Source organism: Azospirillum brasilense (assembly GCF_022023855.1).
GTDB classification, from domain to species: domain Bacteria; phylum Pseudomonadota; class Alphaproteobacteria; order Azospirillales; family Azospirillaceae; genus Azospirillum; species Azospirillum brasilense_F.
In genome coordinates, this window is the sequence record NZ_CP059452.1 from 117501 (window position 1) to 175171 (window position 57671).

The following is a 57671-nucleotide window of genomic DNA, read 5'->3' on the forward strand; positions in this document are numbered from 1 at the left end:
GGGCGCCAGCTCGGGCGGAGCCATCCTTGAAATACCACCCTTGAGGTCTCTGGCATCTAACCGCGCTCCGTCGATCCGGAGCCGGGACCCTGCATGGCGGGTAGTTTGACTGGGGCGGTCGCCTCCCAAAGTGTAACGGAGGCGCGCGATGGTGGGCTCAGAGCGGTCGGAAATCGCTCGACGAGTGCAATGGCATAAGCCCGCCTGACTGCAAGACAGACAAGTCGAGCAGAGACGAAAGTCGGCCATAGTGATCCGGTGGTCCCACGTGGACGGGCCATCGCTCAACGGATAAAAGGTACGCCGGGGATAACAGGCTGATGACTCCCAAGAGTCCATATCGACGGAGTCGTTTGGCACCTCGATGTCGGCTCATCACATCCTGGGGCTGGAGCAGGTCCCAAGGGTTCGGCTGTTCGCCGATTAAAGTGGTACGTGAGCTGGGTTTAGAACGTCGTGAGACAGTTCGGTCCCTATCTGCCGTGGGTGTCGGAGTTTTGCGAGGATCTGTCCCTAGTACGAGAGGACCGGGATGGACATACCTCTGGTGCACCGGTTGTCACGCCAGTGGCATGGCCGGGTAGCTAAGTATGGACGGGATAACCGCTGAAAGCATCTAAGCGGGAAACCCACCTCAAAACCAGAACTCCCTTGAGAGCCGTGACAGACCATCACGTCGATAGGAGGCATGTGGACGGGCGGCAACGCCTGAAGCTGAGCCTTACTAATCGCTCGATCGGCTTGATCCTTCCCAGCAGGATGCCCGCGCGCAGCGGCAAGCCCTGGGCGCACGAGCCAACACCGCAAGACCAAGAACGCAGACGTCCTCACTTAACGAAACCCGCCCGTCCGGTCCGGATGGTTCGCGTGTGCCTTGGTGACCTGGTGGTCATGGCGAGGCTCCCAACACCCGATCCCATTCCGAACTCGGCCGTGAAACGCCTCAGCGCCAATGGTACTGCGTCTTAAGACGTGGGAGAGTAGGTCGCCGCCAGGTCACCACGGCACACGCCAAGCCATCAAGGACTTGGATGGATGGGTTTCAACCACACTCGACAATCGTCATTGCACTGCCGGTTCCCAGCAGCCCAACACCCGCGGGGTGGAGCAGCCCGGTAGCTCGTCAGGCTCATAACCTGAAGGTCGCAGGTTCAAATCCTGCCCCCGCAACCAAATCACCTGTTCGCCAAGGCCGGTTCCCATTCGGGACCGGCCTTTCGCATTTCCTGACCGCAGATCCGATCAAGGCGCTTCGGGTCATGAGGCCGCATCGCCAGCCTCGTCGACAATTTCGGATGTTGGCTCCGGTTTTGGGGGGGTGAATTGTGCCGTTTTAGCACCAAGGCTGCTGCATACTTCCGCCCTTTCAGTCGAAATCGAGGGCTCGGGCGCCGAGGAACGCCATTTTTTTGCCTGATCGTGTCCCGAAGCGTGGTGTAAGAGCCGAGGCGTTCATCTGGTCTCCGGCAGGTCTGGCCGAGAGGGCCACGTGGCCGCAGTAGGCAACGTGAGGACGAGATCATCGCGCAGTGGAGCGATGGTTTCCAGGGTCATGTAGCGCGCCCGCTGCACGGCCCATTCGTCGTTCTGTTCGAGCAGGATGGCGCCGATCAGCCGGGTGATCGCCGCCTCGTTGGGGAAGATGCCGACGATCTCGGTGCGCCGCTTGATCTCTCCGTTCAACCGTTCCAGCGGGTTCGTACTGTGGATCTTGGCCCGATGCTCCTTGGGAAAGGTCATGAAGGCCAGCACATCCTCCCCGGCCTCGTCGAGCAGGGCGGCCAACTTGGGCAGCTTGGGGCGGACCTGATCGGCGACTTGGCGCCACTGCGCCTTGGCGGCGCCGGCGTTATCCTGGGCGAACGCAGTGGCGATGAAGGCCGACACCACGCGCCGGCCGCTCCGGCCGGCATGCGCCAGCGCGTTGCGCATGAAGTGTACCCGACAGCGCTGCCACGTGGCGCGGAACACCTTGGACACGGCGGCCTTGATGCCTTCGTGGGCGTCGGAGATCACCAGCTTCACCCCGGCCAGCCCACGACGCTTCAGCTTGCGCAGGAACTCGGTCCAGAAAGTTTCGGCCTCCGAGGTACCGAGTTGCGCGCCGTCGTGCCGCGCCGCGTCGGTGACGATGAAGCGCCGGATCAGACGGAACCGGCGGTCGATGGTGATGTGCGACTTGTAGCCGAACGCCGGGATCAGAAGTCCCTCCACCATGCGCGCCTCGGACCCGTCGAGCGTCGGCCCCGGCTTCGCCTTGACCCGTCCCCGCTTCACCGTCCAGCGCGCCTGTGTGTCCTTCTGGCGCGCCTTGGCCGGCGGCCAGGGCGGGTCTTCACCGTCACGGATCTGGCGCTTCTCCTCCCGGGTCAGCCGCTGCCGGGGCGCCTCCACGATGGAAGCGTCGATGATCTGGCCACCCAGAGCAAAGTAGCCACGCTCCTTCAGGTCCGCGTCGAAGCGGGCGAACAGACCCTCCATCGCTCCCGCTGTCACCAGCGCCTCGCGGAACAGCCAGATCGTCGTCCGGTCCGGAACCCGGTCGCCCAATCCCAAACCGAGGAACCGCATGAACGACAGCCGGTCGCGCACCTGATACTCCGCCTGCTCGTCCGACAGGCCGTACAGCGCCTGCAGCACCAGGATCTTGAACATCATCACCGCGTCCAGCGGCGGCCGTCCACCCCGGGAGCGATCCTTGCGCCCCAAGGCCGCGTCCAGCGTCGGGCGGAAAACCTCGAAGTCCACCACTGACAGCAGCCGCTCAAGCGGATCGCCGCTCTTGCTCAACTCCGCATAGCGGTCCTGAAGATCGAACAGCCCAGCTTGACCGGCCATGCTCCCTCCACATCCCACTTCAAACCAAGGGAATCACGGGAACACCGACTGCGCTACCGTTTTTCGAGGTATCCAGGTGTCAACGCCAAGGGGCGGCTGCTGGGGAGCCGCCCAGGTTCGAAACCTCCTACACCGCCGGGAACCATTGGGAGTGCAAATCAAAACATAATTGGAACCAATTTATTCATCCAATAGCCCAGAAGATTTAGCTATACTAAAAAATACATCTCCAGCATGCTCCATAAAATTCTTTGTAATATAAGAATGAGGGGCAAGTTGTCTGATTCTATCGTGCACCACACAAGCGCTTGCAGCAAAAACTATCTGCTCAAATACAGTCATATCATCTTTATCCTCAGTGAATTCTTCCTTAACCTTAGAAATTGATTCATAGAGAAGCTCTAGCGCCCCTTCAGAAAGTGATAGCTTTCATCTTCACTTAAAAGTCCCATTCTTAAAAATAGCTCAAGTAAATACAATTTATACCCTGGAACATCTTTCCACTCGGATTCATCTTTGAGCGTCAGAGCAAACAGTCTCATATAATGGCGCACTCTAGCATGCCATACCAACTCGTGAGGAGTGCTTGCTTCAAAAGGTATGCGACAGCGAATCGGAACATCTTTACCACCAGTGCAGTGGCTATAAATGTCCCAGTAGCTATAATCAATTTCAGGTATTGTATACCGCGCCTCGCGCGTTTCTATGTTCCTGCGAACTACAACGACCAAATCACTGCCAAGGATCCATTGCCTTACAGTGAGAGGATCTATGTACTCCGTCCAATCAGAAGGCACATCTTCTGGGATTGTCGTGCCTTTAGACTGAACAAATATTCGAAACGGCTCAATGATCTTAGAAACTTTGTCGTGCATTACTACAAAGAAATCTTCTCCATAATCCTTAGAAATTGGATTGCATGCATATCCAAGCTCTACGAATTCTGCCTGTGTACGCAGATCAGCTCGATCTCCAGTGCTGTGATTATCATCCCTCTTTGCCATTTAATAATTCCTATTCAGCTAAAGGATGTTTCCAACAGGCACAATGATACGCAGATGTAGCATACATGAAATCTCCAACGCTTCCGCAGCGAATTGATCCTCGCATTTGATAATGAGGCGCCCTGAGGACCAGCGAAGAGCGATCAACGGCGAGGCGCTGGAGCGCTCGAGCCTGAACTTCTCGACCAAGATCCGCATCCGCGCCGCCGGCTGCTTGGCAAACTGGTAACTTCATTCCGACCGGCGAGGACGTTCGCGACAGCAACGTGTTCACTACGCTGATGGCGAACCGCTGAATCAGACAGTTGAACACCTCGATAAACCGGCCTTGATCAACGGTTGAAGCCGCTGAAAGGGTGTGCCCCGATGAGAATCCGGCGATTTTGGCCGCCGAAGTACCAATTTCGTGCGAGAATGCGGAAATATGCAGCGGTTTTGGCGCTATGCGGGCGCAGTTCGCCCCTCAAGCCAAGCCAAGCGTCGGAAGTTGTAGGCGAGGTTGGCGATGCCGATCTTCACCGTCGCGCGGCCGAGGCCGATGGTGCGGATGAACAGCCCCATGCGCGCCTTCTGGTCGGCGAACACATGCTCGACGGCCGAGCGCACCGCCGAGCGGGCGCGGTTGGCACGCTGGTGGGGCTCCGGCATCGGCCGGCCCTTCGGCTTGCGGAAATGCACCATGCTGCGGCGCCCCGCCGCCGTGATGGCCGCTTCGTTGGTCTTCGAGCGGTAGGCGCTGTCCGCCCATACCCGGCTGTCGAAAGCGTCCGGGTTGAGCAGGCCCGGCAGTTGCGCGCCGTCGTGCCGCGCCGCGTCGGTGACGATGAAGCGCCGGATCAGACGGAACCGGCGGTCGATGGTGATGTGCGACTTGTAGCCGAACGCCGGGATCAGAAGTCCCTCCACCATGCGCGCCTCGGACCCGTCGAGCGTCGGCCCCGGCTTCGCCTTGACCCGTCCCCGCTTCACCGTCCAGCGCGCCTGTGTGTCCTTCTGGCGCGCCTTGGCCGGCGGCCAGGGCGGGGGGTCTTCACCGTCACGGATCTGGCGCTTCTCCTCCCGGGTCAGCCGCTGCCGGGGCGCCTCCACGATGGAAGCGTCGATGATCTAGCCACCCAGAGCAAAGTAGCCACGCTCCTTCAGGTCCGCGTCGAAGCGGGCGAACAGACCCTCCATCGCTCCCGCTGTCACCAGCGCCTCGCGGAACAGCCAGATCGTCGTCCGGTCCGGAACCCGGTCGCCCAATCCCAAACCGAGGAACCGCATGAACGACAGCCGGTCGCGCACCTGATACTCCGCCTGCTCGTCCGACAGGCCGTACAGCGCCTGCAGCACCAGGATCTTGAACATCATCACCGCGTCCAGCGGCGGCCGTCCACCCCGGGAGCGATCCTTGCGCCCCAAGGCCGCGTCCAGCGTCGGGCGGAAAACCTCGAAGTCCACCATTGACAGCAGCCGCTCAAGCGGATCGCCGCTCTTGCTCAGTTCTGCGTAGCGATCCTGCAGATCGAACAGTCCAGGTTGCCCAGCCATGCTCCCTCCACATCCCACTTCAAACCAAGGGAATCACGGGAACACCGACTGCGCTACCGTTTTTCGAGGTATCCGCTCGGCCGCGAAGCCGATCATCTCGCGCAGCACGTCGGTGTCAGGACACTTCTCCAGCAGCGCGCGAAACGCCATCATCTCGACGGTCATCGTGGTCACCCTTCGGTCGGGTTGAGGTGTGGTGACCAGACTCTACCGAAGGCCCACGATGACCGCCCCGCTGTGGACGACCGGCCCGCCTACGCCAGCTTTGGGGGCGCTTCGGCGGGCCGGTTCCCCACAGTTCCTACACCACGCTCAGGGACGTGACCCGGCATTGGGCGCCAGGGGCCACGGCGCGAGTGATCTCCTCCAGGTGCAGCGCCATCGCCTCACTCGTGCAGCGCGGCAGCACCAGGGCCGCGCCCTTGCCCTGGGCTGGGCAGATCGCGCCGAGCGCGTGCGCTGATCGTGCTGGGCCGCCGGTCGGGTGCCCCGGCGCGCCCAACGACGGGTGATCTTGTTTTCCTGGCCGACACGCGCCTCGTCCTGCCACCAGACTTCTATGGGCTTGCCGGCGGCCTCGTGCGCGGCGATCTGCGCCAGCAGGGCGGGGAAGTTTTTTTGAACGCCTCGGCGGCGCCGGGATCCTCGGCGTGGTGGCGGGGGCGGGCCGACAGCTTGCGCAAACCCAGAGCGCGCAGTTCCCGGCTCAGCGTCTGCTTGGAGACGGTTACACGGAACTCGTTCCAGAGCCAGTGCAGCAGGTCGGCAATCCGCCAACGTACGACCCCATGCACCGCCGGGATCGGTCCATCCTCGACGACCTGGCACAGGGCCGCCCGGTGATGGTCGGCCAAGCGCGGCTGCGGGCCCGGCGCCTTGCCGGTCAGCAAGCCCGCCGGTCCCGCGTCATTGAAACGCAGCACCCAGTCGCGCACCGTTTGCAAGCCGACCCCGCCGATCTGCGCTGCAGCAAAACGCGGTTCTCCGTCGTAGATCGCCGCAAGGGTGAGCAGCCGGCGAACTTGGCCGGCATCGTGAGAGGCACGGGCAAGCCGACGCAGGGCGGCGGCATCGTAGTCACTGCGTAGCGGAACCGGAGCGGCCATCGTGGACCTCGTCACCGTGGTCTCTGCGGTGAATCATGCGGCACGCTCCTCCGGCAATCGCTGCATGAGTCGTAATCCACAGGACTTGGTATTAGAGGCAGTTGAGAAGAAGTCCGAGGAAATTCAGTGCAAATGCGATGGCGGACGCGCGAGGCGCTTCACGAGAATGTGGCTCATCGCCATGTAAATGAATGCCTCCTCCGACTCTGGAAGGCGCTCGTAATCTTTTGACAAACGGCGATGTCTGCCAAGCCACGCGAATGTCCTTTCCACGACCCAGCGGCGCGCCAGAACATGGAAGCCTTTGGGAATTTCGGGAGGTTCCTGGCCAGGGGCGAGCCAAAAGCCCTGAATACCGGTCCACCAATGCTTGACGACTTCGATGGTCCAGCCGAGCCGGTCTTTGGCCCAGGTCTTCAGGCCTTGATAATGCGTGTCGGCCCAGACCAGCTGGATCGCGGGAAACCACAGGTGCAAGCCCGCCAGTAGGAGCATTCCTCCGGCCTTGTCATGAAGATCCGCCGGATGCACCCGCACCTTCAGAACGTCGCCTTCGGTGTCGACCAGAGCTTGCCGTTTCCGTCCACTGATCTTCTTGCCACCATCATACCCGCGCGGGCCGCCGGATTCGGTTGTTTTCACCGATTGACTGTCGATCGCCGCCGCCGTGGGTTGAGCTTTGCGGCCACGCCGCGTTCGATACTGCTCGCGCAGCGCCGCATTGACCTGTTCCCACTTCCCGCTTTTGCGCCAGCGGCGGAAGTGATCGTACACGTCCGTCCAAGGCGGCAGATCGTGGGGCATCATGCGCCAAGCGATGCCGCCACGCAGGACATACAAACATCCGTCAATGATGCGCCTCAGGTCGTGTTTGCGCTGCGCTCCGCGATGCTCACTCTTCGTGAAGAGCTTCGAGACGACCGCCCACTCGCCATCGGTCAAGTCTGTCGGGTAACGGTCCGGGGGCATGCGATCTCCTCCCAAGGCGCCGACTCTGCATGCTTGATCAACAGATCATTTGGGGCGCGCGTTTCGAGTCAGCATTGATGCTGTATTTTCTTATTATTCTTCTCAACTGCCTCTTAGTAGCTGGCCGCCCCTGCGACTCACCCGGTGGCGCTGCGGGCGCGGATCCGTAGTTGTCGTGTTGCCCGCCGCTCCCGCCGTTTATGAGGGAGAGCCATCATGCGACGCATTGTCGGAATGGACATCCTCCGCACCTTTGCCAAGGTCGTGTTCTGGAAGGAAGGCCGGTTGCGCCCAGCCGGACGGGTCGACATGACCCGCTCGGGCCTGGAAGGCTTCGACCACCTGCTGACCAAGGAGGACGAGGTCGTCGTCGAGGCGACCGGCAACAGCATGGCCGTCGTCCGCATCCTCTCGCCTTTCGTGGCGCGCGTGATCATCGCCAATCCGCTGGAGGTCAAGGCGATCGCCACGCCCACGTCAAGACCGACAAGATCGACGCCGGCGTGCTGGCCTCCTTGCGGGCCGCCGACATCCTGCCCGAGGTCTGGTTGCCCGCCGCCGAAACCGAGCGGCGCCGCCGCCTGATGACCCGGCGCAACCAAGTGGTCCGGTACCGCACACGGATCAAGAACGAGGTCCACGCGATCCTGCACGCGCATCTGATTCCGCCGTGCCCGCACGCCGACCTGTTCGGCTTACGGGGACGGGCTTGGCTGGCGCGCCAGCCGCTTCCCGAGGACGAACGGGCCGCCATCGAGCGCCATCTGCGCGAACTTGATCGGTTGTGCGAGGATCTGCAGGTGCTTGACCGCGAAGTCGCCCAGGCGTTCTGCGACGATCCCGCGGTCAGGCGACTGTTGACGATCTCCGGCGTCAACCTCACCGTCGCCGCCGGGCCGCTTGCCGCGATCGGCGATATCCATCGTTTCGACAGCCCGCAGAATCTGGTGAGCTACGTCGGGCTCAACCCCCGGGTTCACCAATCCGGCCTTGGGCTCGCCCAATACGGCCGCATCAGCAAGCGGGGCGGCCCCATGCCCGTGCCTTGCTGGTCGAGGCGGCCTAGGCAGCGGCCAAGGCGCCGGGGCTGTTGCGAGCGTTCTTCCTGCGCATCCGCGCCCGTCGTGGCCATCAGGTGGCGGCGATGGCGGTGGCCCGCAAGCTGGCGGTTCTGTGCCGGCACCTCCTGACTAAGGACGCCGATTACCAATGGGCGCGGCCGGCACTGGTCGCCCACAAGACCCGTGCCATGGAATTGCACGCGGGCGCGCCGATGAGGAAGGGAAACCGACGCGGCACGGCCTACGCCTACAACGTCAAGGAGCTGCGCGATCACGAGATCGCTATGGCGGAACAAGCCCAACAGGCCTACGAGGAGTTCGTCAGCCACTGGCAGCCGCGCCGTCCCAAGACAGCGCCGCCAGCAGCAAAAGCAGCACCCGCGTGAGAGCTGTGACGGAGAATCGCCACCGATGACACCTACACGCTGAGCGCAAGATCAGCCCGCCCTTGGGACGAAGAAAGGGTCGCGCGGCACGGCTTGCCGTCAAGCCCTGCGCCAAAGGCGCACCGCTACGCGGCTGCGGGGCTTGACCGCGGCACCGCGCCGCGCGGAGGGGCATTCATGTCCCGAATGTCGGGAAGCGACCCGATACTTGCGAAGGCCCAGACCACGGTCGCGGGTGCAGAAGGCTGTCGGCAGGCCGGGTCACCTCGGGATTTGTTAATCTCATCCGTGGTGTAAAGGATACGCCGGACCTCGCGGGGGAAGGCGAAGAATGGGATGACCTCCTGCCACGCCCGCCGCCATGCCTTGCCGATGGCCGCATACTTTTCGCCCCAGGCTCCGTCTTCGAAGGCGGTCAGGGCCGCCTCGGCGGCCTTGTCATCGACGGCGTCGTAGACCGTCTTCAGCGCGGCGGCGATGGCCTTGCGGTCCTTCCAGGACGCGAACTCCATGCTGTGGCGCAGCAGGTGGACGATGCAGGTCTGGACGATCGTCTCGGGATGGGCGGCGGCTATCGCCTCGGGGAAAGCCCTTCAGCCCATCGACCACGGCCAGCAGGATGTCCTTACGCCCCGGTTCTTCAACTCGTTGAGGACGCGCAGCCAGAACTTGGCGCCTTCGTTCTGCTTGATCCACAGGCCCAGCACCTCCTTGGCGCCGTCGGCCCGCACGCCAATCGCCACGTGGATGGCCTTGTTGCGCACCAAGCCTTCATCCCGGATCTTGGCCCGGATGGCATCCAGGAACACCAGCGGGTAGATTGCCTCCAGGGACCGGTTCTGCCAGGTTGTCACCTCCTCGATCACTGCGTCCGTCAGCGTGGAGATCAGGGCGGCCGGCACCTCGATGCCATAAAGCTCCCGCAGGTGCCCGGTGATCTCCCGCGTTGACATGCCCCGCGCGTACATCGAAATGATCTTCTCGTCAAAGCCGGGGAACCGCCGCTGGTACTTGGCGATCAGTGCCGGGTCGAACGTTCCCGTCCGGTCGCGTGGAATGGACAAGTCCATCGACCCGCCCTCGGTCAACACCGTCTTGCGGCCGTAGCCGTTGCGACGGTTGCCGCTCTCGTCACCGGCCAAGTGATGATCCAGCTCCGCCTTCAGCGCCCGCTCCGTCAGCGCCTTCTTCAACTGGTCGAGCAGGCCGTTCGGATCGAACGCCGTCTTGGCATCAGTATCGGCCAGCAACTGGGCGAGGATGGCATCCGGGATAACGGGCTCTTTGCGTTGTGCCATGCAGGGGCTCCTTTCGCTTCAGGATAACCCCACCGAGCACGAAATTCCGGACACTCCCTCGCAGAACGCATACCCCTTGTGCAGCGACTCCAGGCAGGTGTCGCCCTGCTTGGACAGCTTGGCCGGAACCGCATGGCCCACCGCGCCCGCTCCATGGCCCGGCAGAGGGCGAAGTCCAAGCTGCGGGCGCCGCCCATCCAGCGCGACCGCCCAACCTCGCCCGACGGCTCAACGGACACGAGACGGCGTGTCCAGTCCACAGCGATGACACGCCAGCTTCGACTGGCCAACAGCAGCGTGGCGCCCTCGCCCTCGCCCTCGCCCCGTTGCAGGCTGGTGGGATCGACCTGACCGATCTCCGCGGCACCGAAACGCACGGACAGCAGCAGCGGCGTGGTGAAGGCGGCCATCAGGTCCATGAAGTTCCGGCGGCCAGTCTCGCGGTCGCCGCGCGGTTCCATGCCGAGGATGCCACCGTCATCCGCGATGATGCCGCTTTCCAACAAATGATCGACGACGGAGCAGGCATGCTGATCATGGATGCCGGCGAACACGCGGCCGAGCCAGCCCCGCCAATCTCCTCTCGCCAATCCCCGTTCCTGGAGAATCAGGGCCATCACCTGGTGGGCAAGGAGGTGCAACGGGTCCGGGGGCGGCTCCACCAGCTCGACCCAGCCGCCCCACAGGCGGATGACACCGGCGGCCTGAAGGAACGCGCTTTCGGACGTCGCCAGGAACAGGCAATTGCGCGTGGAACCGGAGCGGCGCCCCGTGCGCCCAATGCGTTGGAGGAACGACGATACGCTCGACGGCGCGTCAATCTGGATGACCCGATCAAGGTCGCCGACATCGATCCCCGGTTCCAGGGTGCATGTGGCGACGATGACGCAGTCGTCACCGCTGGCGAAGGCCTCCTCCGAGCGGCGGCGCTCGTCGATGCCGAGCGAGCTGTGCGAGACAAAGGTCCGCACGCCTGCGGTTCGGAGCAATGCCCCCAGGCGCTCGACCTTGCTGCGGCTGTCGCAGAAGACGAGCCGCTTTTCCCCTCGATGGACCCGCGACAGCACGGTCGCCGCGCTCTCCAGGGAGTCGACATGATCGAGCATCACCTCGCCGCCAGCCGGCGGTCCCGGCTGACCGACCACATCGCCGTCCTCGCCGCACGACAGCCACGCCAGGAGGACATCCGGATTGCCGACAGTGGCTGACAGGCCGATGCGCTGGACCGGCCGCCCGGCGACACGGGAGAGCCGTTCGGCCACCGCCAGCAGGTGCCAGCCATGGTCATCCCCGGCGAAAGCGTGCAACACGCCCATCGAGGCGATACGGGCCGGCACCTCCGGGTGGGTACCGGTGCGGATCAAATCGACGAGGCTCTTTGCATCGCCCCGTCCACCACATCCGGCACCCGCAGAGCTCCGCTGGCGCGCAGCCGCGCCGCGAGGTCGAGCGGCGTGGCCGCCGGCGGTTGCCCGGTGAACAGATGGAAGGCGATCGCGGCCAGCGAGAAGACGTCGTGATGCGGGCCGGACTGGGGGCCCCGCCGCTCAACGCTTCCGGCGCGATGTAGACCTTGGCTGGGTCCTCGACATAGCTGTCGAGACGAGTGGACCCGGAGGTGACATGGACGGTGCCGGTCGTGGTGGCCTCGCGCGCCGCCGTCTGCCAGTTCATCACCTACAAGCGCGGGAAGGGCTGCTCGACGTCGCGCACGAGGACGCTTTGGAGCGCGTGCGCACGGTGGTAGAGCCGCTTGCCACGGGCGTACTTCAGCGTCTCGGCAAGTTGGCGCAGGATGTGCAACCTGAGGTCCACCCCCATCCGCTCCAGATGCTCGTGCATCAGGAAGTCGAGCCGGATCGATTCGGGATATAGTCGAAGATCAGCGCCGGGCCGCGGTCGGTGTCCTTGTACTCCTGCACCCGAAGCACGCCGGAATGGTCGATGCCTTCCAGCACCTTGAGCTCCCGCGCCGCCAGCCGGCCGAGCGACTGGAGTTCCTCCTCGCCAGCCGCCGCCGCGTGGGGATAGAAGCGGATGCGCCGGGGAACGCCCAGCGACACGTGACGGCCGGCCCAGTCCTGCCAGCCGTCGCCTTCGGCGAGAATGCGCGTCAACTCGTAATCGGCGATGCGGCGCTCGCGCAGGGCCGGGGCCGGATGCCGGCCTCCGAGATCGCACGGCAGACCATGCGCGCCTGTTCGGCGGTCACCGGGGGACGTGGTGGTGCCGACGGCAGGCCGGCAGTCAGGGTGTTGATGATGCCTCCACCCCATTTCGACGGACGGGGCCCGAAGGTGGACAGCGCCGTAGCCGGATCGACCCGCCACACAAGCTCCGGGGCGGACAGAAAGATCACCGCCGTCACGTAGGGCAGGCGCAACCGGGCACGGGTGACCGCGGCCTGACATCCGAGCAGCCCGGCGAGACGCTCGGCCTTGCGGTTGGCGAGGATCAGCGGATTGTCGTCGGTGCGGCGGCGGCCTTCGGTGGTCCAGGTCCACTGTGGGGATCGCCGCCGAGCTGACCGGGACGGCTCTTGATCTCCACCAGGAACAGGCCGTGCGGCGACAGGATGGGCGCGTGGACCCCGTTGACCTTGCCGTCATCATCGATGAACTCGACATTCGACCAAGCGTACCAGGGGTCCTGATCCGGCAGCCGCTCGCGCAGAAACTCCAGGGCCTCGCGCTCCCAAGGGAACGGGGACTCGGTGATCGTCAACCAGCGCTGCGCAACCATGACCATGAATACCTCTCCCGATAGCACGCACAGGATGTGACAGGCGCGTCGCCTGATCCAGGAGCGAGTTCCGTGGGATGAAGATCCAAGGCGCTGCCCAGCCCAGGGCGTGCTAGTGCCCCTGGGCGATCATGGCGTCAATCGCGGCGATGACCCGGATGTGCTCGCCATCGAGACTTCCTACTGCGGGACCGAGCACGCCGGTGGGGATGGTCGCCATCTGAAGAGGATTCAGGATGACCGTCGTACCGTCGATGGTGAATTCCGGGTTCAGGGTCGGATCGCGGTACCTGACTTCGCTCGCCAGGACCAGCGGCACGACGACGCGATCCGCACGCTCCTTCCACCGGTCGCCCTGCACGACGAGGACGAACGGGATCGCAGCCTTGGTGCGGCCCGGATTGCGGTGGACGTCGAACTGCGGCATCAGCGGCTCTCGTCGTCCGGCATGAAGTCACGATTCCACTCGTCGGAGAAACGGCCATGCCGTTCGTCGAAGGCATTCCACTCAGCGGCGACCTTCCGGCGATGTTCCTGATCGTCCTCCCGCTTCCGCCGTTCCGTCCGTGCCCACGTGGCAAGGAGCGTCTCGATCGTGCCGGAGAGATTGTCGGTATAGGCTTGGGCGACTCGAACGAGGTCTTCGTTGAGCGTGACGTTGACACGCTTCTTCGAAGCCCCGACATCGTAGCCCGCCGCGGTCCGCTGCATGTGACTCATGCTACCCTCCACCGTGTCGTGTGTATGGTAATGCGCATTGATGAGGCAGGCAAGAAGGCTCCTCCTCGAGGAGCAATGGAACGCCGCCAAGCACCGGGCAGTTCATCTCGCCATAGGCGCTTTTTCGGTGTGAAAGCTTCAACGCCCTTCAACGAGCTTCAACGAAGCCCCAGTCAGTTCGCGTTAGGTTCCGTCATCTTCCGTGAACTGAAATCGAGAAATATCAATGGGTTCATCGCGGTGGCGGCGTCCCTCGCCGCCGAAACATTTTTTGGAATCCCGCGCCTTTTGCTCGAAGCGCCATCTCCTCCGCCCTCGAGCGGCATTCACACCAAAGGTGGCCGAATGAGCTTGCGCATGCCATGCGGGCTTTCTCACACAGGCGATTTATAGCGCCGCTACGCTATAATTCCCTAAACCTTGCATAACATTCCACGCAGCCATGCCGCTTGGGATCGGGGGCGGCGAGGATGATGGCCTTGAGCGTCGCCTGTTCGCCTTCACTCAGCCACTCCGGCCGGCCGGGCAGCGGGCGGTCGTAGAGCCCGGCCTACGCCTTCCGCGTTGTAGCGCACCACCGCGTCGCGCAGGGCTTGGCGGTCCATGCCGGCCAGCCGCGCCGCTTCCGCCCGGCCCACCCCGTCGAGTGCATGGGCGATGGCGAACATCCGCGCCGCCACCCGCCCTTTGCTTTCGCGCCGCGCCAGGGCACGCAATTCGCTGGCGCTCAGGTCTTCCCGGATCGGCAACGACGCTGGCTTTCGTTCTTCCCCATCGTGATGGTGAATCGAATCACGGATCGCGCGCTTTGGGAATCCCCCCAGTGAGTCAGCACTTCCGCTCCCCGGTATGACTGGTCCGTTGGCAACCTGCCAGAAATGTTCATTTTACGTTCTATCCGGAGAGAGGACTGTGCATTCTGAAAACCTCTGGTTTTCAATTCAATCCACTCGCGACATCTTTCCGTGTGGAGCATCCCTCCGCGGCTGATGCGTGCGTGCTCTCGCGGGGAGCAAGAAACTGTTGAGAAAATAGGGATTTTTACGGGTGCATCTCCGCGCTTCCGACCAGTAACGCATCACGGACGCTCCTATATACCAATAATTAGCTCTTGGTCATGCATTGATCTGTCTGGGACCGGTGTGTGTGCCGGCCGCGTGACGTGAGGGCTGAAAGATCGTGGCGAATCCAACCTTCACAATGATCGGCACCAACAGCTTCGGCCTTTCCGACACCGGAAGCGAGGCCGCCCCGGTGCTGGCGGATCTGGATGGTGATAACGATCTTGACCTTCTGGTCGGCAACGCGGACGGAAACACGCTCTTCTTCCGGAATACCGGAACGACACTGTCGCCGACTTTCACGCTGGACAGCACCAATCCGTTCGGCATCACCAACGTCAGCGCGGGCGGCGCGCTCCCCGGTCTGGTGGACATCGACGGCGACGGCGATCTCGACCTGTTCATCGGCAACCATGCCGGCAGCACGCTGTTCTTCCGCAACAACGGGACCTCAGCGCAGGCGCCGACCTTCTCGCTGGAGGGCACCAATCCATTCGGCATCCAGAACGCCGGCAGCTACGGGGCGCCGAGCTTCGCCGATCTGGACGGCGATGACGATCTTGATCTTCTGATCGGCAGTGCGGACGGGAATATTTTCTTTTACCGCAACAGCGGCTCGACGCTGTTGCCGACCTTCACGCTGGCAGGAACCAATCCCTTCAGCCTCCCCCGCGACCTTGACGGCTACGCGTCGCCCGCTCTGGCGGACATCAACGGGGACGGCCTCGTCGATCTCATTACCAAGAGCACCGTCTATGTCAACGTCGGCACGGCGGCGGCGCCGACCTTTTCGCTGTTCGCCACCAATCCCTATGGCAATCCCGGACCCGGTGCCTACCCGCGGCCCGCCCTGGGCGATCTCGACGGCGACGGCGACCGCGATCTGGTGATCGGCGTCGACGGGGGCAGCCTGGAGTATTTCCGCAACGTCGCCCCGGTGACCGTGACCCTCGGCAACGGCGGCAACACGATCGCGCTGTCGCAGATCAACACTTTGACCGGCGGCACGGGTACCGACGTGGTCTCGCTGGTAGAAATCGGTGCGACCTACCTGGTCACCGGGATCGAGACGCTGACCGGCAGCACCGCCACCGACGCGGTGACGCTGGGCGGCGGCGGCAACACGCTGCTGGTGAGCCGGGTCGAGACGCTGGCCGGCGGCTCCGGCACCGACGTGGTGACGCTGGGCTCCTTCGGGAACACGATGCTGGTGAGCGGCGTCGAGACGCTGACCGGCGGCATCGGCACCGATGTGGCGATCCTGGGCTCCCTCGGGAACACGCTGCTGGTGGACGGCGTCGAGACGCTGACCGGCGGCCTCGGCATCGACGTGGTGACGCTGGGCAACAGCGCGGGCAACACGCTGACGGTGTTCCGGCTGGAGACGCTGACCGGCGGGGCCGGTACCGACGTGGTGACGTTCGCCAGCGGCGGCAACACGCTGCTGGCGGAGGGCATCGAAACGCTGACCGGCGCCGTCGGTGTCGATTCGGTGACGCTGGGCAACGGCGGCAACACGGTGACGGTCCGCTTGCTGGAGAGCCTCATCGGCGGCTCCGGCACCGACATCGTGACGCTGGGCACCGGCGGCAACGCGCTGACGGTCCGGCTCATGGAGAGCATCATCGGCGGCTCCGGGTCCGACACCGTGACGCTGGGCACCGGCGGCAACACGGTGTGGGTGAGCGGCGTCGAGACGCTGCTGGGTGGTTCCGGGGCCGACACCGCGACGCTGGACAGCAATGGCAACACGCTGACGACCCGGCTTGTGGAGACGCTGTTCGGCGGCTCCGGGTCCGACACCGTGACGCTGGGCACCGGCGGCAACACGCTGTGGGTGAGCGGCGTCGAGACGCTGCTGGGTGGTTCCGGGGCCGACACCGCGACGCTCGCCAGCGGCGGCAACACGGTGACGGTCCGCTTGCTGGAGAGCCTCATCGGCGGCTCCGGCACCGACATCGTGTTGCTCGGCACCGGCGGCAACACGCTGAGGGTGAGCGGCATCGAGACGCTGACTGGCGGTTCCGGCACCGACGTGGTGACGCTGCTCACCGGCGGGAACACGTTGACGGTGTCGCTGCTGGAGTCGCTGCTCGGCGCCATCGGCACCGACGTGGTGACGCTGGGCAGCGCCGGCAACACCATGCTGGTGTCCGCTCTGGAAACGCTGACCGGCGGTTCCGGCCTCGACGTGGTGACGGTCTCCGCCAGCGGACTGACCGCGCTGGTCACCGGCATCGAGACGTTGAACGGCAACAGCGGTAGGGACGCCGTGACGCTCGGCGACAGCGCGGGCACCACCATCCAGGTGTCGCGGCTGGAGACGCTGACCGGCAGCGTCGGCACCGATGTGGTGACGTTTGGCGGAACCTTCGGCAACACCTTGATGGTCAGCGGCATCGAGACGCTGACCGGCGGCACCGCGACCGACGTTGTGACGCTGGGCAGCGACGGCAACACCATCGAGGTGTCGGAGGTCGAGACGCTGTTTGGCGGCTCCGGCACAGATGTCGTGACGCTGGGCGGCGGCGGCAACACGCTGCTGGTCAGGCTGCTGGAGACGCTGACCGGCGGTTCCGGCACCGACGTGGTGACGTTCGGCACCGGCGGCAACGTGATGACGGCGAGCGGTGTCGAAACGATCAAGGGCGGCAGCGGCCTCGACATCGTGACGCTCGGCGACAGTGCCGGCAACACGCTCACAGTGTGGCGGATCGAGACGCTGATCGGCACGTCCGGCACCGACGCGGTGACGCTGGGCAGCGCCGGCAACACGCTGCTGGTGGATGGTGTCGAGACGGTGAGCGGCGGCATCGGCACCGACTTGGTGGAACTGGGCAGCGCCGGCAACACGCTGCTGGTGAGCGGCGTCGAGACGCTGACCGGCGGCACCGGCACCGACGTGGTGACGCTGGGCGGCGGCGGCAACACGCTGCTGGTGAGTGGTGTCGAAACGTTGACCGGCGGTGCCGACACCGACGTGGTCACGCTGGGCAGCGACGGCAACACTCTGGCGGTGACCATGCTGGAGACGCTGATCGGTGGGACCGGTACGGACGTGGTGACTTTCTCCCCGGCCGGCAACCAGGGGACGCTCTTCGTTTCCGGTGTTGAGACCGTCTACACACCGTTCCAAACTTTGACGCTCAACGGTATCGACACACTGATCGTGCTGCCGGCCAGCCCGACAGTCCCGGTGCTCAACCCGGCGTCGGATAGCGGAGTGGTCGGTGACGCCTTGACGAACGCGTCGCAGCCCACGTTGACGGGGACGGCCGACGCCGACAGTGTCGTGCATTTGTACGGAAACGGTGTTGAGATCGGGACAGGAACGGCCGACAGCTCCGGTGCTTGGACGGTGATCCCTGGCACGGCGCTTGCTGACGGAATCTGGACGTTGACGGCCAGGGGGACCCTATCCGGCATCGTGGGCGGGGTGTCGGGGCCTCTCCTGGTGACCATCGACACCGGCGCCTCATCGCCAACCGCTTTGGCACTGGCGGCTTCGTCGAACAGCGGGTCCACGGCGGACACGCTGACGAACGTGACGGCGCCGGTGATCACCGGCAGCGTGGCCGAGGCTGGCGTTGTGGTGCTGTACGAGGGCAGCACCGCTCTTGGTACGGTGACCGCTGCGGCGGCAGGGGCGTGGAGCATCACCGCAGCCTCGCTGAGCGACGGTGCGCACACGCTGACCGCGACGGTGACCGATGCGGCGGGCAACAGCTCCTCGGCATCCGCGGCGCTGACCGTGACCATCGACACCGGCGCCTCATCGCCAACCGCTTTGGCACTGGCGGCTTCGTCGAACAGCGGGTCGACCTCCGACACGCTGACCAACGTGGCAGCACCGGTGATCACCGGCAGCGTGGCCGAGGCTGGCGTTGTGGTGCTGTACGAGGGCAGCACCGCTCTTGGCACCGTGACCGCTGCGGCGGCAGGGGCGTGGAGCATCACCGCAGCCTCGCTGAGCGACGGTGCGCACACGCTGACCGCGACGGTGACCGATGCGGCGGGCAACAGCTCCTCGGCATCCGCGGCGCTGACCGTGACCATCGACACCGGCGCCTCATCGCCAACCGCTTTGGCACTGGCGGCTTCGTCGAACAGCGGGTCGACCTCCGACACGCTGACCAACGTGGCAGCACCGGTGATCACCGGCAGCGTGGCCGAGGCTGGCGTTGTGGTGCTGTACGAGGGCAGCACCGCTCTTGGCACCGTGACCGCTGCGGCGGCAGGGGCGTGGAGCATCACCGCAGCCTCGCTGAGCGACGGTGCGCACACGCTGACCGCGACGGTGACCGATGCGGCGGGCAACAGCTCCTCGGCATCCGCGGCGCTGACCGTGACCATCGACACCGGCGCCTCATCGCCAACCGCTTTGGCACTGGCGGCTTCGTCGAACAGCGGGTCGACCTCCGACACGCTGACCAACGTGGCAGCACCGGTGATCACCGGCAGCGTGGCCGAGGCTGGCGTTGTGGTGCTGTACGAGGGCAGCACCGCTCTTGGCACCGTGACCGCTGCGGCGGCAGGGGCGTGGAGCATCACCGCAGCCTCGCTGAGCGACGGTGCGCACACGCTGACCGCGACGGTGACCGACGCGGCGGGCAACAGCTCCTCGGCATCCGCGGCGCTGACCGTGACCATCGACACCGGCGCCTCATCGCCAACCGCTTTGGCGCTTGCCGTGGGTTCGAACAGCGGGTTGACCTCCGACACGCTGACGAACGTGACGGCGCCGGTGATCACCGGCAGCGTGGCCGAGGCTGGCGTTGTGGTGCTGTACGAGGGCAGCACCGCTCTTGGTACGGTGACCGCTGCGGCGGCAGGGGCGTGGAGCATCACCGCAGCCTCGCTGAGCGACGGTGCGCACACGCTGACCGCGACGGTGACCGACGCGACGGGCAACAGCTCCTCGGCATCCGCGGCGCTGACCGTGACCATCGACACCGGAGCAAGTGCTCCGACGGGTCTTGCTTTGGCTGCGGCATCCAACAGCGGGTCCACGGTGGACACGCTGACCAACGTGACGGCACCGGTGATCACCGGCAGCGTGGCCGAAGCCGGCGTCGTAGTGCTGTACGAGGGCAGCACCGCTCTTGGCACCGTGACCGCTGCGGCGGCAGGGGCGTGGAGCATCACCGCAGCCTCGCTGAGCGACGGTGCGCACACGCTGACCGCGACGGTGACCGATGCGGCGGGCAACAGCTCCTCGGCATCCGCGGCGCTGACCGTGACCATCGACACCGGCGCCTCATCGCCAACCGCTTTGGCGCTTGCCGTGGGTTCGAACAGCGGGTCGACCTCCGACACGCTGACCAACGTGGCAGCACCGGTGATCACCGGCAGCGTGGCCGAGGCTGGCGTTGTGGTGCTGTACGAGGGCAGCACCGCTCTTGGTACGGTGACCGCTGCGGCGGCAGGGGCGTGGAGCATCACCGCAGCCTCGCTGAGCGACGGTGCGCACACGCTGACCGCGACGGTGACCGATGCGGCGGGCAACAGCTCCTCGGCATCCGCGGCGCTGACCGTGACCATCGACACCGGCGCCTCATCGCCAACCGCTTTGGCGCTTGCCGTGGGTTCGAACAGCGGGTTGACCTCCGACACGCTGACGAACGTGACGGCGCCGGTGATCACCGGCAGCGTGGCCGAGGCTGGCGTTGTGGTGCTGTACGAGGGCAGCACCGCTCTTGGTACGGTGACCGCTGCGGCGGCAGGGGCGTGGAGCATCACCGCAGCCTCGCTGAGCGACGGTGCGCACACGCTGACCGCGACGGTGACCGACGCGGCAGGCAACAGCTCCTCGGCATCCGCGGCGCTGACCGTGACCATCGACACCGGAACACCGTCCGTTGCTATCGCGCTGAGCAGGGCGACACTTGGGGTGGGGGAGACGGCAACCGTCACCTTTACGTTCAGTGAGGCGCCGGTTGGATTCTCGCTCTCGGCCGTCACAGCACAGAATGGGACGCTTTCAGACCTGTCCGTTCTGCCTGGAAGCGACGGATTGGTGTACACAGCCACCCTAACCCCAAGCGTGGAAATCAACACTTCCGACAGCCGGATCACCGTTGCTGCGGGATGGAGCGACACCGCTGGAAACACTCCAACGGCAGTGGCAACGTCGGCCGGCTATGCCATCGACACCCGGAGCCCGCCCGTCAACACGGCCCCCGTCATCGGCGGCGCGGCAGCCGGTCAAGCGGTCAACGACACCGCCAGCAGCCAGCCCTTCGCCACCCTGACCGTGTCCGACAGCCAGACCACCCAGACGCAGACGGTTGTCGTGACGGTCCGGAATTCGAGTGGCACCGTCGGCGATGCCACCGGCGTCTTCAGCACCCCCAGCCTCATCGCCAGTGGTTTTGCCAAATCGGCCACCGGCACCTACACTCTGACCGCCAGTTCCGCGGCGGCGGCCCAGGCCGCCCTGCGGCTGCTCGACTTCCAGCCAGCGGCCAACCGGGCCGCTCCGGGCACCCAGGAGACCACGGCCTTCACCGTGACAGTAACCGACGCGGACGGCGCATCGGCGACGAACACAACGACCAGCGTCAATGTCCTGTCGATCAACGACGCTCCGGTGCTGGGCCAGGCGCTCGGCACCAGCAATGTGGACCAGGGACAGGCCTTTTCCTACACGATCCCTGCGGAAGCCTTCACCGACACGGACACCGGCGACAGCCTGACCTTCAGCGCGACCAGCGGCGACGGCTCGGCGCTGCCCGCCTGGCTCAGCTTCGATGCGGCCACCGGGCGCCTGTCCGGTACGCCGGGCAACGCCGACGTCGGCACCCGGACGGTGCGCGTCACCGCGACCGATTCCTCCGGCGCGACGGTCTCGGACCTGCTGACCATCGAGGTCGCCAACGTCAACGACGGGCCGGTCGCGGCGAACGATGCGGGAGACACAGACCGGCTCACCCCGGTCACGGTGGTTGCGGCAAGCGGCGTCCTCGCCAACGACACGGACCCCGATGTCGGCGACAGGCTGGCCGTCAGCGCGGTGAACGGCGACGCCACCAATGTTGGCCGGGCCATCACATTGGCCGGTGGCGGCCGGCTGACGCTGAACGCCGACGGCGGCTACAGCTTCGACCCGGCGGGAGGCTACGGCACGCTGCTGTTTGGCCAGACCCGGCAGGAGACGGTCAGCTACACCGTCACCGACCGGGCCGGTGCGACCTCAACCGCGACGCTCACCATCACGGTCCGGGGCGTCAACACCGCTCCGGCGGTGCAGGTGGCCAAGCACGTCGCGATCGACCAGAATTCCAGCCGCGTCGGCCTGTCGATCGACAAGCCGGTCGATCCGGAAGGAGATCCGCTGACCATCACGGTGACCGGTCTGCCAACGGTCGGGACGCTCCAGCGGTACGACGGCACGGCGCTCGCCGTCGGCGACACCTTGACGCCGGACCAGCTCGCCGCGGTGATCTACACACCGCCCTTCGGCGCCACCGGGGCCGCGGGGTCCTTCAGCTACGCCGTTTCGGACGGGACCCATCTGGTCGGCCGTGCGGTGACGATCAGCCTGACGCCGGTGCAATGGCTGAGCCTCACCCCGTCCAGCCTGTCGATCGCGGAGGGGAACAGCGGCTTTGCCAACCTGACCTACACGATCACCCGGCGCGGCGACACCTCGGGCGCCACCACGGTCAAATGGCAGGTCGACACGAACGGCTTGAGCGGCAGCATCGCCGACGCGGCCGATTTCGGCGGCACGCTGCCCAGCGGCAACGTCACCTTCGCGGCCGGGGAGACCAGCAAGACCATCACCGTTCCGATCAGCGGCGACCGGCAGGTCGAGGGGAATGAGCAGTTCCGGGTCCTGCTCTTCTCCCCATCGACCACGGTGGCCGACGCCAAGATCACGGTGGAGACCGCGACGGCGACCGGCACCATCCTCAACGACGACCGTGCCGCCACGATCACCGCGGTGACCGGCCCGACCGCCGGCCGCTACTTGGCGGCGCGCGGCGACACGCTGGACTTCACCGTCGCCTTCAGCGACGCGGTCAGCGTCTCCGGCACCGGCGTGCCTCGGCTGGCGCTGACCATCGGGACCCAGACCCGCTACGCCACCTTCCTGCGCGTGGAGTCCGGCAAACTGGTGTTCCGCTATGCCGTCGGCGCGGGCGATCTGGACAACGACGGCATCGTGGTCGCGGGGACCATCGACCCGAACGGCGCGCAGATCCGCGACAGCGTCGGCAACACCGTCACCAACCTCGGTTTCGGCGCCGCCGCGCCGGTCACCAGCCATGTGCTGGTCAACGTCCGCGGCGGCCACGCCATCGACGGCTACATCGCCGGCGCCACGGTGTTCGCCGACGCCAATGCCAACGGCCAGCTTGACGACGGCGAGGCGTTCGGGACCACCAACGCGGTGGGGAACTGGTCGATCCCCGGCGGGGCCGGACCCATCGTCATGATCGGGGGCACCGACATCTCGACCAATCTGCCCTTCACCGGCGTCTACGAGGCTCCAAGTTCCGCGTCCGTCATCACACCGCTGACCACCATCATCATGGGCATGGCGGGGCTCGCCGGAACAGACAGCGAGATCGCCGCTGCGGCGACCGAACTGAAGGGCAAGCTCGGCCTCGACGCCAGCCTCGACCTGCTCACCTACGACCCCATCGTCGCGGTGACCACGGCCGGGGCGGGCGCCGCGGCCATCGCGACGGCACTGAAGACGCAATCCGCCGCCGCCAGCGTCGCCAACGTGATCGTCCAGGGCAGCGCCGTGCTCGCCGGCGTGGTGATCGGCACGCCGCGGGCCAGCGGCGTGATCGGGCGGGCGCTGGTGGGTGCCATCGCCGACGCGGTCAAGGCCGTCCCGGCCGGCGGCACGATCGACCTCGCCGATCCGGTGGTCATCGCCGCCATCCTGGCCGCTGCCGGTGCGCGGATCGGGGCTGTGGACAGCGCGAAGCTGACCATGGTGACGGGCGGTGCTGCCAACGTCATCGCTGCATCGAACGGCGCGGTGATCACCGCCGGCACGACCAACAGCGGCGGCATCGACGGGCTGACCCAGATGGCCCAGGCGCAAGTGGTGGCGCAGGGCACGGCGGCGGACGAACTGCGCAGCGGCACCGCCGCGGGCGATGTGTCGGGGGCCGTCACCGCCTTCACCGGCACGAACCTCCAGCAGCAGATCAGCGCGGCCCAGGTTGCCGTGGTCATCCCGTCGCGTCTCGTCATCGCGGCGACCGACGCCGACAAGCGCGAGGGGGACGGCACCAACCCGGGGGGCACCACCGCCTTCACCTTCACCGTCACCCGCGCCGGCAACACGGGGGGCGCCCTGACGGTGGCTTGGACGGTGGCGGCCGGTGACGGGGCGGGAGGCGCCACGCTCGACGCCGCCGATTTCGGCGGGAGCCTGCCGTCGGGCACCGTCTCCTTCGCCGACGGTGAGGCGACGAAGACCATCACCATCCTGGTGTCGGGCGATACGGACATCGAGCCGGACGAGACCTTCACCGTCACCCTGTCCAGTCCGTCCGTCACGGCGACGGCGATCGAGACGGCGTCGGCGTCGGGGACCATTCGCAACGAGGACCCGATCGATCCGCAATTGACCCTGCCGCCCGCAAGGACGGTGGTGGCGGGGACGGCCACGGCCATCGCCGGTTTGTCGATTATGGATGGCGACAGCGCCACCGTGACGGTGATCCTGACGCCCGGCAACGGCAGCCTCGGCCTCGCCGGCCCCGCATCGGTCAGCACGGCCGGTGACGGCACCCTGACGCTCACCGGCAGCGTGGCCGACGTCAACACGACTCTCGCCTCGCTGGTCTTCACCGGGGCCGGCGGACAGACGGCAGGCAGCATCGCGGTGACGGTGGCCGACGGCGATGCCTCGACGCCGGACGCCTCGGGCACGCTCGCCATCGCCATCCAGTCGCCGCCCGCCAACGTTCTGCCGAGCAGCCCGACCCTGGTCGCCGGCCGCTCGACCGAGGTGCTGGGGCTGGAGGTCACGGACATCGACGGCGGCACCATGACCGTCGTGCTGACGCCGACCAACGGCGCCATCACCCTGCCGCTCTACGGTTCGGCCACGACGAGCGACCTCGGCAACGGCAAGGTCCGGCTCACCGGTTCGCTGGAGGACGTGAACCGCACGCTGCAGCAGCTCGAATTCATCGCGTCGCGCAGCGTCACCAGCGCGTCGATCCGGTTCGAATCTTCCGACGACCAGCCGCTGACCCCCGACTCCGACAGCCTGCTGGTCATCGGCGTGCTGTCCTCGCCCGAGCACACGGCGCCCACCGCCCTGTCGGTGATTTCCGGCGTGGCGACGGCGGTGACCGGCCTGTCGGTCAGCGACTATGACAGCCCGACGCTGCAGGTGACGCTGACCCCGACCAACGGCGCGCTGGCTCTGACGGCGCAGGGCGGGGTGACCCTGACCCAGCCGTCCGCGGGCGTCTGGCGCCTGCTTGGCACCCAGGCCGACATCACGGCCACGCTGGCCACCGTGACCTTCACCGGAACGGCGGGCCAGACCTCCGGCACGATCCGGGTGACGACCAGCGACCTCGGCACACTGACGACCGACGCCGAGGCGACCATCGCGGTGACCATCGCCGATCCGGCGACCCTGGTCGCTCCGACGCTCACCCTGCCGCAGCCGATCACCCTGGAACAGGGCCTCGCCACGGCTCTGGCGGGCATCCAGATCGCCGATCCGGACAGCCCGTCGATCACGGTGACCCTGACGCCGTCCCAGGCGACTTTGGGGGCCACAGCGGCGGGGCAGGCGAGCGTAACGACGGCGGGCGACGGAACGATGACCATCAGCGGGTCGGTCGCCGACGTGAACGCGACCCTGGCCGCCCTGCGGATCACTGGCGGCACCGCCGCCACGGCGACGGTCGCGGTGACCGTGAGCGACGGCCTCACCACGCCGGCCACCGGCACGCTGACCCTGCCGATGGTGGACACCACCCCGCCGGGCAGCCCGACGATCACCGCCGTGAGCACCGACTCCGCCGGCACGCTGCCGGTGACGGTCACCAACACCAACCGCAACCGGCTCTTCGTCCGCGGCACGGCGGAAGCCGACAGCCGGGTCGTCCTGTCCGACGGCGGGACGGAGGTGGCGACGGTCACCGCCGACGCGCAAGGCGCCTGGGTCGCCGATCTCAGCGCGGCGCCGCTCCTGGACGGCACCCACGCCTTCACCGCCCGGGCGACCGACGCGGCGGGCAACAGCGGTCCGGCGTCCGGCGCCCTGTCGGTCGTCATCGACACCGTCGCCCCGACGACGCCGTCGGTGGCCTTCAACGACGCGTCCATCGACCAGGCCAAGCAGAGCAACGTCGGATTTGCCCTCTCCGGCGGCGAGGCCGGGGCGACCTATCGCTGGACGCTGTCCTCCTCGGGCGGTGGCGGTCCGCTGACGGGCGCCGGAACGCTCGCTGGTGCGGGCGGCACGGTCGGCGGGATCGACGTGTCCGGCCTGCTCGACGGCACGCTGTCCCTCTCGGTCACGCTGACCGACGCGGCGGGCAACGTCTCGGCGGCCGGGACGGCGACCGCGGCGAAGGCGGCGGGAGCGGTGGTGGACGGCACGCAGGTCCAGACGCTCGCGTCGCAGTCCAACGGACGGGCCGTCAGCACCGTGGTGATCCAGGCGCCCGCTGCCGGCCGCACGGAGGATCCCAGCAGCCCGAACGCCGGGCTGGCCGACGTGCCGCTGGTCCGGGAGACGGTGACCGATCCGTCAACCGGGCAGCCGACGCTGGCGACCACGTTGCAGATCGGGTTGCCGACCGGAGTGGGCGTCGCGGCGAGCGGCCCGATAGCCCGCGAGGGGGTGAGCCTCGCACAGGCCGACCTGATCCAGGCGATCGAGACGCGCACGACGGCGGGGTCAGTCTCGCGGTCCGACCTGTCCAGCGGCGGCGTCCGCTTCCTGAGTACGCTGCCGCAGCAGACGTCCTTGCTGCTGCGCACGCTTGCCTTCACCGCGCCCGGCGCGCCAGGGGCGGCGGTCCGGGTCACCGGCGCCATGCCGGGCTCCACCATGCCGACGGCTCTGGTCATCGACACCACCGGGGTCTCAGGGCCGCTGACCATCCAGCTCGACACCGTGTCGTTCGCCGCGGTGATCGGGTCGGCGACGTTGACCGGCGGCGAGGGCAATCAGGTGGTGTATGGCGACGCCGGCAGCCAGTCGATCATCCTCGGCCCCGGCGACGATGTCCTGTCGGGCGGCGGCGGCAACGACACGGTGGCCAGCACGCTCGGCAACGACACGCTGTATGGCGACGGCGGCGACGACCTGATGCACGGGGGCGACGGCGACGACCTGATGGATGCCGGCGCCGACAACGACACGATGGGCGGCGGGGCCGGCAACGACACGATGGGCGGCGGAGCCGGCAACGACATCCTGATCGGGGAAGGCGGCAGCGACGCTCTGTTCGGCGGCACGGGCAACGACACCCTCTTCGGCGGCGACGGAGACGACACGCTGTTCGGCGAGGACGGCAACGACATCCTGTCGTTGGGAATGGGCAACGACATCGCCAGCGGTGGCGATGGGGGCGACACGCTGTTCGGCGAGGACGGCAACGACACCCTCTTCGGCGGGGCCGGCAACGACATCCTGTCGCTGGGGATGGGCAACGACCTGACCGATGGCGGGGCGGGCAGCGACACGCTGTTCGGCGAGGATGGCAACGACACGCTGTTCGGCGGCGCCGGCGACGATGTGCTGGTTGGCGGGGCGGGCAACGACGTGCTGTTCTCCGATGGCGGTGCGGACACGCTGTGGGGTGGTGCCGGGGCGGACGTCTTCGCCCTTGGTGGTGCATCCGGCGGATCGATGATGATGGATTTCACTGCGGGCACCGATCGGCTGGCGCTTTTCGACTCCTCGCTCGATCTCAAAAGCGTGATCGCGTCGGCGAGGGTGGTGAACGGCAACACCGTGCTCGATCTGCGGCCGGGGGTGAGCGTCACCATCGTCGGGCAGACCGGTGATGCCGCCCGCTGGTTCACCTGACGGGAGGGGGGCGCCGTGCGTCCCCTCCTTCCGCGCTGTTGGCCGCGGAATGGGTGGTGTTATCGTCGGGTATGGCTGCGCGTGTGCTGAGGCTTTTTCCGGGACCGCCCGAAGAGGTGGCGTTGGCGGGGCTGTATGTGGCCGATGCGCTGCACAGCTTGGGCAGCGCATCGGCGCCGTTCGTCTATGCGAGCTTCGTCGCCAGCCTGGACGGGCGCATCGCGCTGCAGGATGGCGAAGCGAGCCGCCTTCCAGTCGAGATCACCAGCGAGAGTGATTTCCGCCTGTTCCTCGAACTGCAGGCCCAGGCCGATTGCCTCGTCACCCATGGCGGCTATCTGCGCGACCTCGCGGCAGGCCGGTTGGACGACGTGCTGCAGGTCGGGACGCGCGCCATGGACCGCGACCTCGCGCGGTGGAGGCTGGAGAACGGCTTGTCCGCCCAGCCGGCTATCGTGATCGCCAGCGCCAGCCTCGATTTTCCGATTCCGCAGTCGGTCATCCGGGAGAAGCAGCGTGTTCTGATCGCGACCGGTCGGCAGGCCCCGCGCGATCGGGTCGACGCGTTGCGCGCGCGTGGCTTCCCGGTGATCCTAGCTGGAGACGGTGCATCGGTGGAGGGGGCGCCTCTGGTCCGGGAACTCGGCAACCTCGGCTTCCGCAGCGTGTATCTGCTGACCGGCCCCCGCATGCTGTCCACCATGCTGCGGGACGGAATGCTGTCGCGGCTTTATCTCACCATCGCGCACCGCGTGGTGGGAGGGGAGAGCTTTCACACCATGGCGACGGGGCCACGGTTGGAGGGAGCCGGCCGCCTGCGCCTGTCCTCGCTGCATTACGACAGCGCGGCACCGGATGGGGCGGGCCAATGGTTCGCCCGGTTCGAGCCGCTGCGCCCGGCGTGAGGCCGGTTTCCAAACTCAGACCGGTCCGTGAACAGCGGCCTTGTTGAAACGAGCATGCGGGCAGGGGAGACGTGTCTCGCCGCTGCCCGCAGGAAGGTCGGTGGTGGGCATAATGAGGCATACGGCGTCGCCGTTACCACGCCATCAAAGCTGTGCGCAGGCGTAGGCGTTGATTTCGGTGCCGACGGCGATCACGCGGATTTTCGGTTTGCGCCAAGTCTTCATGGTGCGCTCCCTCAGTTTTTGGATGGAAAGGACCATCTGCGGTTTTGGTCCTCTCCAGAAAGCCTACCGGTCCGATCCTGGTGCGGCCATCCTACGAATGGATAGCGGCACGGAAAATACGGATGGATTTTTTGTGGTCAATGAATGCCGAATTTATTTGGCACTGATTGCGATCGGGCGGTCATCCCCGCGGCGACCTCCGAATGCGTGCTTGAGAGCGAATGCCGGATCGTCCCACCATGAGGACGCGCTTCTTCGGACAGACCAGCATGGACCCGACCCGATGATGAGGAATGGTGTTCCGGTTGCGTTGCTCGCGCTTCTGATCGGTTGCGGCACGGCGCGGGCCGAGGACGGTTATCCCACCTACGCCCGCGTCGATTACGTTCTTGGCTGCATGCTGTCCAACGGCCAGGGGCCGGACGTCGTGCGCAAGTGCTCCTGCAGCATCGACGAGATCGCCGCGCATTTCCCCTACGACAGCTACGTGGCGGTGGAAACCGCGCGGGGCATGCAGGAGGCACCGGGCGAGCGCGCCGCGCTGATGCGCGACGTCGGGTGGATCAAGGATCTGCTGAACGAATTCCGGCAAGCCCAGGTCGCCGCCGACCTGAAATGCTTCTGAGCGGTCCGGCGGCGGTGCAGGCGACCTTCACGAACCGGAATTGGCGCGGATCGGCCAGCTCTCCTGGAAAATCCGCCCGTTCGAATCCTCGGCGGTGACATCCAGCGTTCCCTGCTCCTCCGGCACCAGGGAGAAATGGATGCTGGGGTCTTCGCTCAACGAGATGTCCGATTGCACGTCGAGCACCGGCGCCCCGTTGTAGCGGATGGCGACGGTTTTCACGTAGTGGGCGGGGATGAAGTAATAGTTGAGCTGGTCGTACTGCATGCCGGTGTAGTTGGGGTGGCTGATCAGCAGTTGCGCGGTCAGCGGCTTTCCGGCGGCGATGTTGTCGGGCAGGTTCAGCTTCATCTTGCCCATGCGGGCGACGGCGAGCTGGGCGTTCTTCAGTGCCGGAGCGGAGCACCCTCCGGACGCCTTGACGAATTGCGTGGTGCGGAGCAGCCGCCCGTCGCTGGTCTCCGCGACGGCGGTGATGTTGGTGTAGGCGTTCACCCGCAGACGGGTGTCGATCGCCTGCGGGCTGTCGCCATGGGCGAAACGGAAGGTCGCGGCCATCGGCACGGGATTCTCATCGACGATGAGATGGACCGCGGTCACCTGGACGCCGCTTCCCGGCGCCGTCACGATCCGGATGGGCACGACCGCCGCGTCGTTGGCCCGCTTCGGAGCCTCCAGGCTGAGGAGCGGCCCGGCATCCTCGACCGTGCGGCCCGAGAAATACATGTCGCGCAGCATGTCCCAGCGTTCCTCCTGCGGCGAGGCCGCCAGAGCGCCCACGCTGCCCAGGCACAGCCAGGCGGCGCCCGACAGCGTGACGCCCGACAACCTGCGGATGATCCGGTGTGGTGTGGTCATGGTGTCATTCCCATTCCAGTTCGGCGAAGGCCGCCGTCACGTTGCGCGGGTTGTAGGAGTCGAACAGGCGCCAGCGCGGCGCCTCGTCGGCGGCGACCGTTTCGACCGCCTGCTGAATCGTGCCGTGGGCGGCCTGGACCTTGCGGACACCCTCGACGACCCGGCTCAGGTAGCGGCGCAGGTCCCCGGCCGCGTCCGGCCATGGGGCAGAGGGCGGGCCGTGTCCGGGGACGACGCGCGCCGCCGGTTCTGCGGCCAGAGCGTCGAGGGTGCGCAGCCAGCCGAGGACCGAACCGTCGATGGCCGGCGCCCGCTCCACGAACAGCAGGTCCCCGGCCCACAGCGTCTTCGTCTGCCGGTCGAGCACCGTCAGGTCGTTGTCCGTGTGGGCCACCGGCCACGCGACAAGGTCGAGCACGCGCCCGCCCAGATCCAGCTCCAGGCGGTCGGAAACCACGAGGGTCGGCGGGATGATCCGGACCTCCGCGGCGGCGGCGGCACCGACCGCGGCGTCGAACGCCTGCCGGTAATGCTCACTGCGTGCCGCCAGGGCTGCCTGGAGGTTGCCGTGGGCGACGAAATCGGGCCGGTCGGGCAGGAAGGCCACGTTTCCCAGAATATGGTCCGGGTGCATGTGGGTGTTGACGACGTAGCGGATGGGCCGGTCGGTGTGGACGCGGATCGCCTCACGCAAACGATGTCCCACAATTGGTGAGCCACCGCTGTCGATCACGGCGACGGCGTCGTTCCCGACGACGAACCCGCAGTTGGCGATATCCCCGGCGTTGGTCGCGTCGGTTTCCTCGTGGTGGCCGGCGTGCACGAACACACCGGGGGCGACCTCGAACACGGGCAGGGGATCGGCCGTCGCCGGGGCCGCCGCCCCAAACAGCCAGACGGACAGCCAGACGCCGGCCAGCGCCGTGTGAGCGGACGGCCGAAGGGCCGTGTGAGCGGACGGCCGGAGGAACGTGGCCGCAGCAGCCATCGTCCGGTCCTGCATTGTGTTCAATCAGGCAAGTATGAAACCGCCCCGACGGGGGCGGCAACCGGGCAAAGGTGTTTGTGCGGCGCACCGTCGAAGGCCAGCCAGCCGACGCTGACGGCGGGGGCGAACCATCCCGCACGCTCCCGCAAGGCCGGCGCCACCGGCAGATGCGCTTCGAAGTCCCGGTAGACCGCCCCCCGGCGTTCGGCCAGACGCCGCACCAGGAAACGGCCAACCCCGGCGCCGACGAGCGGCGGGGCGTCGGCCATCGAGCCCCGCGACAGCACCTGATCGAGCGCGTCCTCGATCCGGCGGAACTGGCGTTCCGCGAGATGGCCGGCAAGGCGGCGGGCCTTCGGCAAGCCGTCCGGCTCCAGATCGTCGCCGACCATCCGCAGCAGGCGCCGCGCGCTGGCCGTGATGCCGTGGTCGCGCCCGTCCGCCGTCGGGTGTTGGTCGGCGCCCTCCGGCAGCGTTCCGGTCAGGCGGTGAACGTCGGCCATGGTCGCGAACAGCTCCGCCATCAGCGTGCGCCGGCCCCCGCCATAGGGAACGGCCCGGGCGACCGCCATGACCGGTGTGCGCACGACGCCCGTGTAGACCAGTTCGCCGCTGTCCAGCCGCTCGGCATCGGAATAGCCGGCATGGAGAGGACCGCCGCTGACGAGCGGGACGATGTCGGTCGTGGTGCTTCCGACATCCAGCAGGACGCCGTCTCCGCCCGCCGCGGCCACCAATGCGGTGGCGTACCAGTTGGCAGAGGCCACCGCCTCCGCGCAGTCGGGCACGGCGTCGACCGGCACCAACCCGCGGGGGCCGGCGAAGACGCTGAGCGTCGCGGCGGGCAGGGTGGACCGCATCGTGGCGGCGATGCGGCGCACGCCGTCCGCGCGGTCGTCGAACAGGTCGGCCAATTCCCCGGTCATCGTCGCAGCGACGTGGCATGGCTTGCCCCAGCGGGCGATCACCGCCGCGACGGCCTGCTCCAAGCGGTCGAGGCCCAGCCAGAGCGGGCAGGGCCACTGGTCGAGGTCGCGGAGCATCCCCGTTTCGTCGAACAGGGCGGCCTTCAGATGCGCTCCGCCGATATCCAATCCGATCAACGCGCCGCCACCCATGGCTCACCCCTCAAGCGTCAGAAGGACCGGTTCGATGCGCGTCACCGGCGGCGGCGGAACCGGCGGGTCGCGCGCCAGATCAAGCACCGCGGCGGCGGCGTTCAGCCCCGTCGCGCGCCGCAACCCCACCGAGGAGGTGGTCAGGCGCGGGTTGACCTCGATGATCGTCGGCCCGTCGGGACCGACGATGACATCGACGCCCACGGAGCCGAACAGGCCGGGCAGTGCCGCCGCAACGCCCTGCGCGAGATCGGTAAGGGCGGGGGTCAGCTTCATCCCGCCGATGGTGCCACCGCCGTAGGAGAAGCGTCCGCCGGACAGCGAAACGGTCTGGCGATTGGTGGTCAGCGGCCACGCTCGTCCATCACGGCAGAGCATCGACAGGCTGGCCGGCGTGCCGGGCTGGAAGGGCTGCACCACGAAGCCGCTCCGGTCCGCCTCGGCCAGCCAGCCCTTCCAGTCGGCATGGTCGCGGATCAGCCGGGTGTCGACGCATCCGGCCCCGTCGTCGGGCTTGACGACCCATGGCCCGTTCCCCGGCGGCCCGTCCGCAGCGACGGTACCGACGCGCCAGACCGGGACGACGGGCAGCCCGGCCGCCGACAGCACGGTCGCGGTCGTCGCTTTGCTGGACGCGACGGCCACCGCGTCGGCGCTGCTGTTGAGCAGGCGGCGCCCGCTGGCCTCGACCATGCGGCTGAAGCGCTCCAGCGCGCCGTCGGTTTCCGGGGCGATCGGCCAGACGCCGTTCGCCTGCCGGGCGAGGTCCTCCCAAAGCGACCAGGACTCACGCGGGTCGGTGGTGGTTATGCTGCGCACGGGCGCCGCGAGCGGCGGAAGGCGGGCGTCGCGGGTGACGGTCACCGCCACCCCCGGCACTTCCAGCAGGTCGGCCAGCAGGGCGTGGAGCATCAGGTCGCCCTCGCGGGCGAGGCTGGCGGGGATGGCGGCGTCCGAGGGCATGCCGCCGCCGGTCACGAACTCACAGACCAAGATGCGCATGAGCTCCGCCATCATGCAGCCGAGGGAGGGCGAGATGTTCCACGTCGTTCCGGTGATCGACTTGAGGGAAGGCGGCGTGGTGCACGCCCGCCGCGGGGACCGGGGCCGCTACCCGTCCCTGCGCTCCTCGCTGTGCGCCGGCAACGACCCGGTGGCGGTGGTCGGTGGTCTGCTGCGTCTGCATCCCTTCCGCGTCGTCTACGCCGCCGACCTCGACGCCATCCAGGGCACCGGCGGCAACCGCTTGGCGCTGGCGCGGCTGAAAGCGGCCTTCCCGGACGTCGGGTTCTGGGTCGATGCCGGGTTCCGCACCGCCGATGAGGTGCGGGGCTTCGTTGCGTCGGGGCTCGGTGACGCGGTGCTCGGCAGCGAGAGCCTGGACGGCCTCGCGCCGCTCGCCGCGCTGAAGGCCGATCCGGTTTGGGACCGGGTAATCCTCTCGCTCGACTTCCGCGACCGCTTCGTCGGGCCGCCCGGCCTGCTGGAGAGTCCCGACCTGTGGCCGCAGAGGATCATCGTCATGACCCTGGCCCGTGTCGGTTCGGGGGAGGGGCCGGACTGGGGCCGACTCGCGGAGATCGGCCGGACCAAGCCGCAGGCCAGCCTGTTCGCCGCCGGCGGTGTGCGCAATGGCGACGACCTCCGGGACCTCGCGGGGCGCGGCAGCGCCGGCGCCCTGGTGGCGACGGCGCTGCACGACGGGCGCCTCGGCGGCACGGAGCTGGATGCCCTGAACCGGTAAGCCGGTCACGCGGCGAAGGGGTGCTTCACCTTGTCCTTCTGGCTCATCAGGTCCTGCGCGCTCGGGAAGCTGGCGACCGCGCGCTCGATGGCCTCCTTGGTGGCGCGGTAGTTGTAGTCCTGGATCTTGGCGTTGTCCTTGGCTTCCCAATGGATGAAGACGCCGACGCAGATGAAGATGTTGTCGATCTCGTCCTGCGGGATGGTGCCTTCCGACACGCAGTCGGCCACGGCCTTGGCGACGGCGTGCTGGGCGGGGCCGAACATCTGCACCGCCTGTTCCGCGCCCTTGATGGTGACCTTGTTGAACAGGATGGTCGCCGGCTTGCACATCAGGTTGGGTGCGACGACCGCGAGAAGGGCGGTGAAGCCGTCCTTGTTGTTGGTCAGCGCGTTGCAGAAGGCCGTTTCCACGGCGCTGCCGCGCGGTCCCATGATCAGGTCAATGTGGGCGACCTCGTTCCCATCACCGACCAGCGATTCGCCGACGAGCACGCGGTTGATCTTCGTGGACTGTCCTCCCCACATCGGCATGTCCTCTCTCCCTAGTGTTGCCGGCGTTCTTCGTGGAGCGCATCTTTTCGAAGAACGTCCGTTATGACGGGCGGCTGCGGGGATTGCATGAGCCAGAACGCAAGGAGGCAACCCACGACAATATCCGCGGTCGTTCCCGGGTTGACGCCATTGTATTTGAGGTCCCGGTCCAGTTCCGCCAAGCGCGATCGCGTTAGCGTGAATGCACGATCCGGGGCCGTGTTTTCCCTCAATTCCGAAGCCCGTGCGCGTAACCATTCAGAACGCTCCCGCCCGTATTTTCGGATGACATGGCTGTCGGGCAGGGTGGCGAGGAATTCGACATAAATCATTTCCGTGGCCTGTTCGAACCCCGCCCCGGCGTCCAGCCATCGCCGCAGGCTCGGCACGCCGGTGTCGAAGATGTCTGCGAAGCCCGTTGCGTATTGACGGGCGATGGTGTCGCGGTCCTGCGCCTCCCGCATGGCGTCGAGCAGGGTCACCCGCGCCGGGGCGTGCACGTCCGCCCCCTCGACGCGGCCCAACCCGGCAGGTTCGGCCAGCGTGATCGCCTGGAAGGCCAGATCGGCATCCGCCACCGTCAGGCTGCCGAGGACATGGCGCAACCGGTCGCGCAAGGGGGCGTCGCCGGGCATCAGCACGGCCTGGGCCAGCGGTGCGGCCAGCAGCAGAATGCCGAGGTTGGTGTTGCAGCCGACGGCGTCCCGCGTGGCGCGGACGGCGGCGTGCAGCCTCTCCCCGACGCCCAGCCCCGGCCGCGCGAGGATGGGCGCGGTCGTCTCGGCGCTGGCGAGGAATTGGGCGACGGTCATGCCATGCCCCTCGGCATGGATGTGGACGTTTCCGGGCTTCAGCGCGCGCAGCTCCAGATGGCAGGCGGCGCGGTAGGCGCCAGCAACGCCGGAGGCCGGATCGGGGGGAATCGGCGCCCAGTCGATCATGCGTCCACCGATCATGCGCCGACGTGTTCCACGAAGTCGGCGGCCAGAGCGTCGGCGATATCCACCGCGCTGACCCGTTGCAACCCTTGCCACGCCGGCATGCTGTTGACCTCCAGCACCAGCCAGCACCCCGTCCGGTCCTGGATCAGATCGACGCCCGCATAACTCGCACCCACCGCCGCGGTGGCGCGGACGGCGAGCGCGGCGGGTTCGTCGTCGGCGGGGGCGGCCTCGCACGCCCCCCCCTGGTGGACGTTGGTGATCCAACTCCGCCCGTGCCGGGTCATCGCGGCGACCGCCCGTCCGCCCACCACGAAGACGCGGCGGTCCCGCCACGCGCCTTCGGTCCGCGGCGGTATGAAGGGCTGGAGATAGTAGACGCCGCCGACCGCTTCGGCGTCGGGCAGCGCGTCGGGTCCGTCCAGCCGTTGCAGGCCGCGACCCTGCGCGCCGAACAGCGGCTTCAGCACCTGATCGGGCGTGCGGTCGAGGAGGCGCCGGGTCGGTTCGGCCTCCTGCGTGGCGAGGGCCGGTGGAGTGGGCAGGCCGGCGCGGGCCAGCAGGAAGCTGGTCATGCTCTTGTCCACGCAGCGCTCGATGGCCCCCGCGCCGTTGCAGACCGGCACCCCGAGGTTGCGCAGCGCGTGGAGCACGCCGAGGCGCAGCGTCACCTGTTCGAAGCTGCCCTGGCCCACCGCGCGGACGAAGACGCCCGCCGGCAGCGTGTCCTCGAAGCCGGGGATCAGCAGACCGGTCGCCGTGTGGCCGACGGCGATCCCGCAGCGCCGCGGCGAGACGCAGCGGCAGGGCAGGCCGCGTGCCTCGATGGCCCGGACCAGCCGCGGCGTGTGCCAGTCGGGCCGCTCGGTGAGGATGAGGGCGGCGCGCTCACCGGACATCGCGGAACGAGCGCTCCACGAGGTTCGGGGCGAGGGTTCCACCGTGGAAGCTGCGCCCGCTGTCCAGAGCGGTGACGGTCACGTGCGCCGGGCTGAACAGCATGGAATCGATGGCGTAGAAGTCCCCCTTCGCCGCCGCGAAAATCTCCGCGAAGGGGCGCCCGTGGTCCCGCGAGGCGGCGGAGGGCAGGCGCTGCGCCAGATCCTCCGCCGCGTCGTCCGGACCGGTGACGTGCAGATGGACGGTGCCGCCGTAGAGGATCGCGTCGTTGGTGCGGCCCATCGCGGTGAGGAAACCGCCGCCCGGCGGGGGAAGCGGCGCCATGCCGATGCCGTCGACGACGCGGTCGAGCGGGAAGCCTAGGGCATGCAGCTTGTGCAGGGCGACCTCCAGCACGCGGGCGACCACCTGGGTGGTCCCGGCGAGGCTCTGCGTCGGGGTGAGGACCAGGGTCAGCCGGTCCGCGGCGATGCCGCAGGTGGTGGCGATTTGGGCGATCAGTTCGGCGGGCGGCACCGCCGTCGCTTCCATGACGAAGGCCGCCGCGTCGGCCGTGTCGCGGTAGGCCAGTTCGTCGAACAGTGCCTCCTGCCGGGCCAACGCGCGGCCGGGGCCGGAGCCGAGCGCGAAGAAGGCGCCCTTTCCGCTGCCGTGGCTGAGGCTCCAGCCGGCATACTGGCTGCCGAGGCAAGCGAGGACCGGCTGCGCGCTGTGGACGGTGACGCCGAACGGCCAGGACGGCAGGCTGGAGATCGGGCCGAACGCTACCCGGCCAAGGCCGCCCATGCACAGCTCGGCGATGCGCCGTCCGGCCTCCAGCCCGCCGGGATGGCCGATCCCGGCATCGACGACGCAGGCCCCGCCGACCCTCTGGATGCCGAGACGGAGCAGCGGGGCATCGGCCACCAGCCGTTCGACCAGCGGCGCCGACAGCGCGGCGAGGCTCGGGCGCGGATCGGACGGCGTTTCCGTGGTCATGGCTGCATCTCCATCGCGGCGAGGGCCGCCAGTTCGCGTTGCCGCCGCTCGGCGTGATGCCGCGCCGCGCCGACGCTTGGGCCGGCGCCGAACACCGTGCAGACCGGCTCGCCGCGCCCGATAGTGACGGGCGCCGCCGGCCGGTCCGCGGTCCAGGCCGGCCAGCACCGGCCCGCCTCGATGCGGAGGGGCGCATCGGCGTAGAGCACCGCGGCGGCCCGGCATCCCGGCAAGGCAGGCAGGCGGTCGGGCAGGCGCCTGGCGCAGGCGTCCAGGTGGAGGGCGAGCAGCGACGGCAGCGGCGGACGGTCGAAGACGTCCAGCGTCGCGCCGGGACGCGGATTGATCTCCAACAGATGAAAGTCCGATCCGGTCACCAGGAAATCGGCGCTGTTCAGCCCGACCAGCTCGAACGCCGCCGCAAGGCGGTTGATCATGGCCGGCACGGTCGCGGTCCAGCGCTCCGGACAGCGCCACGGTCCGGCCGCCCCGCCGTAGCGGTAAGGGCTTTCCGGGGTCGGCGCGGTCCACTGCCGGCTCAGCCCGACGATGACGGCGCGGTCACCGTCCGCGAGGAAGAGGACCGACAGGGCATGACCGGCGACGCGGCGCTGGACGTACCAGCCCGGTTCGGGCCGCGTCCCCGCCGCGGGGGTGATGTGCGCACCGCCGCTGCCGCCGATCCGTTTCCGCAGAAGGTCACCGGACGATCCGTCCAAGGCTGCCCCGACCGGAGGGTGGGAGATGCCGAGCCCGTGCAGGATCGCGGCGAAGCGGAGCGGGTCCTTGACACGCGCCACCACCTCGGGCCGGTTGCCCATCACCGGCCGATCCTCCGCGAGGCGCGCCAGAAGCGCCGGGTCGTCCTCGAAGCCGGCGCCATAGACCAGCGGCAGACCGCGCAGCTCCGCCCGCGCCAGGGCGTCCAGAAGGGGGGCGAATTCCAGGCGCAGCCCCTCGGCGGGCAGGCGCAGGCAGGGCTCGGCAAGCTGCATGGTGTCCAGATCGGCGAACAGATCGATGGACGCCGGCCGCCGGCCGGCGCGGCGGGCAGCGGCGGCCAGTGCCCGCGCCGATAGGGCCGCGACGACGATGTTCGGACCTTCCGCCACCGGCTCAGCCGGCGATCTGGCGGGCGGCGTCGTAGGCATCGCAGAAATCCAGATACACCGCCGACTTCGCCGCGGCGAGGCGCGTCAGCAGGGCGTGCTGCACCCGGAACTTGACCGCGCCGACCGCCAGCGCGCCGACACCGACGCCGCGCCCGCCGGGAAGCGGCGTACCGTTGTCCTTGGGGCCGACCCCTTCGATCCCGGACGGCGGAACCGCGTTGATGTCCGCCGCGACCAGCAGGCGGCCCGCCGCGGCGAGGTTGCGCGCCGACAGGATCTGAACGCCGGCCCGCCCGCAGCCGAACACCACCTCGGCATCGCCGAGCAGCGCTTCCCGAGCCGCGTCGTCGGGCGCGTCGGCGCAGGCAAGCTCCACCCCGAAGCGTCGGCGGAACTCGGCGGCCTTCGGTTCGACGCCCGACAGACCGCGGTGACTGACCAGGGTGACGCGGGCGCCAGCGAGGGCCGCGATCACGGCGGCGATTCCGCCGACCACGCCGGTCGCGCCGAACACCTTGAGGGTCAGCCCCTTGATCCCGTCCGGATGGCTGCGGCGCAGGGCGCGCTCGACGACGGCGACCATGGCGCCGGCCGTCGTGAAGGCGCCCGACGGATCGACCATGACCGAGATGGTGAAGGGCGCGAACATGGCCTTGCGGGCGGCGTCCATCATGTCGAGCGCCAGGACCGCGTCGCGCCCACCGATGAACAGCCCGGTGCGCGCCGCGTTCGCCGGGTCGCGGGAGAACATGGCGTCCTGGGTGATGCCGGTGACCTCTTCCAGCGCGACGCCGGTGTAGGGGAACAGCGGCCCCATGCCGGCGTCCGCCGCCATGTTGACGTCGAAGGCGCTGACGTGCTTCAGCGGCGTCAGCATGTGCAGAACGTAGGGTGCGGCCATGGCGCGCCTCCCGCTTGGCTCGGGTGTGGAGGGGTCAGGAGGCCCGCAGCACCACCCGGTCGGTGGTGGATTCCAGCGTCGCGCCGTCGTTGCGGCCGCGGGCCAGATGGAAGTCCAGCGCGGTCCCCGCCCAGCGGCGCCGCGCCTCCGCCAGCAGGGCCTCGGCCCGCCGGGCGTCGCCGACGATGGCGAAGCCGGTCGGCCCCCAGGACGTCTGTCCGACGCCGGGAATCCCCTCGGCCTCCAGCCACGCCAGCGCGTCGGCCACCAGGGGGCTGGTGAAGCGCCCACCCTGGACCGGGGCGAAATGATCGCCCACCGTGCGTTGCAGCTCGCCCACCGCCTGCCCGAAGCGGTCGGCATCGCCCTCGATCAGGGCCGGAAGCGCCGCCATGACGATCAGGCGGCAGAGATGTCCGGCCCGCTCCGCCGGAAAGGGCGGCAGCGCTTTGAAGGCCTGCAGCTCGGCGGTGCCGTGCAAACCCTGGCCGTCGCGGTGCAGGATCAGCAGCACCCGCCACGCCTCCGGAAAGGGCAGGCGGGCGACGATGGGCGGCGGTGCGTCGTCCGGCCCGCGGCCGCCGTCGAGGATCACGCCACCCTTCTCGAAGGCGCCAATCCCGATGCCGGAGCGGGCGCCGCGCTCCAGCTCCGCGGCGAGGCGGCGGACCGTCGAAGGCCGCCCGTGCAGATGCGCGAGCGCGGTGCCGACCGCCAGACCGAGCTGGGTGCCGGAGCCCAGCCCGACATGCTCGGGAATGGCCTCCTCCACGGTCAGTTCGGCGCGGGCCGGCCAGCGGAAGCGGTCGCAGACCGCCCGCGCGGCCGTCAGCGCGCGCTCCGCCGACGGGCCGCTCGCGCAGAGGCGGTCGGACGGGCGCGCCCGGAGGGTCGTTGCCATCCCGTCGAGCGTCAGCCCCAGGCTGCCGAAACGGCGGCCCAGGCCGCCGTTCATGTCGAGAAAACCCAGATGCAATCGCGCGGGCGCCGTGACCCGCAACTCCCTGACTTCATCGACGCCGAGTGGCATAAGGACCTCACTCGTTTAAGGAAAGTTGCGTCGTTCTTTTGGCTATGATAATCTTGCGTTAAAAAAAGACCCCGATCCAATAGTATATACCTCTTCGGGGTGAGGACTGTTCGGTCACTTCGGGGAGGAAGACATGACCGCGGTTCAGGAAACCACCTATTCCGATACGGAAATCGCTGAGCGACTGCAGCAAATATTGCCGCGGTGGCGGTTCGAGGACGGCTGGATCCGGCGGAAGTACAAGACGAACAGTTGGAAGGGTACCCTGATGGTGATCAACGCGGTCGGCCATCTGGCGGAGGCGGCGTGGCATCACCCGGACCTCACCGCCTCCTACGCCTGGGTCGAGGTGCGGCTGAAGACCCATTCCGCCAAGGGCATCACCGACAAGGATTTCGACCTCGCCCGCAAGATCGAGGAGGTCATCCAGTGGCAGCCCGCCCGTGACGGCGGCGCGCTGGAGGGAACGCCCAAGGACGATCCGCGCTTCGCCTACATCAAGTACGACTGACGGCATGGCGAGCGAGCGACCAATCCCTCATGCCGTCCATCGTGACGTTGTGTGTCCGTTCTGCGGCCTCGGCTGCGACGACCTGACCATCGAGGAGGAACCACCCTCGACGCTGACGGTTCGCTCCACCGATTGCCCGGTGGCGCGCGAGGGATACTCCCGAACGACGGCGGCGGAACCTCCACGCGTCGCGGGCGTCGCGGTGCCGCTGGCGGAGGCGGTGGAGGCCGCGGCCGCGGTGCTGGCGGCGGCGCAGACGCCCCTGGTGGCCGGGCTCGGCACCGACGTCGATGGGGCGCGGGCCGCCCTGGCGCTCGCCGAACGGCTGGGCGCGGTGGTCGATCACGCGCTGTCCGACGGGCTGTACCGAAATCTGACGGTGCTCCAGCGCACGGGCTGGATCGCCACCACCCTGGCCGAGCTGCGCAACCGCTGCGACCTTCTGCTGGTGGCCGGACCGGACCCGGCGGCGCTGCACCCGCGCCTCTTCGAGCGCTGGGTGGCGCCCGCGCCGGCCCTCCAGACACCGCCATCGCGGGAGATGGTGTTCCTGTGCGGCGAACCTCTGGACAGCACGCGCGCTGCTCTTTCGGGTCTTCCCGTCACGGTGCTGGCCGGTGATCCTGCGAAGATTGAGGACGCGGCGGCGGCGCTGGCCGCGTCCTTGCCCGATCCGTCCCGTGCCTCGGGAGCCGCTGGCATCGCGGCCGGCGACATCGCCGCCCTGGCGGAGCGGTTGGTGATGGCCCGCTACGCGGTCGTGGCCTGGGCCGCCGCCGCCTTCGAGGGGCCGCACGCCGACCTGACGGTGGAGCGGCTGGTCCGCCTCGTGCGCGACGCGAACCGCCACACCCGCTGCGCCGGCCTGCCGCTGGCCGGGCACGACAATGTGATCGGGGTCAATCAGGTCTGCACATGGCGCTTTGGAGTGCCGCTGCGCATGTCGCTGGCCGGAGGGGCGCCGCTGCACGATCCCCACCGCTTCGCCTGGGCGCGGTACACGGCCGTGGCGGACGCCGTCGTCTGGGTGTCCGCCTTCCGGCCGGAGGTGCCGGCCTTTCCCACGGGGCAGACCGTCGTCGCGCTGGCCCCACCGGGAACCGCCTTTGCCGACGAACCGGCGGTGTTCATTCCCGTCGGAACGCCGGGCATCGACCATGCGGCCCACGTCTTCCGCAGCGACACAGTGGTCGCCCTGCGCGCGCGGGGCCTGATCGACCGTGGCTTGCCGGACACCGCGACCGTGCTGAAAGCCATTGCCGCCGCCCTGCCGCAGGAGGCCCCCGCATGCTGACGAAACTCGCCGGGGGGCGCATTTACGACCCAGCCAACGGGCGCGACGGCGCGGTGGACGACCTGTTCCTCCAGGACGGGCGGATCGTCGCCGATCCCGGCCCCGGCGCCGCGCCGGACGAGGTCCACGACCTGTCCGGGCGGGTCGTGATGGCCGGCGCCATCGACATCCACAGCCACATCGCCGGGGGAAAGGTCAACATCGCGCGTCTGCTGATGGCGGAGGAGCATCGCGCGTCGGCGCAGGAGCCTTGCGGATGCGTCGGCCTCGCCACCCCGTCCACATACGCCACCGGCTGCCGCTACGCCCAGATGGGTTACACGGCGGCCTTCGAGCCGGCGATGCTGCCGAGCAACGCCCGCCACGCCCACCTGGAAATGGCGGACATTCCGCTGATCGACACCGGCGGCTATCTGGTGCTGGGCAACGACGACCTGCTGCTGGAACTTCTCGCCTCCGGGGCCGGGGAGGAGGCAGTGGCCGATTACGTCGGCTTCATGCTGAACGCCACGCGCAGCCTCGCGGTCAAGGCGGTGAATCCCGGCGGAATCAACGCCTTCAAGTACAACCAGCGCCGCCTCGACGTGGACGAGAACGGCCCCTTCCACGCCATCACGCCGCGCCGCATCCTCACCGCCCTGGCGGGGGCGGTGCAGCGGCTGGGGATCCCGCACCCGTTGCACCTGCACGGCTTCAATCTCGGCGTCCCCGGCAATGTCGAGGCGACGCTCGACAGCATCGCGGCGGTCGATGGCCTGCGGCTCCACCTCACCCACGTCCAGTTCCACGCCTATGGCGCCGAGGGCGACCGGAAATTCTCCTCCGCCGCCGCGCGCGTGGCCGAGGCGGTCAACCGCCGGCCCAACATCTCGGTGGACGTCGGGCAGATCATGTTCGGCCAGACGGTGACAGCCTCGGCCGACACCATGGCGCAGATGAACAACGCCGGGCTCGCCCACCCGAAGAAATGGGTGATGATGGACATCGAATGCGACGCGGGCTGCGGCGTCGTGCCCTTCCGTTACCGCGACAAGGCCTTCGTCAACGCGCTGCAATGGGCGATCGGGCTGGAACTGTTCCTGCTGATTGAGGACCCATGGCGCGTCTTCCTCACCACCGACCACCCCAACGGCGCGCCCTTCACCAGCTATCCCGAGCTGATCCGCCTGCTGATGGATCGCGATTATCGCCTCGCCCGGATGGCGGAGCTGCACCCGGCGTTGCCGGAGCACACCATCTTGGGATCGCTGACGCGCGAGTATTCGCTGGGCGAGATCGCCGCTATGACCCGCGCCGCCCCGGCGCGCATCCTGGGCCTGTCCGACCGTGGCCATCTCGGTCCGGGGGCGGTCGCCGACATCACCGTCTACACCGACCGGCCGGACCGCCGCGCCATGTTCGAGAAACCGGACCTCGTCTTCAAGGATGGCCGGCTGATCGTCCGCGATGGCGTGGTGGTGGCGTTCCTCCAGGGGCGCACGCATGTGGTGGAGCCCGCCTACGATCCGACGATCGAGTCCTGGATGGCGCGCCGTTTCGACGAGCGCATGGGCCAGCGGCTGACGCATTTCCGCATCGCGGAGGAGGAGATCCGCGGCGGCATCGGCCTGATCCGCCACGCGTGTCAGCCCGGATCATTTTGATGGGGGCGTTCTGATGCGGCTCAACGGCGTCCACATCGAGGACACCTTCGCCGAGGCCTTCCCCATGCTCGGCACGCGGCTGGTGATCACCGCCGATACGCCGGCCTGGGTGCAGGCGGCGGTGGTCAGCATGACGGGTTTCGCCACCTCGGTCATCGCCTGCGGCTGCGAGGCGGCACTGGAGCGCGTGTTGCCATCCGATGAAACCCCGGACTCCCGGCCCGGCGCCGCGGTGCTGCTGTTTGCCATGTCCAGGGCGGAACTGGCGAAGCAGGTGGCGCGCCGCGTCGGGCAGTGTGTCATGACCTGCCCCGGAACGGCCTGCTACGCGGGACTGCGGAACGGGCCGACAATCCCGCTCGGCAACGCATTGCGCTATTTCGGCGACGGCTGGCAGATCGCCAAGCGGGTGGGCAGCCGTCGCTATTGGCGCATTCCGGTGATGGACGGCGAGTTCCTGTGCGAGGCGGCCACCGCGGCGGTCGACGGCGTCGGCGGCGGCAACTTCATCATCCTGGCGGCGGACCGCCGCGCCGGGCTGGCGGCGGCGCAGGCTGCGGTCCTGGCGATCCGCGAGGTGCCGGGCGCCATCCTGCCCTTTCCCGGTGGGGTGGTCCGCTCCGGCTCCAAGATCGGCGGCAAGTACAAGGGCATGATCGCCTCCACCAACACCGCCTTCTGCCCGACGCTTCGGGCGGCGGTGCCGGCGTCTCTGGTGCCGGAGGGGGTGGAGTCCATCCTTGAACTGGTCATCGACGGCGTGAACGAAGCGGCGGTCGGCGCCGCCATGCGCGCGGGCATCACCGCGGTCGCCGGCCAAGGCGCCACGGGTGGCGTGGTGTCGGTCACCGCCGGCAACTACGGCGGCAAGCTCGGCCGCTACCAGTTCCGCCTGCACGAGGTGATGGCATGAGCGGCGTCATCCTCACCACGCGCGATCCTTCTGGTCCGCCGATCGACATGACTGGCGTCCTGCCCGAACGACTGATTGAGGGCGGGCGGGAGGCGCTGGCCAGGCTGATGCTGGTCCGTGGGCGGGGGCGTCACCGGTTGGACGCGCTGTTCACGCTGGAGGACGGCGGCCCTCCCGGTACCCTGATCCTGCGTCCCGGCGGCGCGATGCTCGACGGAGTGGGGGCGGGCATGACCGCCGGGGATCTCCAGGTCGAGGGGGAGTGCGGCGCCTACGCTGGCAGCGCCATGCGCGGTGGCACGCTGACCGTCGCGGGGAGCTGCGGCGCCTTCGCTGCCGCCGGGATGGTCGGCGGGTGCCTGCGCGTCGCGGGCGATGCCGGGGACTTCCTGGGGGCGCCGCTGGCCGGTGGCACGCGTGGCATGAGCGGCGGCTCCGCCGTCGTCATGGGCAACGCCGGGGACCGTGTCGGCGAGCGGATGCGCCGTGGCCTGATCGCCGTCCACGGACGGGTGGGGAGCCTGTGCGGCGCCCGGATGATCGCTGGGACCATCGTCGTCGGCGCCGGTTGCGGTCCCGATGCGGGGCAGGCCATGCGGCGCGGTTCCATCCTGCTGTCCCAAGCGCCGGATGCTGTTCCGTCCGGCTTCGTCGATGGCGGCATGAACGACTGGCTGTTTCTGGACCTGATGCGGAAGGAGCTGATCGATGGCGGGGCTTGGCCCAGTGGATTCCCAACCGCCGGAACCCGTGCCCGGCGCCTTATCGGCGACCGGTCGGCTGGAGGAGTTGGAGAGGTGCTTATCCTTTCGACGGCGTAGCGGGCGCACTCCCGTGAGCCGGGCCGGCGCCCTTCTGACCATTGCCGCAGCGCTCCTGTTCGGAGCCCCGGCCTGGGGTGCCGATCCGCTGGAGGTCCGCATCGGCTATCTGACCCGCGCGGAGGAGCTGCGGATTCCACAGACCTTCCTCGAACCGGTGTCGGAGGACGAGGGCGTCCAGGGCGCCCGCCTCGCCATCGCCGACAACAACACGACCGGGCGGTTCCTCAATCAGCGCTTCGATCTGGTCGAGGTGACGGTGCCTGAGGACGGGCGCGTCGAGGACGCCGTGCGCGACCTCGCCGGGCAGGGCGTGCGCCTGCTCGTCGCCGACCTCAAGGAGGATGCGCTGCTCGCCGCGGCGGCGGCGCCCGAGGCGGGCGACATGCTGATCTTCAACACCCGCGCCCCGGACGACGACCTGCGCAACGAGCGCTGCCGCGCCAACCTGCTGCACGTGACGCCCAGCCGGCGGATGCAGGCCGACGCGCTGGCCCAGTATCTCGCGTCCCGGAAATGGATGAACTGGCTGCTGGTGGTCGGGCGGACGCCGCAGGACGCCGCCTACGCCGACGCGGTCCGCGCCGCCGCCAAGCGCTACCGCGCCAAAATCATCGAGGAGAAGCGTTGGACGTTCGAGGACGCGAACCGCCGCGTCGACACCGGCCACGTCACCGTCCAGTCGGAAATCCTGACCTTCACCCAGGGCACCGAGCATGACGTGCTGGTCGTTGCCGACGAGGCGGACGGGTTCGGCGAGTATCTGCTCTATCAGACGTGGCTGCCCCGCCCGGTCGTCGGCACCCATGGGCTCGTCCCGACGGCGTGGTCGCGCGTGCATGAGCAGTGGGGGGCGACGCAGATCCACAGCCGCTTCGAACGGCAGGCCGGACGCTGGATGCGCCCGCGCGACTACACCGCCTGGATGGCCGTCCGCGCGGTGGGCGAGGCGGCGACGCGCACCAAGTCCGCCGACCCCGCGGCGCTCGCCGCCTTCGTGCGCGGCCCGGACTTCACCCTGCCGGCCTTCAAGGGGCAGGGGCTGACCTTCCGCGACTGGGACGGGCAGCTTCGGCAGCCGGTGCTGCTGGCCGGGCCGCGGGTGCTCGTCTCGGTGTCGCCGCAGCCGGGCTACCTGCACCAGTTCTCGGAACTCGACACGCTCGGCGACGACCGCCCGGAAAGCCGGTGCCGCAACCGCTGAGAAGAGCCCCGGCAGGGGGCAACCATGGGAGGGAACGTGATGTCGTTAACCGGAGGAGCCGCCCGGATCGGCGCGTTAGCGCTGCTGGGCTTCGCCGTCGCCCAGCCCGCGCAGGCGGACACCATCTTCGTGTCGAACGAGAAGAGCAACACCATCTCGGTGGTGGACGGCGGCAAGCTGCAGGTGGTCGCCACGATCAAGGTCGGCCGCCGGCCGCGCGGCATCACCTTCAACGAGGACATGACGCAGATCTTCGTCTGCGTCGGTGACGACAACCGGATCGACGTCATCGACGTGGCGACCCAGAAGGTCGTTGACCGGCTGCCCTCCGGCCCCGATCCGGAGCTGTTCGTCCTGGACCCGCAGGGGCACCGGCTCTACGTCGCCAACGAGGACGACAACATGGTCTCGGTGGTCGACATCGCGAGCAAGAAGATCATCGGCGAGATCCAGGTGGGGGTGGAGCCGGAGGGCATGGGCGTCAGCCCGGACGGCAAGATCCTGGTGAACACGTCCGAAACGACGAACATGGCCCATTTCATCGACACGGAGTCGCACAAGATCATCGACAACGTGCTGGTCGACGCGCGCCCGCGCGTCGCCCAGTTCACGGGAGATGGGCGGTTCGTCTGGGTATCGTCCGAGGTCGGCGGAACGGTCAGCGTCATCGATGCGGCGTCGCGCAAGCTCGTCCATAAGATCAGCTTCGCGGTTCAGGGCGTCCCGCGCGAATCCATCCAGCCGGTCGGCATCCAATTGACCAGCGATGGTCAACGCGCCTTCGTCGCCCTCGGCCCGGCCAACCGGGTCGCCGAGGTCGATGCCAAGACCTACGAGGTGAAGCGCTACCATCTCGTCGGCCAGCGTGTGTGGAATCTGGCGCTGTCACCGGACGAGAAGCGCCTCTACACGACGAACGGCGTCAGCAACGACATGTCGGTGATGGACCTGGAGCGCGGCCGGGTCGTGAAGTCGATCTCGGTCGGCGGCGCGCCTTGGGGCGTGATCGTCAAGCCGTGATGGGGGGCTTTCCAAATCCCCTCTCCCCTCTGGGGAGAGGGCTAGCAGGCGAGCGCAACGGCTCCCGGCGATGGAGACGACATGGATTGCTTCGAAACGGCGCCACCCGACCCGCAAGCCCGTTCCGGTGACGCCGCGGCGGAACCGGTCCTGGCGGTCGAGGGGCTGAGTCACAGTTTTGGATCGCGGACGGCGCTGGACGGCGTGTCGTTCGGCGTCCCCGCGGGGCGGTTCACGGTGTTGCTGGGGCTCAACGGCGCCGGGAAGACGACGCTCTTCTCCCTGATCACGCGAATCTACAACACCCGCCAGGGGAGCATGCGGGTCTTCGGCTTCGACATGCGCCGGCACCCGGCCCAGGCGCTGGCGCGCATCGGCGTGGTGTTCCAGCAGCCGACGCTCGACCCGGACCTGACCGTCATCCAGAACCTGCGCTACCACGGTGGGCTGCACGGCTTGGCGTCCGCCGACATAGAAGCCCGGGCAGGGGAGGAACTCGCCCGCATCGGCTTGGCCGAGCGCGCGGACGAGCCGGGTGCGCACCCTGTCCGGCGGGCAGCGGCGGCGGGTGGAGATCGCCCGCGCGCTGCTGCATCGCCCGAGCCTGCTGCTGCTGGACGAGCCGACCGTCGGGCTCGACATCGAGCTGCGCCGGCAGGTCCTCGACCATGTGCACGACCTCTGCCGGGAGCGCGGGCTGGCCGTGCTCTGGGCGACCCACCTGATCGACGAGGCGCGCGACGGCGACGGAGTCGTGGTGCTGCACCGCGGGCGCGTGCTGGTGTCCGGGCTGGTGGATGAGGTGCGCGCCGCCACCGGTACCGCGACTTTGGATGATGCCTTCGCCCGCCTGACGGCGAAGGGGGTGGTGGAATGAACGCGACGCTCTATTGGCGCTGCCTGCGTGCGGTCATCGTCCGCGAAGGGTTGCGCTTCGTGCACCAGCGCGAGCGGTTCTTCGCCGCCCTGGTGCGGCCGCTGGTCTGGCTGGTCATCTTCGCGGTGGGCTTCCGCGCGGTGCTCGGCCTGTCGATCATCCCACCTTATGAGACCTACATCCTCTACGAGGATTACGTGACGCCGGGGTTGGTGGCGATGATCCAGCTCTTCAACGGGATGCAGAGTTCGCTGTCCATGGTCTACGACCGCGAGATGGGCAGCATGAAGACCCTGCTGGTCAGCCCGTTGCCGCGCTGGTACCTTCTGGTCTGCAAGCTGCTGGCCGGCGTTCTGGTGTCCATCGCCCAGGTCTACGTCTTCCTCGCCATCGCTTGGTTCTGGGGCGTCCAGCCGCCGGAACTCGGCTATCTCGCCGTGCTGCCGGCCTTGGTGCTGAGCGGGCTGATGCTGGGCGCGCTCGGCCTCCTGCTGTCCTCCTTCATCCGGCAACTGGAGAATTTCGCGGGCGTGATGAACTTCGTCATCTTCCCGATGTTCTTCGCCTCCTCCGCGCTCTACCCGCTGTGGCGCATCCGCGAGGGCAGCCCGACGCTCGCCTGGATCGCCGGGATCAACCCCTTCACGCAGGCCGTCGAGCTGATCCGCTTCGCTCTGTATCTGCAATTCAACGGCACGGCGTTCCTGGCTGTCACCGCGTGCCTCGTGCTGTTCCTCGGGGGGGCGATCCTCGCCTACGACCCTGGACGGGGGTTCTGGGCCCGCCGCGGCGGGCCGGCGGAACAGGGGTGACAGGACGAGCGGAACCGCCCCCGGCGACCTGCGGTTGATGGAGCAGACGACCGTCCGGTCATCCCGCCGGGCGGGCACGGGTGGAGGAAACGTCATGACGGGAAATTCCGACAAGACTCAGGACCAGCCTCGCGGCGAGAAGAGCGTTCTCGGCAGCGAGCAGGAATTCAAGAAGGACCAACCGCAGGACGCCGGGCGGGATGAGCGGGCGAAGGAGGACATCGGCCGCATGGGCGAAGCGTCCCGCCAGAACCGCAGCACGAAGGACGCGGGTTAGCAGCGCCCGATCTTTCCCATATTCGTCCAACATCATGCCGGAGGACAGGTCCATGAAACATCTGCACATCCTGGCCGGTGCGTCTCTGCTGGCCCTCGCGTCGGCCGCGGCGGCGGTTCCGGCGTCGGCCCAAAGCACGGGCGGCGCGATGCCTCAAGGCTCGGGAAGCCAAAGCTCCAGCCCTTCGACCGGCGCTCTGCCGGACAACTCCCTGGCTGGGCAGCGACAGGGCACCGTCGGCGGCTCGGTTTCCCAGGGCGGCGGACAAGGCGGCACGTCCGGCACATCCACGCCTGACTCGCCGGCGTCCGGTGCGTCGGGCGGTTCCACGAGCGGCACCGGCGCTCTGCCGGACAACTCCCTGGCCGGACAGCGGCAGGGCACCATCGGTGGCGGCTCGGTGTCGCAGGGCGGCAACGCCACCTCCCAGCCGCCGAAGCAGAGCACCGGGCAGTAGTGGGTCGCGCGTTCAACCGGTGAGGGGCTGCTCCGGGACGGCGTCGCGGACCGCGGCCAGCGCGGCCGGGTCCAACGCGCTGCCCCGGTCGGCACCGGCGCACAGCGCGGTGCGGAAACCGAGATAATCGGGTGCGAGCGGCAGCAATGCCGGAATGTCATCCAGGCGCAGTGAACCGGCGAGCCCGGTCAACAGGCCGTAACCGCGTGCCTGTGCCAGGAAGCGCGCCAGTTCGTCCTTCGTCTTGTGCCGCAGCAACCCGCCGGAGGCTTTTCCCGCGGTGTCGAGCATGGCTCCGGCGAAGCCGGCTTTCGCGATATCAGGAAGCAATGTGCCGGGGTCGGTCCAAAGATCGGCGAACAGCACGGCGACGATGCGGGTGCCCCGCCGGGCCTCCGGCGCCAGCGCGGCCACGCAGCCCACCGGATCGCCGGACGGAAACAGGCCGATCTTCACGTACTCGACCCCGCAGGCCGAGGTTTCGGCGACGCGCCTCGTCACGGCCGCAGGGACCATCGGCAGGTCGCCCACCGTGGCGCTCAGCGGCGCGCGGATGAGCCATTGGCGGGCCGTATCGACGGCGCGGACAATGCCGTCCAGCGGCCATGCCCCGAGCGCGCCTGTTTTCGGGTCCTTCAAATCCAGAATGTCCGCACCCCCCCGTGCGGCGAGCGTCAGTTCCTCAAGGGACGCAACGCTGGCGAGCAGCCGGGTCATGGTGCCTTCTCCCCGTTTGCCCGGTGATCGGCGATGCGGTCGAGCAGCCAGCCCCACGCCTCCAGTTCCATGGGACCGGCGGTCTTGCCGATGGCGATGGACAGATAGTCAATTTCGCGGTCGATCTTCTCGGGCGGCAGGAGATGCAGGCGGCTGACCAGGATCGCACCCTCCACCACGGCGGCCTGCGCCCGGTTGAAGCCGCGGAAGGGGCGGTGGGTGGCGCGATGCACCGGCCGGCAGTCCAGGCGCGGGCGCACCCCGTCGTCCTCCACCGCGGCCACTTCCAGTTCCTCATGCGCCAGCGCCCCGGCGAGTACCGCGCCACGGATGCGCTCCGCCGGGACGGTCGGCCAGTCGCGTTGCCGCCCGGTGACGCAGCCGGCGAACACCCGGACGTCGTCGGTGAAGTTCACCACCGCGCAGCGCGTGGCGAGCAGGTTGTCGAGCGTGCGTGATGGGCGAAAGGGGGCCAGGACATAGCCGGTCTCGGTCACCGTTGCCCCCATGGGAGCGATGTGGACGTTGCCCGCCGCGTCGCTGCTGGTGATGATGGTTTCGCGGATGAAGGTCACGTCTCGCGCCCCCCCGTGCCGTCCGGCGCGTCCACCGCCACGCCCCAGCGCAGTTCGTTGTCCTGGCTGTAGCGCTTGCCGAGTTGCCATGCGATCTGCGCGCGCGCCAGCTCCGCCCCGAGATAGAAGGCGTGCCCCATGTCGGTGCGGGGATCGATGTGCGGGAGCAGGGCGAAGGGATCGCCGGCCACATGGTGCCCATCGCGGTTGTAGAGATGGAGCCCCTGTTCCGTCACCTCGATCCGGTAGTTCGGGTCGCGGATGCGGGCGGCGAGGTCGGCCACCTGCTCCGGCGTGCTGGTGAAGGGCTTGCGGTCGCGCAGGCAGAGCAGGGCGTCGCCAAAGTTGCGGGGCAGGGCGCCGGCCTCTGCGGCGGCGAGGAACTGGCGCCGCGCCGCGTCGAACTCGCGGATGGTCCGGCGGCAATGGGGGCTGACCTGCACCGTCAGGATGTGGTCGATGCGCAGTTCGGAGACGATCCCCATCAGAAGCGCGGTCATCCCCGGCGTGTCGGCGTCGGTCAGTTCGGTGACGTTGCCGATCCCCATCAGGATTTCCAGGTCGGGGTGGCGCGCCCGGACCTTGCGGTAGCGGAGCAGGGAGTCGGTGAAGCCGTGATGGATCGGCTCCAGGATCGGGTCGGCGATGCAGCGCCGACCCTCGCCGCGGACCGCGTCCAGCGCGCGGTCGAGCGACGGCAGATCGCCCGGCGTGGTGGGGATGACGATGGGCACCGCGTCGGTCTCGCGGGCGACCCAGGCGGTCTCCTCGGTCAGGCTGAGCAGGTAGGAAGCGCCCGCCGCGGCGCCGCGCAGCAACTCCTTGGGATCGAGGGAGTCGACGCTGACCGTGTGGCCGGCCTCGCGCAGCGCCGTCACCGCCTCCTCCAGATGGGGGAAGGGATGGTCGGGCAGCCCGCCGAGGTCGATCACGTCGGCCCCGTCCGCCGCGAAGCGGGCGGCGCGCTCCAAGATCGCCGGCACGCCGAGCAGCGGCGCCTCGACGATCTCGGCGAAGATCCTGGTGCGGTAGCGGCTGAGATCGAGCGGGGCGGCCTGACGCCGGAAATGCTGGGGCAGATCATCCAGCTCGTCCGGACCGCGCTCGAAGGGCACGCCGAAATGGGCGGACAGCCGGTCGAGGTCGCCGCGGAAACGCCCCGGCAGCAGGACGAGGTCGGCCCCCTCGGTCGAGGCGAGGCGGCGCAGCACGATCTCCGTCGTCGCCAGCGCCGCGACCTTGATGCCGAGATTGACCACGGTGGTCTGGAACTCCAGCGGCTCCAGCGCGGCGAGCACATGGCGCAGGCGCGGTTCGGCCAGCGCGCCAGTCAGGAACAGGACGTGCTTGGGGCGCTCAGCCATCGGCATCCTGTTGATCGACGGGCAGGGCAAGGTGGGTGCCGCACGGGTTGCCCTGGTCCAGCGCCTTGGCGAAGCGCCGGTGCTCGTCCCGCGACACGCACCAGACGGCCCCGCCGTAGCGCGCCATGCGGTCCGGCAAGGCCGGATCGACGATGCCCTCCGTTACGAGCTGCGTCACGGGAGTGACGGCGTCCGGCAACGGGGCTGACTTGACGAGGACCGCGCAGGTGGCACCGAGCGCACCGGCCAGCCAGACCGCCAGACTGTCGGACGTGACGTCCCAGCTTTCCGCCACGTCGGCGCTGTCCGCCAGGGGAAGCGGCATCCAGACGGTCGGGCCTGGCCGGCCGCGCAGATCGGCGAGGCTGCGGGCGGGGGACAGCCGCGGCTCCAGGTCGACCAGGGCGGTTCCGTACTGCTCCATGGCGAGCAGGGCCATGCGGTGCGCGGCGCGGTCGCCGAAGCCGAGCGCCGGCTGGGCGTCGCGGACGGCCTCGGCGAAGGGGCCGCCGCCAGGGACGATCACGACGCGCAGCCGGCGCGCCGCGGCCAGGATCTCCAGCCAGCGTCGCAATTCGGGGGCGCGCCACAGGCTGCCGCCCAGCTTCACGACCCACAGTGGCGCGCTGCTCATGATCCCGTTTGCGCTCCCTCGGGGCGGGTGCGTTCGATCACCACGCCGACGCCGCCGGATTCCGGAACGACATCCAGCTTCTCCACCTGCACCCGCGCGCGGGTCACATCCGGGTTGGAGAAGCACAAGGCGAGAATCCGGTCGCCCAGCGTCTCGACGAGGTTCACATGGGCGCCGTCGCGCAGGGCGCGGATGCCGTCGATTAGGAAATCGTACGACAGCACCTCGTCCAGGCTGTCGGTCATCGGCCGGTCAGGCCAGGGCAGCGTCAGCGAGACGTTGATCCGGACGCGCTGCGTGCGGTCCTTCTCCTGGTCCCAGACGCCGATCCTGAACTGGTCCACATAGTCGCGCAGCGTGATGTCGTAGTACCGGACGCGGCTCGCCGCCGGGCGGTACGGCACATAGGAGAGCAAAGCGTCGTCGGCCAAGCGATCCTCCTCCCCGTGTCGGACGAAGGTTGGCTCCCCCGCCTCGGATGTCGTCAGGGTTCGTCACCGGTCGGACGGCGGCGCGGCCAGCAGGCGGTGGCGCAGCAGCCAGTCGACGCCGCGCCGCCATGACCGCTCGTTGTCGCCGCGGATGTCCGCGTTCGCGACGGCGATGATCTCGCCGTCTCCACCGCCATCTCCGGTGCGGCGCATTATAATCTGCATGTTGAGGATCAGCGTGCTGATCTTATGGATGAAACCCGTCACCACGATGTCCGCGCCGGCCCGGCGCCCGAGGTCGCGTTCGCAGCCGTTGCACCGATAGAGCGACGCCGGCACCTCCGCGGCGACGGCGCTGTCGCGAACGCCGGTCACCTCGTAACCGCCATCCCTCAGCCCATCGCGCAGCAGAGCCGTGACCCGCTCCAGCCGTCCGGCATGGTCCGGATCGGAGGGTTCCCGGCTGGTGTCCACCAGTTCCAGATCGAAGACCAGAACCTTGGCCGGCGTCTGCGCCGCCGCCGGGACCGCACCGCTCAACAGCAGCAGGAACAGGAGCGCCATCGCGGCGAATTCCGTTGGCCTCATCCGAATGCGTGGATGGGCAAGGGCGCCCGATATCCGGCAGACTCTCATCATGCGTCACCGCTCCGCTGTCCTTGCCGCCGCGTTGCTCGCCCTGGCGTCCGTCCCGGCGGGGGCGGCCGGGAGCGATCCGGACTGGCCCTGCGTCCAGATCCTCGTGCCGACCCTGTCGTCCGGCCAGATCTGGCCCGGAGACCCCATCGAGGGGAAGGAAGGCGACTGGCGCGACATTCCCGGCACCGAGCCGGTCCTGAAGCAAATCCTCGACCGCCGGCTCGATCCAGAGCAGGAGCAGGCGGCGATCGACCGCTTCGCCGACCAGTTGGAGGCCGACGGGGCAGCGGCGGACCGCAACGCCGCCCTCACCGCCCTGTTCGCCGGAGCCTTCGAGGCGCTCAACCGGGAGCGCGGGCAAGCCATTTCGGCCATCAAGCGCTACGCCCACCAGCAGCGCGTCCTGCTCGACGGCATCGACGCGGCGCTGACCCGCCTCCAGGCGCTCCCCGCCGACGCTCCCGAGGCGGTGGCGCTGCGCGAGGAGATCGCGTGGCGGCGACGCATCCTCGACGAGCGGCGGCGCAACCAGACGGCGCTGTGCGAGCAGCCGGTCCAACTCGAACAGAAGGCCGGCCGCATCGCCCGGAACATCGCAGCCCGCCTGGACTGAGGCTAACCGCTTCGATCAGTTCGACGCGCCGCCGGCGAAGGGTTCAACCGTCTCCAGCCCGTATCCCGCCTCCTGCCAGCGCATGGCGCCGTCAGAATACCAGTAGACGTTGCCGTATCCCCACTCCACGGCGCGCTTCGCGGCGTTCCAGGACATCCAGCAATCCGGCTCGCAGAAGAAGACCAGCCGGGCGGCCCGATCCCCGTGACTCACGGTCTCCAGCCCAGCGCGGAAATAGCGCTCCTGCTCGCCCGACAGGCTGCCGTAGCCGACGTTGGGCAGCCAGACCGCCCCCGGCAGGCTGCGGCGGGGTGGCGGAACCCACACGGCCGACGCCGGACGGTCGGCCGGGCGCGGCGGGGCCGGCATCACGTCGATCAGCCGCGTGTCGGGATAATGCTCGATCAGCCGCCGCAGCTCCGCCAGGGTCACGGTGGCAGCACCCGACAGGCCGGCGGGGGTCGGGGCGCGGTACTGGTCCATCCGGTAGCCCGGCGGCTCGATGGCGGCGGCGGTCTTCAGCGCGCCGTCGGGGCCGATGATCGGGACGTGGTAGCGCAGCAGGATGCGGTCGATGTCGTCCTGACGGCGCTTGATGAAATCGTTGAGCCAGTGCTTCCATTCCGGCTCGTCGGAGCGGATGCCCATGGAGATGTTGAATTGTAGCCGGGCGCCCGCCGGCTCCTTGACCAGCGGAACGACGGTCAGCGGCTCGGTCTGCTGGGCGGCGAAATAGCCGGCGATCGGCCCCCAGATCACCGCGGCGTCGGTCTTGCCGGCGGCCACGTCCTCGATGGCGTCGCGGGCCGGGTTGTTGGCGCGCGTGTCGGTGTTGAGCTGGTAGGGCTCCGTCCGGGTGATGCCATAGAGGCGCAGCAGGTTGACCGCGGGCGTTTTCTCGACGACGCCGATGCGGGCGTCTTTCAGGGACGGATCGCCCACGCTCTCCGCCCGAATGCCCGACTTGGTGCGGTAGACGAGGGAATAGACGGTCCGATAATAGGGGTTGGTGTTCTGCATCAACTCTTCGCCGGACGCCGTTCCCATCACGAGGTCGCACTGCCGCGCACGCAGCGTGTTACGGACGAAGCCGATGGTCTGCGGCCACCAGTAATAGGTCACCGGCTTCTTCAGGTCCTCGCCGATGAGCCGGGCGATCTCGTTCTCGAAACCCTCCATCCTTTCGTTGGAATAGGGCAGAAGGTTGCCGTCGGCGCAGACGCGCACGGTCTCGCGCTCCGTCACCTCGACGGCGTGAACCGGTGCGGTGACGGGCAGCAGAGCCGCGGCGATGGCAACGACGGTGAGCACAGAAGGAAATGCCATGAAGGGTCTTCCTCCGCCGGATCAGCCGCCGATGCGTTGCGGGCGTCCGCCGGGCAGCACGCCGTCGGCCCGCGCCTTCAGGTAGCGGTAGATGTCGTCCAGGTGATCCATGATGTTCGGGTCGAGGCCGAAGGAGGGCATCACCTTGTCGCCGGTGGCGCCCTGATTCTGGCGGCCGTTGACGACGACCTCCTTGAACTCGTCGTAGCTGATGCGTTTGAGCGAGTCCGCGAGGCTGGGGGCGAAGGATGATCCCGAGGCGTCGAAGCCGTGGCAGGTGTGGCAGGTCGCGTGGAAGCGGCGGTAGCCGTTGTAGGTTCCCTTGTCCACCTGACCGTCCTTGACGATGTAGGTCGGTGTCCCGTCGGGGGTCGTCGGCGCGTCCTGCGCCAGGGCGGCGAAACAGGCGACGGTGCCCACGGTCAGCGCACCGGTCAGCAAGCCAAGTCTGCGTTTCATGGATGTCGAGATCCTTGCCCGGAAGCCGGGTCCCAGTAAATGCCGAAGGCTCTAAAGCAAAACCCCCGGTGCGTTGCGGCACCGGGGGCAGGTCTGCCGATCACTTCTGGTCCGGAACGTGGAACACCGTCAGGACGCCGCCGAGCTGCGTGTACTCGCCCAGCGACTGGTGGGCGCCGACCGCGCCGAGGCCGGCGGTCGCCACGCCCGTACCGCCGGCGCGGTTGGGGTGGACGGCCTGATGCCACTGGTTCGCCCCGGATTCCTGGGTCAGACCGGCGGCGAGACCGATGCCGGCCCAGCCGCCGACGCCGGACAGGACGGCCACATACTGCTTGCCGTTGTGGGTGTAGGTGTTGATGTTGCCGATGATGCCGGACGGGGTCTTGAACCGCCACAGCTCGTTGCCGTCCTTCATGTCGACGGCGACGAGGTAGCCTTCCAGCGTGCCGTAATAAGCGACGCCGCCCTTGGT

At 68.2% G+C, this 57671-nt stretch carries 46 protein-coding genes, 1 tRNA gene, 2 rRNA genes and 6 pseudogenes (2 of these 55 cut by a window edge); 20 read left to right on the plus strand and 35 right to left on the minus strand.

What is annotated here, in order from left to right; translation table 11 throughout:
* The 3 genes from H1Q64_RS27150 to H1Q64_RS27160 form a co-directional block, all read left to right on the plus strand.
* Positions 1-749, plus strand: a 23S ribosomal RNA gene (locus H1Q64_RS27150); it begins 1996 nt to the left of the window's first position.
* 132 nt (positions 750-881) lie between these two features.
* A 5S ribosomal RNA gene (rrf, locus tag H1Q64_RS27155) occupies positions 882-997 on the plus strand.
* A gap of 99 nt (positions 998-1096) precedes the next feature.
* Positions 1097-1173: transfer RNA gene (locus tag H1Q64_RS27160), tRNA-Met, on the plus strand.
* 279 nt (positions 1174-1452) lie between these two features.
* Here H1Q64_RS27160 and H1Q64_RS27165 read toward each other — a convergent pair.
* From H1Q64_RS27165 to H1Q64_RS27185, 6 genes and pseudogenes are all read right to left on the minus strand, one after another.
* Positions 1453-2838 (minus strand): IS256 family transposase, encoded by a 1386-nt coding sequence (locus tag H1Q64_RS27165; protein WP_237907539.1) that lies wholly within the window; start codon positions 2836-2838, stop codon positions 1453-1455.
* A gap of 401 nt (positions 2839-3239) precedes the next feature.
* Positions 3240-3842 carry a hypothetical protein gene (locus tag H1Q64_RS27170; RefSeq protein ID WP_237907540.1) on the minus strand — a complete coding sequence of 201 codons (603 nt, stop codon included), beginning with the start codon at positions 3840-3842 and terminating at the stop codon, positions 3240-3242.
* A 441-nt stretch (positions 3843-4283) separates the two neighbouring features.
* Positions 4284-5375: pseudogene (locus H1Q64_RS27175) on the minus strand (IS5 family transposase).
* Positions 5376-5408: 33 nt separating this feature from the next.
* Positions 5409-5540 (minus strand): hypothetical protein, encoded by a 132-nt coding sequence (locus H1Q64_RS33900; protein ID WP_269145438.1) that lies wholly within the window; start codon positions 5538-5540, stop codon positions 5409-5411.
* A gap of 169 nt (positions 5541-5709) precedes the next feature.
* Positions 5710-6481, minus strand: a pseudogene (locus H1Q64_RS27180) (IS630 family transposase); the annotation flags it as partial.
* 123 nt (positions 6482-6604) lie between these two features.
* Entirely contained in the window at positions 6605-7450 is an 846-nt protein-coding gene (locus H1Q64_RS27185; RefSeq protein WP_237907541.1) for an IS5 family transposase, read from the minus strand.
* A gap of 234 nt (positions 7451-7684) precedes the next feature.
* Between H1Q64_RS27185 and H1Q64_RS27190 the strand changes: the two are divergent.
* A pseudogene (locus H1Q64_RS27190) lies at positions 7685-8897 on the plus strand (IS110 family transposase).
* Positions 8898-9022: 125 nt separating this feature from the next.
* Here H1Q64_RS27190 and H1Q64_RS27195 read toward each other — a convergent pair.
* From H1Q64_RS27195 to H1Q64_RS27230, 8 genes and pseudogenes are all read right to left on the minus strand, one after another.
* Positions 9023-10195: pseudogene (locus H1Q64_RS27195) on the minus strand (IS256 family transposase).
* Positions 10087-11559, minus strand: coding sequence for a helicase-related protein (locus tag H1Q64_RS27200; RefSeq protein ID WP_237907542.1), 1473 nt, complete (start codon positions 11557-11559; stop codon positions 10087-10089). Before H1Q64_RS27200 ends, H1Q64_RS27195 begins: the two are co-directional and overlap by 109 nt.
* Before the next feature lie 313 nt (positions 11560-11872).
* Positions 11873-12037, minus strand: coding sequence for a hypothetical protein (locus H1Q64_RS27205; RefSeq protein ID WP_237907543.1), 165 nt, complete (start codon positions 12035-12037; stop codon positions 11873-11875).
* Complete coding sequence (locus H1Q64_RS27210) at positions 12037-12312, minus strand: hypothetical protein (RefSeq protein ID WP_237907544.1); 276 nt, start codon at positions 12310-12312, stop codon at positions 12037-12039. The genes H1Q64_RS27205 and H1Q64_RS27210 overlap by 1 nt, the downstream gene beginning before the upstream one ends.
* Before the next feature lie 337 nt (positions 12313-12649).
* Complete coding sequence (locus H1Q64_RS27215) at positions 12650-12943, minus strand: NERD domain-containing protein (RefSeq protein WP_237907545.1); 294 nt, start codon at positions 12941-12943, stop codon at positions 12650-12652.
* Between the two features lie 106 nt (positions 12944-13049).
* A complete protein-coding gene (locus tag H1Q64_RS27220; protein ID WP_237907546.1) occupies positions 13050-13364 on the minus strand; it encodes a CcdB family protein in 315 nt (104 codons plus the stop codon).
* A complete protein-coding gene (locus H1Q64_RS27225; RefSeq protein ID WP_237907547.1) occupies positions 13364-13657 on the minus strand; it encodes a type II toxin-antitoxin system CcdA family antitoxin in 294 nt (97 codons plus the stop codon). Before H1Q64_RS27225 ends, H1Q64_RS27220 begins: the two co-directional genes overlap by 1 nt.
* 418 nt (positions 13658-14075) lie before the next feature.
* Positions 14076-14445: pseudogene (locus tag H1Q64_RS27230) on the minus strand (helix-turn-helix domain-containing protein); the annotation flags it as partial.
* 391 nt (positions 14446-14836) lie between these two features.
* On the opposite strand from H1Q64_RS27230, the gene H1Q64_RS27235 reads away from it, so the two are divergent.
* Both H1Q64_RS27235 and H1Q64_RS27240 read left to right on the plus strand, forming a co-directional pair.
* Positions 14837-27751, plus strand: coding sequence for an Ig-like domain-containing protein (locus H1Q64_RS27235; protein WP_237907548.1), 12915 nt, complete (start codon positions 14837-14839; stop codon positions 27749-27751).
* A 116-nt stretch (positions 27752-27867) separates the two neighbouring features.
* Entirely contained in the window at positions 27868-28656 is a 789-nt protein-coding gene (locus H1Q64_RS27240) for a RibD family protein (protein ID WP_237907709.1), read from the plus strand.
* 144 nt (positions 28657-28800) lie between these two features.
* On the opposite strand, the gene pqqA is transcribed toward H1Q64_RS27240, so the two are convergent.
* Positions 28801-28917, minus strand: coding sequence for a pyrroloquinoline quinone precursor peptide PqqA (gene pqqA, locus H1Q64_RS27245; RefSeq protein WP_237907549.1), 117 nt, complete (start codon positions 28915-28917; stop codon positions 28801-28803).
* Between the two features lie 247 nt (positions 28918-29164).
* Here pqqA and H1Q64_RS27250 point away from each other — a divergent pair, with 247 nt between their 5' ends.
* Positions 29165-29506 (plus strand): hypothetical protein, encoded by a 342-nt coding sequence (locus tag H1Q64_RS27250; protein ID WP_237907550.1) that lies wholly within the window; start codon positions 29165-29167, stop codon positions 29504-29506.
* Between the two features lie 27 nt (positions 29507-29533).
* Here H1Q64_RS27250 and H1Q64_RS27255 read toward each other — a convergent pair whose 3' ends face one another.
* From H1Q64_RS27255 to H1Q64_RS27270, 4 genes are read right to left on the minus strand one after another with little or no spacing between them, the layout of a single operon-like run.
* Entirely contained in the window at positions 29534-30364 is an 831-nt protein-coding gene (locus H1Q64_RS27255) for a quinoprotein dehydrogenase-associated SoxYZ-like carrier (protein WP_237907551.1), read from the minus strand.
* 4 nt (positions 30365-30368) lie between these two features.
* A complete protein-coding gene (locus H1Q64_RS27260) occupies positions 30369-31352 on the minus strand; it encodes a quinoprotein relay system zinc metallohydrolase 2 (protein ID WP_237907552.1) in 984 nt (327 codons plus the stop codon).
* A gap of 20 nt (positions 31353-31372) precedes the next feature.
* Positions 31373-32455 (minus strand): hydantoinase/oxoprolinase family protein, encoded by a 1083-nt coding sequence (locus tag H1Q64_RS27265; protein WP_237907553.1) that lies wholly within the window; start codon positions 32453-32455, stop codon positions 31373-31375.
* A gap of 18 nt (positions 32456-32473) precedes the next feature.
* A complete protein-coding gene (locus H1Q64_RS27270; RefSeq protein WP_237907554.1) occupies positions 32474-33472 on the minus strand; it encodes an ATP-grasp domain-containing protein in 999 nt (332 codons plus the stop codon).
* Here H1Q64_RS27270 and H1Q64_RS27275 point away from each other — a divergent pair.
* Positions 33471-34214, plus strand: a complete 744-nt coding sequence (locus H1Q64_RS27275) for a HisA/HisF-related TIM barrel protein (protein WP_237907555.1) — start codon at positions 33471-33473, stop codon at positions 34212-34214. The genes H1Q64_RS27270 and H1Q64_RS27275 overlap by 2 nt on opposite strands.
* 5 nt (positions 34215-34219) lie before the next feature.
* On the opposite strand, the gene fae is transcribed toward H1Q64_RS27275, so the two are convergent.
* From fae to H1Q64_RS27310, 7 genes are read right to left on the minus strand one after another with little or no spacing between them, the layout of a single operon-like run.
* A complete protein-coding gene (gene fae / locus H1Q64_RS27280) occupies positions 34220-34747 on the minus strand; it encodes a formaldehyde-activating enzyme (protein WP_162471583.1) in 528 nt (175 codons plus the stop codon).
* Positions 34748-34758: 11 nt separating this feature from the next.
* Complete coding sequence (locus H1Q64_RS27285; protein ID WP_237907556.1) at positions 34759-35703, minus strand: triphosphoribosyl-dephospho-CoA synthase; 945 nt, start codon at positions 35701-35703, stop codon at positions 34759-34761.
* Positions 35700-36587, minus strand: a complete 888-nt coding sequence (locus H1Q64_RS27290; protein ID WP_237907557.1) for a RimK family alpha-L-glutamate ligase — start codon at positions 36585-36587, stop codon at positions 35700-35702. The genes H1Q64_RS27285 and H1Q64_RS27290 overlap by 4 nt, the downstream gene beginning before the upstream one ends.
* Positions 36577-37566, minus strand: a complete 990-nt coding sequence (mch, locus tag H1Q64_RS27295) for a methenyltetrahydromethanopterin cyclohydrolase (RefSeq protein WP_237907558.1) — start codon at positions 37564-37566, stop codon at positions 36577-36579. Before mch ends, H1Q64_RS27290 begins: the two co-directional genes overlap by 11 nt.
* Positions 37563-38717, minus strand: a complete 1155-nt coding sequence (locus tag H1Q64_RS27300) for an ATP-grasp domain-containing protein (RefSeq protein ID WP_237907559.1) — start codon at positions 38715-38717, stop codon at positions 37563-37565. The genes mch and H1Q64_RS27300 overlap by 4 nt, the downstream gene beginning before the upstream one ends.
* On the minus strand, positions 38683-39579 hold the full coding sequence (locus tag H1Q64_RS27305) for an NAD(P)-dependent methylenetetrahydromethanopterin dehydrogenase (protein WP_237907560.1): 897 nt from the start codon (positions 39577-39579) through the stop codon (positions 38683-38685). Before H1Q64_RS27305 ends, H1Q64_RS27300 begins: the two co-directional genes overlap by 35 nt.
* 34 nt (positions 39580-39613) lie before the next feature.
* Entirely contained in the window at positions 39614-40534 is a 921-nt protein-coding gene (locus H1Q64_RS27310; protein WP_237907561.1) for a beta-ribofuranosylaminobenzene 5'-phosphate synthase family protein, read from the minus strand.
* Between the two features lie 208 nt (positions 40535-40742).
* Here H1Q64_RS27310 and H1Q64_RS27315 point away from each other — a divergent pair, with 208 nt between their 5' ends.
* The 11 genes and pseudogenes from H1Q64_RS27315 (at position 40743) to H1Q64_RS27365 (ending at position 50438) form a co-directional block, all read left to right on the plus strand.
* Positions 40743-41120 (plus strand): 4a-hydroxytetrahydrobiopterin dehydratase, encoded by a 378-nt coding sequence (locus tag H1Q64_RS27315; RefSeq protein WP_137142413.1) that lies wholly within the window; start codon positions 40743-40745, stop codon positions 41118-41120.
* A gap of 49 nt (positions 41121-41169) precedes the next feature.
* A complete protein-coding gene (locus tag H1Q64_RS27320) occupies positions 41170-42414 on the plus strand; it encodes a formylmethanofuran dehydrogenase (protein WP_237907562.1) in 1245 nt (414 codons plus the stop codon).
* Positions 42408-44057: a formylmethanofuran dehydrogenase subunit A gene (locus H1Q64_RS27325; RefSeq protein ID WP_237907563.1), complete on the plus strand. Its 1650-nt coding sequence runs from the start codon at positions 42408-42410 to the stop codon at positions 44055-44057. Before H1Q64_RS27320 ends, H1Q64_RS27325 begins: the two co-directional genes overlap by 7 nt.
* 13 nt (positions 44058-44070) lie before the next feature.
* Positions 44071-44970 (plus strand): formylmethanofuran--tetrahydromethanopterin N-formyltransferase, encoded by a 900-nt coding sequence (gene fhcD, locus H1Q64_RS27330; protein ID WP_237907564.1) that lies wholly within the window; start codon positions 44071-44073, stop codon positions 44968-44970.
* On the plus strand, positions 44967-45791 hold the full coding sequence (locus H1Q64_RS27335; RefSeq protein WP_237907565.1) for a formylmethanofuran dehydrogenase subunit C: 825 nt from the start codon (positions 44967-44969) through the stop codon (positions 45789-45791). Before fhcD ends, H1Q64_RS27335 begins: the two co-directional genes overlap by 4 nt.
* A 13-nt stretch (positions 45792-45804) precedes the next feature.
* On the plus strand, positions 45805-46995 hold the full coding sequence (locus tag H1Q64_RS27340) for an ABC transporter substrate-binding protein (protein WP_237907566.1): 1191 nt from the start codon (positions 45805-45807) through the stop codon (positions 46993-46995).
* A gap of 39 nt (positions 46996-47034) precedes the next feature.
* On the plus strand, positions 47035-48015 hold the full coding sequence (locus H1Q64_RS27345; protein WP_237907567.1) for a PQQ-dependent catabolism-associated beta-propeller protein: 981 nt from the start codon (positions 47035-47037) through the stop codon (positions 48013-48015).
* 81 nt (positions 48016-48096) lie between these two features.
* Positions 48097-48892: pseudogene (locus H1Q64_RS27350) on the plus strand (ABC transporter ATP-binding protein).
* Positions 48889-49704: an ABC transporter permease gene (locus H1Q64_RS27355; protein ID WP_237907568.1), complete on the plus strand. Its 816-nt coding sequence runs from the start codon at positions 48889-48891 to the stop codon at positions 49702-49704. The pseudogene H1Q64_RS27350 and the gene H1Q64_RS27355 overlap by 4 nt, the downstream one beginning before the upstream one ends.
* A gap of 94 nt (positions 49705-49798) precedes the next feature.
* Positions 49799-49981, plus strand: coding sequence for a hypothetical protein (locus tag H1Q64_RS27360; protein WP_237907569.1), 183 nt, complete (start codon positions 49799-49801; stop codon positions 49979-49981).
* A 52-nt stretch (positions 49982-50033) separates the two neighbouring features.
* Positions 50034-50438: a hypothetical protein gene (locus tag H1Q64_RS27365; protein ID WP_237907570.1), complete on the plus strand. Its 405-nt coding sequence runs from the start codon at positions 50034-50036 to the stop codon at positions 50436-50438.
* Between the two features lie 12 nt (positions 50439-50450).
* Here the strand turns inward: H1Q64_RS27365 and H1Q64_RS27370 are convergent, their stop codons facing one another.
* The 6 genes from H1Q64_RS27370 to H1Q64_RS27395 form a co-directional block, all read right to left on the minus strand.
* Positions 50451-51155 (minus strand): (5-formylfuran-3-yl)methyl phosphate synthase, encoded by a 705-nt coding sequence (locus tag H1Q64_RS27370; protein ID WP_237907571.1) that lies wholly within the window; start codon positions 51153-51155, stop codon positions 50451-50453.
* Complete coding sequence (locus tag H1Q64_RS27375) at positions 51152-51730, minus strand: DUF447 domain-containing protein (protein WP_237907572.1); 579 nt, start codon at positions 51728-51730, stop codon at positions 51152-51154. The genes H1Q64_RS27370 and H1Q64_RS27375 overlap by 4 nt, the downstream gene beginning before the upstream one ends.
* Positions 51727-53094, minus strand: coding sequence for a DUF6513 domain-containing protein (locus H1Q64_RS27380; RefSeq protein WP_237907573.1), 1368 nt, complete (start codon positions 53092-53094; stop codon positions 51727-51729). The genes H1Q64_RS27375 and H1Q64_RS27380 overlap by 4 nt, the downstream gene beginning before the upstream one ends.
* Positions 53087-53728: an aspartate/glutamate/uridylate kinase gene (locus H1Q64_RS27385; RefSeq protein WP_237907574.1), complete on the minus strand. Its 642-nt coding sequence runs from the start codon at positions 53726-53728 to the stop codon at positions 53087-53089. Before H1Q64_RS27385 ends, H1Q64_RS27380 begins: the two co-directional genes overlap by 8 nt.
* Positions 53725-54159 (minus strand): dihydroneopterin aldolase, encoded by a 435-nt coding sequence (locus H1Q64_RS27390; RefSeq protein WP_237907575.1) that lies wholly within the window; start codon positions 54157-54159, stop codon positions 53725-53727. Before H1Q64_RS27390 ends, H1Q64_RS27385 begins: the two co-directional genes overlap by 4 nt.
* A gap of 63 nt (positions 54160-54222) precedes the next feature.
* Entirely contained in the window at positions 54223-54723 is a 501-nt protein-coding gene (locus tag H1Q64_RS27395) for a DUF3280 domain-containing protein (protein ID WP_237907576.1), read from the minus strand.
* Positions 54724-54796: 73 nt separating this feature from the next.
* Between H1Q64_RS27395 and H1Q64_RS27400 the strand changes: the two genes are divergently transcribed.
* A complete protein-coding gene (locus tag H1Q64_RS27400; protein WP_237907577.1) occupies positions 54797-55411 on the plus strand; it encodes a hypothetical protein in 615 nt (204 codons plus the stop codon).
* A gap of 15 nt (positions 55412-55426) precedes the next feature.
* Here H1Q64_RS27400 and H1Q64_RS27405 read toward each other — a convergent pair whose 3' ends face one another.
* The 3 genes from H1Q64_RS27405 to H1Q64_RS27415 all read right to left on the minus strand — a co-directional run.
* Positions 55427-56737 carry a quinoprotein dehydrogenase-associated putative ABC transporter substrate-binding protein gene (locus H1Q64_RS27405; protein WP_237907578.1) on the minus strand — a complete coding sequence of 437 codons (1311 nt, stop codon included), beginning with the start codon at positions 56735-56737 and terminating at the stop codon, positions 55427-55429.
* Positions 56738-56758: 21 nt separating this feature from the next.
* Positions 56759-57196, minus strand: coding sequence for a c-type cytochrome (locus H1Q64_RS27410; protein ID WP_237907579.1), 438 nt, complete (start codon positions 57194-57196; stop codon positions 56759-56761).
* Between the two features lie 100 nt (positions 57197-57296).
* Positions 57297-57671, minus strand: partial view of a methanol/ethanol family PQQ-dependent dehydrogenase gene (locus tag H1Q64_RS27415; protein ID WP_137142395.1) — the 3' portion only. The gene runs 1509 nt beyond the window's last position; the window shows 375 of its 1884 coding nt (coding positions 1510-1884); its start codon lies beyond the right edge, outside the window — the gene reads right to left on this strand; the stop codon is at positions 57297-57299.

Excerpts from the sequence above, each read along its gene's own strand:
- H1Q64_RS27165 (WP_237907539.1), bottom strand. The coding sequence starts at position 2,838 with ATGGCCGGTCAAGCTGGGCTGTTCGATCTTCAGGACCGCTATGCGGAG.
- H1Q64_RS27170 (WP_237907540.1), bottom strand. The coding sequence starts at position 3,842 with ATGGCAAAGAGGGATGATAATCACAGCACTGGAGATCGAGCTGATCTG.
- H1Q64_RS33900 (WP_269145438.1), bottom strand. The coding sequence starts at position 5,540 with ATGACCGTCGAGATGATGGCGTTTCGCGCGCTGCTGGAGAAGTGTCCT.
- H1Q64_RS27185 (WP_237907541.1), bottom strand. The coding sequence starts at position 7,450 with ATGCCCCCGGACCGTTACCCGACAGACTTGACCGATGGCGAGTGGGCG.
- H1Q64_RS27205 (WP_237907543.1), bottom strand. The coding sequence starts at position 12,037 with ATGCACGAGCATCTGGAGCGGATGGGGGTGGACCTCAGGTTGCACATC.
- H1Q64_RS27215 (WP_237907545.1), bottom strand. The coding sequence starts at position 12,943 with ATGGTCATGGTTGCGCAGCGCTGGTTGACGATCACCGAGTCCCCGTTC.
- H1Q64_RS27220 (WP_237907546.1), bottom strand. The coding sequence starts at position 13,364 with ATGCCGCAGTTCGACGTCCACCGCAATCCGGGCCGCACCAAGGCTGCG.
- H1Q64_RS27225 (WP_237907547.1), bottom strand. The coding sequence starts at position 13,657 with ATGAGTCACATGCAGCGGACCGCGGCGGGCTACGATGTCGGGGCTTCG.
- pqqA (WP_237907549.1), bottom strand. The coding sequence starts at position 28,917 with ATGGTCCTTTCCATCCAAAAACTGAGGGAGCGCACCATGAAGACTTGG.
- H1Q64_RS27250 (WP_237907550.1), top strand. The coding sequence starts at position 29,165 with ATGATGAGGAATGGTGTTCCGGTTGCGTTGCTCGCGCTTCTGATCGGT.
- H1Q64_RS27255 (WP_237907551.1), bottom strand. The coding sequence starts at position 30,364 with ATGACCACACCACACCGGATCATCCGCAGGTTGTCGGGCGTCACGCTG.
- H1Q64_RS27260 (WP_237907552.1), bottom strand. The coding sequence starts at position 31,352 with ATGGCTGCTGCGGCCACGTTCCTCCGGCCGTCCGCTCACACGGCCCTT.
- H1Q64_RS27275 (WP_237907555.1), top strand. The coding sequence starts at position 33,471 with ATGAGCTCCGCCATCATGCAGCCGAGGGAGGGCGAGATGTTCCACGTC.
- H1Q64_RS27270 (WP_237907554.1), bottom strand. The coding sequence starts at position 33,472 with ATGCGCATCTTGGTCTGTGAGTTCGTGACCGGCGGCGGCATGCCCTCG.
- fae (WP_162471583.1), bottom strand. The coding sequence starts at position 34,747 with ATGCCGATGTGGGGAGGACAGTCCACGAAGATCAACCGCGTGCTCGTC.
- H1Q64_RS27285 (WP_237907556.1), bottom strand. The coding sequence starts at position 35,703 with ATGATCGGTGGACGCATGATCGACTGGGCGCCGATTCCCCCCGATCCG.
- H1Q64_RS27290 (WP_237907557.1), bottom strand. The coding sequence starts at position 36,587 with ATGTCCGGTGAGCGCGCCGCCCTCATCCTCACCGAGCGGCCCGACTGG.
- mch (WP_237907558.1), bottom strand. The coding sequence starts at position 37,566 with ATGACCACGGAAACGCCGTCCGATCCGCGCCCGAGCCTCGCCGCGCTG.
- H1Q64_RS27300 (WP_237907559.1), bottom strand. The coding sequence starts at position 38,717 with ATGCCTACGACGCCGCCCGCCAGATCGCCGGCTGAGCCGGTGGCGGAA.
- H1Q64_RS27305 (WP_237907560.1), bottom strand. The coding sequence starts at position 39,579 with ATGGCCGCACCCTACGTTCTGCACATGCTGACGCCGCTGAAGCACGTC.
- H1Q64_RS27310 (WP_237907561.1), bottom strand. The coding sequence starts at position 40,534 with ATGAACGGCGGCCTGGGCCGCCGTTTCGGCAGCCTGGGGCTGACGCTC.
- H1Q64_RS27315 (WP_137142413.1), top strand. The coding sequence starts at position 40,743 with ATGACCGCGGTTCAGGAAACCACCTATTCCGATACGGAAATCGCTGAG.
- H1Q64_RS27325 (WP_237907563.1), top strand. The coding sequence starts at position 42,408 with ATGCTGACGAAACTCGCCGGGGGGCGCATTTACGACCCAGCCAACGGG.
- fhcD (WP_237907564.1), top strand. The coding sequence starts at position 44,071 with ATGCGGCTCAACGGCGTCCACATCGAGGACACCTTCGCCGAGGCCTTC.
- H1Q64_RS27335 (WP_237907565.1), top strand. The coding sequence starts at position 44,967 with ATGAGCGGCGTCATCCTCACCACGCGCGATCCTTCTGGTCCGCCGATC.
- H1Q64_RS27345 (WP_237907567.1), top strand. The coding sequence starts at position 47,035 with ATGTCGTTAACCGGAGGAGCCGCCCGGATCGGCGCGTTAGCGCTGCTG.
- H1Q64_RS27355 (WP_237907568.1), top strand. The coding sequence starts at position 48,889 with ATGAACGCGACGCTCTATTGGCGCTGCCTGCGTGCGGTCATCGTCCGC.
- H1Q64_RS27360 (WP_237907569.1), top strand. The coding sequence starts at position 49,799 with ATGACGGGAAATTCCGACAAGACTCAGGACCAGCCTCGCGGCGAGAAG.
- H1Q64_RS27365 (WP_237907570.1), top strand. The coding sequence starts at position 50,034 with ATGAAACATCTGCACATCCTGGCCGGTGCGTCTCTGCTGGCCCTCGCG.
- H1Q64_RS27370 (WP_237907571.1), bottom strand. The coding sequence starts at position 51,155 with ATGACCCGGCTGCTCGCCAGCGTTGCGTCCCTTGAGGAACTGACGCTC.
- H1Q64_RS27380 (WP_237907573.1), bottom strand. The coding sequence starts at position 53,094 with ATGGCTGAGCGCCCCAAGCACGTCCTGTTCCTGACTGGCGCGCTGGCC.
- H1Q64_RS27385 (WP_237907574.1), bottom strand. The coding sequence starts at position 53,728 with ATGAGCAGCGCGCCACTGTGGGTCGTGAAGCTGGGCGGCAGCCTGTGG.
- H1Q64_RS27395 (WP_237907576.1), bottom strand. The coding sequence starts at position 54,723 with ATGGCGCTCCTGTTCCTGCTGCTGTTGAGCGGTGCGGTCCCGGCGGCG.
- H1Q64_RS27400 (WP_237907577.1), top strand. The coding sequence starts at position 54,797 with ATGCGTCACCGCTCCGCTGTCCTTGCCGCCGCGTTGCTCGCCCTGGCG.
- H1Q64_RS27405 (WP_237907578.1), bottom strand. The coding sequence starts at position 56,737 with ATGGCATTTCCTTCTGTGCTCACCGTCGTTGCCATCGCCGCGGCTCTG.
- H1Q64_RS27410 (WP_237907579.1), bottom strand. The coding sequence starts at position 57,196 with ATGAAACGCAGACTTGGCTTGCTGACCGGTGCGCTGACCGTGGGCACC.